The sequence below is a fragment of the Modestobacter sp. SYSU DS0511 genome, from assembly GCF_054050755.1.
Map to the genome: position 1 here is coordinate 1 of NZ_JBJGZY010000009.1, position 56096 is coordinate 56096.

At 74.7% G+C, this 56096-nt stretch carries 60 protein-coding genes and 1 other RNA gene (1 of these 61 running past the window's edge); 42 read left to right on the top strand and 19 right to left on the bottom strand.

The genetic code is table 11. The annotated features are described in order from the left end of the window. On the top strand, nt 1-473 hold a 473-nt coding region (locus ACI783_RS06250; RefSeq protein WP_457139647.1), incomplete at its 5' end, for an LGFP repeat-containing protein. Between the two features lie 29 nt (nt 474-502). Here ACI783_RS06250 and ACI783_RS06255 read toward each other — a convergent pair. After that, complete coding sequence (locus ACI783_RS06255) at nt 503-733, bottom strand: hypothetical protein (protein ID WP_457084515.1); 231 nt, start codon at nt 731-733, stop codon at nt 503-505. A 250-nt stretch (nt 734-983) separates the two neighbouring features. Here ACI783_RS06255 and ACI783_RS06260 point away from each other — a divergent pair, with 250 nt between their 5' ends. Then, the gene (locus tag ACI783_RS06260) at nt 984-1268 is read left to right on the top strand and encodes a hypothetical protein (protein WP_457139648.1); all 285 of its coding nucleotides are present in this window, start codon (nt 984-986) and stop codon (nt 1266-1268) included. A gap of 3 nt (nt 1269-1271) precedes the next feature. Here the strand turns inward: ACI783_RS06260 and ACI783_RS06265 are convergent, their stop codons facing one another. Together ACI783_RS06265 and ACI783_RS06270 are read right to left on the bottom strand one after the other, a co-directional pair. Beyond that, the gene (locus ACI783_RS06265) at nt 1272-1925 is read right to left on the bottom strand and encodes a response regulator (RefSeq protein WP_457139649.1); all 654 of its coding nucleotides are present in this window, start codon (nt 1923-1925) and stop codon (nt 1272-1274) included. Then, nucleotides 1913-3160, bottom strand: a complete 1248-nt coding sequence (locus tag ACI783_RS06270) for a sensor histidine kinase (protein WP_457139650.1) — start codon at nt 3158-3160, stop codon at nt 1913-1915. Before ACI783_RS06270 ends, ACI783_RS06265 begins: the two co-directional genes overlap by 13 nt. A gap of 153 nt (nt 3161-3313) precedes the next feature. Here ACI783_RS06270 and ACI783_RS06275 point away from each other — a divergent pair, with 153 nt between their 5' ends. From ACI783_RS06275 to ACI783_RS06290, 4 genes are all read left to right on the top strand, one after another. Further along, the gene (locus ACI783_RS06275) at nt 3314-3538 is read left to right on the top strand and encodes a hypothetical protein (protein ID WP_457139651.1); all 225 of its coding nucleotides are present in this window, start codon (nt 3314-3316) and stop codon (nt 3536-3538) included. Then, nucleotides 3535-4299 carry an ABC transporter ATP-binding protein gene (locus tag ACI783_RS06280; protein ID WP_457139652.1) on the top strand — a complete coding sequence of 255 codons (765 nt, stop codon included), beginning with the start codon at nt 3535-3537 and terminating at the stop codon, nt 4297-4299. Before ACI783_RS06275 ends, ACI783_RS06280 begins: the two co-directional genes overlap by 4 nt. Before the next feature lie 3 nt (nt 4300-4302). Further along, nucleotides 4303-6816 carry an ABC transporter permease gene (locus ACI783_RS06285; protein ID WP_457139653.1) on the top strand — a complete coding sequence of 838 codons (2514 nt, stop codon included), beginning with the start codon at nt 4303-4305 and terminating at the stop codon, nt 6814-6816. A gap of 179 nt (nt 6817-6995) precedes the next feature. Continuing rightward, entirely contained in the window at nt 6996-7193 is a 198-nt protein-coding gene (locus tag ACI783_RS06290) for a hypothetical protein (protein ID WP_457139654.1), read from the top strand. Between the two features lie 55 nt (nt 7194-7248). Here the strand turns inward: ACI783_RS06290 and ACI783_RS06295 are convergent, their stop codons facing one another. Both ACI783_RS06295 and ACI783_RS06300 read right to left on the bottom strand, forming a co-directional pair. Beyond that, nucleotides 7249-7482 (bottom strand): hypothetical protein, encoded by a 234-nt coding sequence (locus tag ACI783_RS06295; protein ID WP_457139655.1) that lies wholly within the window; start codon nt 7480-7482, stop codon nt 7249-7251. Between the two features lie 247 nt (nt 7483-7729). Then, nucleotides 7730-7966 (bottom strand): hypothetical protein, encoded by a 237-nt coding sequence (locus ACI783_RS06300; protein ID WP_457084495.1) that lies wholly within the window; start codon nt 7964-7966, stop codon nt 7730-7732. A gap of 179 nt (nt 7967-8145) precedes the next feature. Here ACI783_RS06300 and ACI783_RS06305 point away from each other — a divergent pair, with 179 nt between their 5' ends. Further along, nucleotides 8146-9924, top strand: coding sequence for a putative bifunctional diguanylate cyclase/phosphodiesterase (locus tag ACI783_RS06305; RefSeq protein ID WP_457139656.1), 1779 nt, complete (start codon nt 8146-8148; stop codon nt 9922-9924). A gap of 9 nt (nt 9925-9933) precedes the next feature. On the opposite strand, the gene ACI783_RS06310 is transcribed toward ACI783_RS06305, so the two are convergent. After that, nucleotides 9934-10224 carry a DUF6343 family protein gene (locus tag ACI783_RS06310; RefSeq protein WP_457084491.1) on the bottom strand — a complete coding sequence of 97 codons (291 nt, stop codon included), beginning with the start codon at nt 10222-10224 and terminating at the stop codon, nt 9934-9936. Nucleotides 10225-10270: 46 nt separating this feature from the next. Here ACI783_RS06310 and prfB point away from each other — a divergent pair, with 46 nt between their 5' ends. The 3 genes from prfB (at nt 10271) to ftsX (ending at nt 13220) form a co-directional block, all read left to right on the top strand. Further along, on the top strand, nt 10271-11380 hold the full coding sequence (gene prfB / locus ACI783_RS06315; RefSeq protein ID WP_457139657.1) for a peptide chain release factor 2: 1110 nt from the start codon (nt 10271-10273) through the stop codon (nt 11378-11380). A gap of 214 nt (nt 11381-11594) precedes the next feature. After that, entirely contained in the window at nt 11595-12284 is a 690-nt protein-coding gene (gene ftsE, locus ACI783_RS06320; protein ID WP_457084487.1) for a cell division ATP-binding protein FtsE, read from the top strand. 51 nt (nt 12285-12335) lie between these two features. Further along, the gene (ftsX, locus tag ACI783_RS06325; protein ID WP_457139658.1) at nt 12336-13220 is read left to right on the top strand and encodes a permease-like cell division protein FtsX; all 885 of its coding nucleotides are present in this window, start codon (nt 12336-12338) and stop codon (nt 13218-13220) included. 57 nt (nt 13221-13277) lie between these two features. Here ftsX and ACI783_RS06330 read toward each other — a convergent pair whose 3' ends face one another. Next, entirely contained in the window at nt 13278-14129 is an 852-nt protein-coding gene (locus ACI783_RS06330) for a DUF559 domain-containing protein (RefSeq protein WP_457139659.1), read from the bottom strand. A gap of 193 nt (nt 14130-14322) precedes the next feature. On the opposite strand from ACI783_RS06330, the gene smpB reads away from it, so the two are divergent. The 11 genes from smpB to ACI783_RS06385 all read left to right on the top strand — a co-directional run bounded on the left by smpB (nt 14323) and on the right by ACI783_RS06385 (nt 24583). Continuing rightward, nucleotides 14323-14799: an SsrA-binding protein SmpB gene (smpB, locus tag ACI783_RS06335; protein WP_457066169.1), complete on the top strand. Its 477-nt coding sequence runs from the start codon at nt 14323-14325 to the stop codon at nt 14797-14799. Further along, complete coding sequence (locus ACI783_RS06340) at nt 14796-15719, top strand: NADP-dependent oxidoreductase (RefSeq protein ID WP_457139660.1); 924 nt, start codon at nt 14796-14798, stop codon at nt 15717-15719. The genes smpB and ACI783_RS06340 overlap by 4 nt, the downstream gene beginning before the upstream one ends. 318 nt (nt 15720-16037) lie before the next feature. Further along, nucleotides 16038-17033: a GNAT family N-acetyltransferase gene (locus ACI783_RS06345; protein WP_457139661.1), complete on the top strand. Its 996-nt coding sequence runs from the start codon at nt 16038-16040 to the stop codon at nt 17031-17033. 20 nt (nt 17034-17053) lie between these two features. Next, nucleotides 17054-17935: a hypothetical protein gene (locus tag ACI783_RS06350; RefSeq protein ID WP_457139662.1), complete on the top strand. Its 882-nt coding sequence runs from the start codon at nt 17054-17056 to the stop codon at nt 17933-17935. Nucleotides 17936-18196: 261 nt separating this feature from the next. Beyond that, nucleotides 18197-19366: a magnesium/cobalt transporter CorA gene (gene corA / locus ACI783_RS06355; RefSeq protein ID WP_457139663.1), complete on the top strand. Its 1170-nt coding sequence runs from the start codon at nt 18197-18199 to the stop codon at nt 19364-19366. 1 nt (nt 19367) lies between these two features. Further along, nucleotides 19368-19913, top strand: coding sequence for a GNAT family N-acetyltransferase (locus ACI783_RS06360; protein ID WP_457139664.1), 546 nt, complete (start codon nt 19368-19370; stop codon nt 19911-19913). 88 nt (nt 19914-20001) lie between these two features. Next, nucleotides 20002-20377: a transfer-messenger RNA gene (ssrA, locus tag ACI783_RS06365) on the top strand. A gap of 217 nt (nt 20378-20594) precedes the next feature. Next, nucleotides 20595-22223 (top strand): sodium-dependent transporter, encoded by a 1629-nt coding sequence (locus tag ACI783_RS06370; protein ID WP_457139665.1) that lies wholly within the window; start codon nt 20595-20597, stop codon nt 22221-22223. Next, the gene (locus ACI783_RS06375; RefSeq protein WP_457139666.1) at nt 22220-22354 is read left to right on the top strand and encodes a methionine/alanine import family NSS transporter small subunit; all 135 of its coding nucleotides are present in this window, start codon (nt 22220-22222) and stop codon (nt 22352-22354) included. Before ACI783_RS06370 ends, ACI783_RS06375 begins: the two co-directional genes overlap by 4 nt. A 320-nt stretch (nt 22355-22674) precedes the next feature. After that, nucleotides 22675-23520, top strand: coding sequence for a hypothetical protein (locus ACI783_RS06380; RefSeq protein ID WP_457139667.1), 846 nt, complete (start codon nt 22675-22677; stop codon nt 23518-23520). 61 nt (nt 23521-23581) lie between these two features. Beyond that, nucleotides 23582-24583 carry an aldo/keto reductase family protein gene (locus ACI783_RS06385; protein ID WP_457139668.1) on the top strand — a complete coding sequence of 334 codons (1002 nt, stop codon included), beginning with the start codon at nt 23582-23584 and terminating at the stop codon, nt 24581-24583. A 62-nt stretch (nt 24584-24645) separates the two neighbouring features. On the opposite strand, the gene ACI783_RS06390 is transcribed toward ACI783_RS06385, so the two are convergent. Together ACI783_RS06390 and ggh are read right to left on the bottom strand one after the other, a co-directional pair. Next, a complete protein-coding gene (locus ACI783_RS06390; protein ID WP_457139669.1) occupies nt 24646-25188 on the bottom strand; it encodes a hypothetical protein in 543 nt (180 codons plus the stop codon). Nucleotides 25189-25297: 109 nt separating this feature from the next. Then, a complete protein-coding gene (gene ggh, locus ACI783_RS06395) occupies nt 25298-26827 on the bottom strand; it encodes a glucosylglycerate hydrolase (RefSeq protein WP_457139670.1) in 1530 nt (509 codons plus the stop codon). 391 nt (nt 26828-27218) lie between these two features. Here ggh and ACI783_RS06400 point away from each other — a divergent pair, with 391 nt between their 5' ends. The 3 genes from ACI783_RS06400 to ACI783_RS06410 all read left to right on the top strand — a co-directional run bounded on the left by ACI783_RS06400 (nt 27219) and on the right by ACI783_RS06410 (nt 28968). Further along, entirely contained in the window at nt 27219-28250 is a 1032-nt protein-coding gene (locus ACI783_RS06400; RefSeq protein ID WP_457139671.1) for an EAL domain-containing protein, read from the top strand. Between the two features lie 259 nt (nt 28251-28509). Further along, on the top strand, nt 28510-28692 hold the full coding sequence (locus ACI783_RS06405; protein WP_457139672.1) for a DUF1059 domain-containing protein: 183 nt from the start codon (nt 28510-28512) through the stop codon (nt 28690-28692). Between the two features lie 99 nt (nt 28693-28791). Beyond that, entirely contained in the window at nt 28792-28968 is a 177-nt protein-coding gene (locus tag ACI783_RS06410; protein WP_457139673.1) for a DUF1059 domain-containing protein, read from the top strand. 11 nt (nt 28969-28979) lie between these two features. Here the strand turns inward: ACI783_RS06410 and ACI783_RS06415 are convergent, their stop codons facing one another. After that, entirely contained in the window at nt 28980-30008 is a 1029-nt protein-coding gene (locus ACI783_RS06415) for a potassium channel family protein (protein ID WP_457139674.1), read from the bottom strand. A gap of 60 nt (nt 30009-30068) precedes the next feature. Beyond that, a complete protein-coding gene (locus ACI783_RS06420; protein WP_457139675.1) occupies nt 30069-30599 on the bottom strand; it encodes a MarR family winged helix-turn-helix transcriptional regulator in 531 nt (176 codons plus the stop codon). A 67-nt stretch (nt 30600-30666) separates the two neighbouring features. Between ACI783_RS06420 and ACI783_RS06425 the strand changes: the two genes are divergently transcribed. The 3 genes from ACI783_RS06425 to ACI783_RS06435 all read left to right on the top strand — a co-directional run bounded on the left by ACI783_RS06425 (nt 30667) and on the right by ACI783_RS06435 (nt 34952). Continuing rightward, nucleotides 30667-32763 (top strand): MMPL family transporter, encoded by a 2097-nt coding sequence (locus ACI783_RS06425; protein WP_457139676.1) that lies wholly within the window; start codon nt 30667-30669, stop codon nt 32761-32763. Continuing rightward, nucleotides 32760-33608 (top strand): patatin-like phospholipase family protein, encoded by an 849-nt coding sequence (locus ACI783_RS06430; protein WP_457139677.1) that lies wholly within the window; start codon nt 32760-32762, stop codon nt 33606-33608. Before ACI783_RS06425 ends, ACI783_RS06430 begins: the two co-directional genes overlap by 4 nt. A 183-nt stretch (nt 33609-33791) precedes the next feature. Then, nucleotides 33792-34952 (top strand): glycerophosphodiester phosphodiesterase, encoded by a 1161-nt coding sequence (locus tag ACI783_RS06435; protein WP_457139678.1) that lies wholly within the window; start codon nt 33792-33794, stop codon nt 34950-34952. Nucleotides 34953-35017: 65 nt separating this feature from the next. Here the strand turns inward: ACI783_RS06435 and ACI783_RS06440 are convergent, their stop codons facing one another. Together ACI783_RS06440 and ACI783_RS06445 are read right to left on the bottom strand one after the other, a co-directional pair. Further along, complete coding sequence (locus tag ACI783_RS06440) at nt 35018-35890, bottom strand: DUF559 domain-containing protein (protein ID WP_457139679.1); 873 nt, start codon at nt 35888-35890, stop codon at nt 35018-35020. Between the two features lie 109 nt (nt 35891-35999). Then, the gene (locus ACI783_RS06445; protein ID WP_457139680.1) at nt 36000-36530 is read right to left on the bottom strand and encodes a MarR family winged helix-turn-helix transcriptional regulator; all 531 of its coding nucleotides are present in this window, start codon (nt 36528-36530) and stop codon (nt 36000-36002) included. Nucleotides 36531-36619: 89 nt separating this feature from the next. Between ACI783_RS06445 and ACI783_RS06450 the strand changes: the two genes are divergently transcribed. The 8 genes from ACI783_RS06450 to ACI783_RS06485 all read left to right on the top strand — a co-directional run bounded on the left by ACI783_RS06450 (nt 36620) and on the right by ACI783_RS06485 (nt 44377). Continuing rightward, a complete protein-coding gene (locus ACI783_RS06450) occupies nt 36620-37177 on the top strand; it encodes a YceI family protein (protein ID WP_457139681.1) in 558 nt (185 codons plus the stop codon). Nucleotides 37178-37439: 262 nt separating this feature from the next. Then, nucleotides 37440-37928: a MauE/DoxX family redox-associated membrane protein gene (locus tag ACI783_RS06455; RefSeq protein WP_457139682.1), complete on the top strand. Its 489-nt coding sequence runs from the start codon at nt 37440-37442 to the stop codon at nt 37926-37928. Then, nucleotides 37918-38682, top strand: a complete 765-nt coding sequence (locus tag ACI783_RS06460) for a DsbA family protein (RefSeq protein ID WP_457139683.1) — start codon at nt 37918-37920, stop codon at nt 38680-38682. The genes ACI783_RS06455 and ACI783_RS06460 overlap by 11 nt, the downstream gene beginning before the upstream one ends. Before the next feature lie 40 nt (nt 38683-38722). Continuing rightward, nucleotides 38723-40009 (top strand): DUF4232 domain-containing protein, encoded by a 1287-nt coding sequence (locus tag ACI783_RS06465; RefSeq protein WP_457139684.1) that lies wholly within the window; start codon nt 38723-38725, stop codon nt 40007-40009. 26 nt (nt 40010-40035) lie between these two features. Next, the gene (locus tag ACI783_RS06470; RefSeq protein ID WP_457139685.1) at nt 40036-40380 is read left to right on the top strand and encodes a hypothetical protein; all 345 of its coding nucleotides are present in this window, start codon (nt 40036-40038) and stop codon (nt 40378-40380) included. Between the two features lie 150 nt (nt 40381-40530). Then, a complete protein-coding gene (gene typA / locus ACI783_RS06475; protein WP_457081950.1) occupies nt 40531-42420 on the top strand; it encodes a translational GTPase TypA in 1890 nt (629 codons plus the stop codon). Between the two features lie 423 nt (nt 42421-42843). Further along, nucleotides 42844-43326: a DUF5994 family protein gene (locus tag ACI783_RS06480; protein ID WP_457139686.1), complete on the top strand. Its 483-nt coding sequence runs from the start codon at nt 42844-42846 to the stop codon at nt 43324-43326. A 73-nt stretch (nt 43327-43399) separates the two neighbouring features. Beyond that, on the top strand, nt 43400-44377 hold the full coding sequence (locus ACI783_RS06485) for an NAD-dependent epimerase/dehydratase family protein (protein ID WP_457139687.1): 978 nt from the start codon (nt 43400-43402) through the stop codon (nt 44375-44377). A 57-nt stretch (nt 44378-44434) separates the two neighbouring features. On the opposite strand, the gene ACI783_RS06490 is transcribed toward ACI783_RS06485, so the two are convergent. From ACI783_RS06490 to ACI783_RS06510, 5 genes are all read right to left on the bottom strand, one after another. Further along, nucleotides 44435-46114, bottom strand: coding sequence for an FAD-dependent oxidoreductase (locus ACI783_RS06490; RefSeq protein WP_457139688.1), 1680 nt, complete (start codon nt 46112-46114; stop codon nt 44435-44437). Nucleotides 46115-46257: 143 nt separating this feature from the next. Further along, nucleotides 46258-47247: a sulfite exporter TauE/SafE family protein gene (locus ACI783_RS06495; protein WP_457081961.1), complete on the bottom strand. Its 990-nt coding sequence runs from the start codon at nt 47245-47247 to the stop codon at nt 46258-46260. A gap of 84 nt (nt 47248-47331) precedes the next feature. Further along, nucleotides 47332-47439, bottom strand: coding sequence for a putative leader peptide (locus ACI783_RS06500; RefSeq protein ID WP_457139689.1), 108 nt, complete (start codon nt 47437-47439; stop codon nt 47332-47334). Nucleotides 47440-47642: 203 nt separating this feature from the next. Next, on the bottom strand, nt 47643-48644 hold the full coding sequence (locus ACI783_RS06505; protein WP_457139690.1) for an anion permease: 1002 nt from the start codon (nt 48642-48644) through the stop codon (nt 47643-47645). A 7-nt stretch (nt 48645-48651) separates the two neighbouring features. Next, nucleotides 48652-49269, bottom strand: coding sequence for a DUF47 domain-containing protein (locus ACI783_RS06510; RefSeq protein ID WP_457139691.1), 618 nt, complete (start codon nt 49267-49269; stop codon nt 48652-48654). Nucleotides 49270-49440: 171 nt separating this feature from the next. Here ACI783_RS06510 and ACI783_RS06515 point away from each other — a divergent pair, with 171 nt between their 5' ends. The 7 genes from ACI783_RS06515 to ACI783_RS06545 all read left to right on the top strand — a co-directional run bounded on the left by ACI783_RS06515 (nt 49441) and on the right by ACI783_RS06545 (nt 55747). Then, entirely contained in the window at nt 49441-51174 is a 1734-nt protein-coding gene (locus tag ACI783_RS06515) for a copper resistance protein CopC (protein WP_457139692.1), read from the top strand. A gap of 24 nt (nt 51175-51198) precedes the next feature. Beyond that, entirely contained in the window at nt 51199-51915 is a 717-nt protein-coding gene (locus tag ACI783_RS06520; RefSeq protein ID WP_457139693.1) for a YcnI family copper-binding membrane protein, read from the top strand. Then, a complete protein-coding gene (locus ACI783_RS06525; RefSeq protein WP_457139694.1) occupies nt 51912-52601 on the top strand; it encodes an SCO family protein in 690 nt (229 codons plus the stop codon). The genes ACI783_RS06520 and ACI783_RS06525 overlap by 4 nt, the downstream gene beginning before the upstream one ends. A 13-nt stretch (nt 52602-52614) precedes the next feature. After that, the gene (locus ACI783_RS06530) at nt 52615-53709 is read left to right on the top strand and encodes a hypothetical protein (protein ID WP_457139695.1); all 1095 of its coding nucleotides are present in this window, start codon (nt 52615-52617) and stop codon (nt 53707-53709) included. 220 nt (nt 53710-53929) lie between these two features. Beyond that, nucleotides 53930-54724, top strand: a complete 795-nt coding sequence (locus tag ACI783_RS06535) for a M23 family metallopeptidase (protein ID WP_457139696.1) — start codon at nt 53930-53932, stop codon at nt 54722-54724. Nucleotides 54725-54981: 257 nt separating this feature from the next. Next, complete coding sequence (locus ACI783_RS06540; RefSeq protein WP_457139748.1) at nt 54982-55314, top strand: helix-turn-helix transcriptional regulator; 333 nt, start codon at nt 54982-54984, stop codon at nt 55312-55314. A gap of 10 nt (nt 55315-55324) precedes the next feature. Continuing rightward, nucleotides 55325-55747, top strand: a complete 423-nt coding sequence (locus tag ACI783_RS06545) for a VOC family protein (RefSeq protein WP_457139697.1) — start codon at nt 55325-55327, stop codon at nt 55745-55747. 86 nt (nt 55748-55833) lie between these two features. Here ACI783_RS06545 and ACI783_RS06550 read toward each other — a convergent pair whose 3' ends face one another. Next, nucleotides 55834-56096 carry the final stretch of a glycerophosphodiester phosphodiesterase family protein gene (locus ACI783_RS06550; protein ID WP_457139698.1) on the bottom strand. Its footprint extends 808 nt past the window's final position, so 263 of the gene's 1071 nt are visible here — the last part of the coding sequence; its start codon lies off the right edge, out of view; its stop codon occupies nt 55834-55836.

The window sequence follows — 56096 nt, forward strand, 5'->3', positions numbered from 1 at the left end:
AGCGGGGGCCGCTGGGCTACCCGGTGACCGGGACGCGGTCCACCCCGGACGGCGTGGGCCGGTACAACCACTTCGCCGGCAGCGACGGCTCCTCGATCTACTGGACTCCCGACACCGGTGCGCACGACGTCCACGGGGTCATCCGTTCCCGCTGGGCGGAGCTGGCGTGGGAGCGGGGGCCGCTGGGCTACCCGGTGACCGGGACGCGGTCCACCCCGGACGGCGTGGGCCGGTACAACCACTTCGCCGGCAGCGACGGCTCCTCGATCTACTGGACTCCCGACACCGGTGCGCACGAGGTCCGCGGCGACATCCGCCGGCACTGGGCGAGCCTGGAGTGGGAGCGGGGGCCGCTGGGCTACCCGGTGAGCGGGCAGTACGAGGTCGCGGACGGGCTGCGCAGCGACTTCCAGGGCGGGGCCATCGTGTGGAACCGGGACACGGGCGACACCGAGGTGCTGCTGGCGGGCTGATCGCCGACCGCGGCGCCGCCCGCCGTTGATCACCCGGCGATGCGGGCGCACTCCGGGCAGCGGTCGGTGCCGGCGAAGGCGAGCCAGTCCTGGTCGGCGACGGCGGAGACCAGCACGCCGCACACCGACTGGTCCAGGCCGTCCACGACGGGCCGGGCGACGGCGTGGGTCAGCGCGCTGCTGCTGCGCGGGTCGTGGGCCACGGAGGCGACGTGGGTGCCCGAGAGCTGGGTGCCGGTCAGGGAGAGGCTCGCCGTCATGGGCAGCAGCCTGCCGGACGAACATGACGATCTGACGTCGACCAGACGTTGATCCCGCGATGGTCCGTCACACGAGCCCGCGGCGGCCAGCTGTCGGGGGCACGAGGCCGCGGGACACCCCGGCAGGTGCGCAACCACCTCGCGCACACCGGGCGTTCGGCACGAGACGGGTCAGCGGATGCCGGTCGGGGTAGGACCGTCGGCAGCCCGAGCCGCGCCGTGCCCCGCCACCGCCTCCCAGGAGGTCCCCATGACCCGATCCCACCGCGTCTCCACCCGCAACGGTCAGCCGCTGGTCAACCAGAACGACCCCGAACGCCGGACCAGCGTCGAGCGCCTCATCACCGCCCAGGACGCCGCGACCGACACGTCGGACGCGGGCGGCGGTGACAAGAACGCGCCCAACGCGCGAGGGCTGTTCCAGGAGCACAGCTGGCTGGTGCCGGTCACCGCCGTGGCCGCCATCCTCGCCGCGTTCGGGCTGATGATCGCGCTCACCGCGCTGGCCGGCGGCACGGCCTCGTTCGGCGGCTGACGCTCAGCGCCGGACGGCGTCCAGGTAGCGCAGCACCGCGCTGACCCGCCGGTCGGTGGCGTCGGTGGGCGGCAGGTCGAGCTTGGCGAAGATGCTGCGGATGTGCTTGTGCACCGCCCCGTCGGTGACCACCAGCCGGGAGGCGATCGCCGCGTTCCCCACCCCCTCGGCCATCAGCGCCAGCACCTCCCGCTCGCGCGCGCTCAGCCGGTCCAGCCCGGCGTCCGGCCGGGACCTGGTGAGCAGCTGCGCGACCACCTCCGGGTCGATCGCCGTCCCGCCGTCGGCCACCCGGTGCAGCGCGCCGAGGAACTCCTCCACCCGGCCCACCCGCTCCTTCAGCAGGTAGCCCAGCCGCCGAGACCCGCCGGCCAGCAGCTCGGTGGCGAACGCCTGCTCCACGTACGCCGACAGCACCAGCACCGCCAGCTCCGGCTGCCGGCGCCGCGCCTCGACCGCGGCCCGCACCCCCTCGTCGGTGTGCGTCGGCGGCATCCGGACGTCGACGATCGCCACGTCCGGCCGGTGCGCGTCGACCGCGGCCAGGAACCCGTCCGGCTCACCCGCGGTGGCCACCACGTCCAGGGACTCCGCGCGGAGCAGCAGCGCCAGCCCCTCCCGCAGCAGCGCGTCGTCCTCGGCGATCACGATCCGCACGGCAGCTCCACCTCCAGCGTCGTCGGCCCGCCCGGCGGGCTGGTCAGCGTGAACACCCCGTCGTGCGCCTCCACCCGCCGGCGCATCCCGGCCAGCCCCGAGCCCGCACCTTCCACCGCGCCGCCGTGCCCGTCGTCGGTGACCGCGAGCGCCAGCCGGTCCCCGTGCCGGCGCACCGTCACCCGCGCGGACGACGCACCGCTGTGCCGGGCCACGTTGGTCAGCGCCTCGGCCACCACGAACCACGCGGTCGCCTCCACCGACGCCGCGCAGCGCCCCGGCACGTCGACGTCGATCGTGCACGGCACCGGGCTGGACGCCGCCAGCCCGCTCAGCGCCCCGGCCAGCCCGCGGTCGACCAGCACCGGCGGCAGGATGCCCCGCGCCACCGACCGCAGCTCGGCCAGCGCCTGCTCCGCGGCGTCCTGCGCCCGCTCCAGCAGCTCCTCGGCCGCGGGCGGGTCCCGGTCCAGCGACCGCCGCGCGGCGCCGAGCAGCACGGTGACCGCGACCAGCCGGTTCTGCGTGCCGTCGTGCAGCGACCGCTCGATCCGCCGCAGCTCGGCCAGGTGCGCGTCCAGCGCCGCGGCCCGGGTGGCGGTCAGCTCGGCCACCCGCAGGGTCAGGTCGGTGCCCGGGGGCGGGCCGAGCAGCCGGCTCACCACCCGGCGCTGGAAGCGGGCCATCAGCGGGGTCACGCCGACCGTCAGCGCCGCCCAGCCCAGCCCGAGCAGGCTGACCGCCAGCGCGTCGGCGGTGCTGTCGACCTGCCACCACCAGGGAGAGCTCTCGGCCAGCTCACCGCTGAGCAGCGGCCGCCACAGCGGGAAGGTCAGGTCCCGGACGGCGTAGATCGGCAGCGCCACCCCGATCAGGTCGTAGACCAGGCCGACGGTGCCGTGCAGCGCCACCCAGGCCACGTCCCGGCGGACGGTCGGATCGCCCAGCGCTGCTCGCCAGGACGTCGGCGCCGGGCCGGGGCCGAGCACGTCCGGGCCCCACCGGCCCAGCCGGGTCCGCTCCTGGTCGGCCAGCCGGCGCACCGCCCGCACGGCGCCCGGCACGAGCAGCAGCCCGACCCCGACCAGCGAGAGCGCGGCCACCAGCAGCACCCACAGCAGCAGGCAGAAGGCCAGCAGCGCCGTGCCGAAGCCACCGCCCAGCTGCCCCAGCGCCTCGAGCACCGACCGGCCGACGCCCCGGCGGCTGCGGGCGGACGACGACGGGTGCGGCACGGCCCAGACGCTAGGTGCGCCGGTGACCCCACGTCACGCGAACCTCCCCAGGAGTACAGCCTGCTGTACCTGCAAGAGGCCAGGTCAGGGGATCGAGAGCGAGCCCGTGCCGGACGAACCTCGACGGGGACACCACACCCCCAGGAGGACCCCGTGCCCGATCCCCACCGCATCGACGGCGACCCGCAGGCCCCGCCGGCCCGCCGCACCGACGCCCACCCCGTGCGCACCCTGCTGTGGGTGCTGCTCGCGCTCAGCGTCGCCGGCAACAGCCTGGCCTCGCTCGGCGTGCTGCCGCTGGCGCTCAACATCGCCTTCGGCCTGGTCACCGCGGCCTGCGTCGCCGCACTCGTCGTCGACCACCTCCGCCGGCGATGAGCGCCCCGCTGACCGCCCCCGGGAACCGGCGCGCGGACGCGCCGGAGCCGGCCGTGCTGCTCCGCTCGGTGAGCAAGATCCACCCCAACGGCGTCCGAGCGCTGGACGACGTCTCCCTCGGCGTGCGGCGCGGCACCTTCCTCGCCGTCATGGGCCCCTCCGGCTCGGGCAAGAGCACGCTGCTGCACTGCGCCGCGGGGCTGGACACCCCCACCGGCGGGGAGGTGCTGCTGGCCGGGCAGGAGATCAGCCGGCTCGACGAGACCCGGCGCACCGAGCTGCGCCGGGACCGGATCGGCTTCGTCTTCCAGTCCTACAACCTGCTGCCGGCGCTCACCGTCGCCGACAACGTCACCCTCCCGCTGCGGCTGGCCGGTGCCCCGCCGGGCCCCGGGTGGGTGCAGTACCTGCTGGACCGCGTCGGGCTGGGCGGGCACCTGGACCGCCGGCCGACCGAGCTCTCCGGCGGGCAGCAGCAGCGGGCCGCGATCGCCCGGGCCCTGGTCGCCCGGCCCGCCGTCGTCTTCGCCGACGAGCCCACCGGTGCCCTCGACCGGACCAGTGCCGCCGGTGTCCTCGGGCTGCTGCGTGAGCTGGTCGACGAGCTGCAGCAGACCGTCGTGATGGTCACCCACGACCCGGCGGCCGCCGCCGAGGCCGACCGCACCGTCGTCATGGCCGACGGCCGGATCGTCGACACCCTGGACTGGCCGACCGCCGCGGCCCTGGCCGCGCGCCTGGTCGCGCTCGGGGAGGGCTGAGCCGTGCTGGGCCTGGCCACCGCGATGGCCCGCCGCCGGCTGGCCGCGCTCGTCGCGGTCTTCTGCGCGGTGCTCGGCGGCGCCGCGATCGTCACCGGAACCGGCGTGCTGATGGAGTCCGGGCTGCGCTCGGAGCTGCCCGCCGGCCGGCTCGCCGGAGCCGACGTCCTGGTCGCCGCCGACCAGACCGTCTCGGTGCCGGAGGACCTGCCGATCGCGCTGCCCGAGCGCGCACCGCTGCCCGCCGACCTGGCCGGCCGCCTCGGCGAGCTGCCCGGGGTCACCTCCGTCGCCACCGACGTCGGCTTCCCGGCCGCCCTGCTGACCGGGGACGGCGCCGTCGTCGACGCCCCCGACCCGGCGCAGGGCGGGCACGGCTGGTCCTCGGTCGACCTGCTGCCCGGCGCAGACGTCACCGGCGCGGCCCCCGACGGGCCCGGGGAGGTCGCGCTGGGCGCCGACCTCGCCGCCGCGGCGGGGCTCACCCCCGGCGACCCGGCCCAGGTCGTGGTCGGCGGGGGGCGCCCGGTCGACGTCCGGGTCACCGCCGTCGTCTCCCCGGCCGGCGCCGGGGTGCTGCTCCCGGACGACGCCGCCGCGATGCTGCGCGACGACGGTCCGCGGGCCGGCACGGTCGACCTGATCGGCCTGCGGGTCGAGCCCGGCACCGCCGACGACGTCGCCGCGGCCGCCCGCCGGCTGGTGGAGCCGCAGGGCTTCGAGGTGGCCACCGGCGACGCCCGCGGCGAGCTGGTGCTGCCCGAGGCGGCCGCCGGCCGCTCGCTGCTGGTCGTGCTCGCCGGCTCGCTGGCCGGGGTGCCGCTGCTGGTGGTCGGGTTCATCGTCGCCGGTGCGCTGAGCGTGAGCATCGCCGGCCAGCGCCGCGAGCTCGCCCTGCTGCGCGCCGTCGGCACCACGCCCCGGCAGGTGCGCCGGCTGGTCGCCACGCAGGCGTCCCTGGTCGGCGTCGCCGCCGCCGTCCCCGGCCTGGCGCTCGGGTACCTGCTGGCCGGCCAGCTCCGCCGGCTGCTGGTGCACCTGGGCATGCTGCCCGCCGAGCTGCCGTTGACGGTCTCCCCACTGCCGGCGCTGGCGGCGCTGCTGCTGGTGCTGGCCGTCGTCCAGGTCGCCGCCCGCTCGGCCGCCTGGCGGGTCTCCCGGGAGCCGGTGACCACCGCGCTGGGCGAGTCGCGCACCGGGCCGAGGACACCCTCGCGCGCCCGCACCGTCGCCGGGCTGGCGCTGCTGGCGGCCGCCGTCGTGCTGTCGGTCGCGCCGCTGCTGTCGCGTTCGGTGCTGGGGGCGGCCGGCGCCTCGCTGGCCGGCCTGGTCGCCGCGATCGGGCTGGCGCTGGCCGGGCCGGCGCTGTTGCGCGCGGTCACCGGGCGGTTGGCCCGGGCGCTGCCCGCCGGCACGTCCGCGCCCAGCTGGCTGGCGGTGGCGAACCTGCACGGCTACGCGCTGCGCTCGGCCGGGGCGGTCACCACGCTGGCCATGGCGGTGGTCTTCACGCTGACCTACGCCTTCTCCCAGACCACGGTGAGCGGTGCCGCCGAGCAGGACGCCGCGGCCGGCACGCTCGCCGACACCGCCGTCGTCGCGCCGGGCCTGGGCGGGGTGCCGGGCGACGTCGTCGCCGCGGTGGCGACCACGCCCGGCGTGCAGGCCGCCGCGCCGGTCAGCGCCACCACCGTGCTGCTGAGCACCAGCCTGCTCGGTGACGTGACCGTCGAGGCCGAGCAGGCGCTCGTGCTCACCCCGGACGTCGCGGGGGTGCTCGACCTCGGCGTGCGGGACGGCGACCTGGCCGACCTGTCCGGCGCGACCGTCGCCGTCGCCCGCGGCGTGGCCGAGGTGGGGGAGGAGCTGCCGCTCACCCTGGGCGACGGCACGGAGGTCGAGCCCCGGGTGGTCGCCGTCTACGACCGCGACCTCGGGTTCGGCGGGGTGGCGCTCTCGACCGACCTGGTGGCCGGGCACCGCACCACCGACCTGGCCGACCAGGTGCTGGTGCGCACCGACGGCAGGGCGGCGACCGCGGACCGGCTCGCGGCGCTGGTCGGGGACCGCCCCGGCGTCGTGCTGGACGACGCGGCAGCCGGCACCGAGCAGGGCGTGCCGCCGGAGGTGTGGCTGAACGTGGCCGTCCTCGGGGTGCTGCTGGGCTACGTGCTGCTGGGCATCGCCAACGCGCTGGTCGCCGCCACCGCCCAGCGCCGCGACGAGCTCGCCGCGCTCCGGCTGACCGGCACCACGCCCGCGCAGGTGCGGGCGATGATGCGCCGGGAGGCCGGGCTGGTCGCGTTCGCCGCCGTCGCGGCGGGCGTGCTGCTGTCGGCCGTCCCGCTGGCGCTGCTCGGCATCGGCTTCCTCGGCCACCCCTGGCCGGCCGGCCCGTGGTGGCTGCTGCCGGCCACCGCCGCCGTCGTCGTCGGAGTCGCGCTGGCCGCCATCGAGGTGCCGACCCGACTGGCGCTGCGCACCGGGCCGGCCGAGACGCTCGCCCGGGCGACCTGACCCCCTGCGGTTGCGCGAGGGAGCACCCGTCCGGGCGCCTGATCGGTGGCTTCCCGCGCAACCGCACCCAGGGTCCTCCGGCCCGGGGGTGGGGACCCTCGCCCCTGCCCCCGCGGCCGCGCCGTCCCGAGCATGGGAGCTGGGCGCCGCCCGGCGCCCAGCTCGTCCAGGGAGTGGTCATGAGCATCGACACCGAACAGCGTCCCGTCGCGGTGGAGCAGCCGGCCGTGCAGCCGGCCGAGCAGTCGGCGACCGACAAGGGGCTGGAGAACCGCGGCTGGGTGCTCGTCGCGGGCGTGCTGGTCGCGGCGGTGCTGGTGTTCGCGGTGATGGCCGCGCTGACGGTGCTCGCCGGCGGGGACGGCTACCCGCACTGAGCGACCCGCACGGGGTCATCCGCCCGGGGTCACCCCCGCGGGCACTCCCGGCCGGTCACTGGCCGAGGTCGCGGTTCTGGCTGTGCTCGCTGAGCTGCGGCGCCTCCGGGTCCGGGAACGGCCGCGGCGGTCCGGCGGTGGTGTGAGCCCAGCACAGCCGGCACAGCTGGGTGGGCTCAGGCTCGGCCAGCAGCGGGTGACCCCCCAGTGCGCGCACCTCCACCCACCCCACGGCGGACTCTGCGGGAGACTGGGCCCCGCACTGGTCGCAGCGGTAGAACACGGTCATCGTGGTGCCTCCAGTGCGAGGAACGCCGGCGGTCCTCGGTGCGGTGCGTGGGGAGGTGGTTCAGGCGGTGGGCAGCAGCTCGGCCAGCTCGGCCTCGAACCACTCGTCGTCGAGGTCCTCGACCTCGTGCAGTTCGAGCTCGGCGAGCAGTGCGCGGGCGGTGGCGAGGTCCATGTCCCGACCCTGCGAGGCCGACCGCACGGGTGCCTCCAGCGATCCGCAAGGAAGCCGCAATCCACCGCCGGGCTCAGCCGCCGCGGTCGACCTCCGCCCGCACGACGCCCAGCAGCGCCGTCTGCAGCGTCTGGTCGGTGTGCTCGCCCCGGTCCAGCGCCTCCCGCGCCGGCCCGGGCAGCCGGCTGACCTCGAGGTCGTCCAGCCAGACGGTGTCCCCACCCACCTGGCGGCCCAGCCGGAGCACGTCGCCGTCGCGGTGCACCAGGTACTCCTCGCCACCGAGCTCGATCGTCGTCGATCCACTCATGTCGTGACCCCTACCCGGTGGCAGCGTCCGGGTACACCCGGCGGCACCGCCCGGGCGCGTCGTCGGTCACTCTTTGCGGGCGTGTCGGCACGACGTGCTTCATGCTCGGAACGGTGGCGCCGATGGTCTCGGTGACACCGGGACCGGATCCGCGGCGCCCGACGACCCACAGCCCGGAGGTGTACGTGCCCCCAGCGACCAGGGTCTCGCTCCTCCCCGCCGACGTGCACGAACGCCGCCACGACGGCCAGCTGGAGGCCGGCCTGCTCGCCGGCGTGCTCGACGCCCTGCCCTCGCCCACGGTCCTCATCGACACCGACGGGACCATCCTGCTGGCCAACTCCGGCTGGACCGACGTCGCCGACGTGCTCGGCGTGGAGGACCTGCGCGTCGGGGTCGGGGGCAACTACTTCCAGCTGATCCTCGGCCTCAGCGACGACGCCCGGAACCGGCGGCGGATCGCCGAGCTCACCGCGCTGTCGGAGGGCCGGCGGGAGACCGTCGCCACCGACTACGCGCTGCCCACCCCCGCGGGGGTCCGCTGGTACCACCTGCAGGCCGCCCGGGCCGATCAGGCCGGCCGGGTGGTGGTCACCCACACCGACGTCACCTCCCGGGTCCGTGCCGAGCGCGACTCCGCCTGGCAGGCCCGCCACGACCACCTCACCGAGCTGCCCAACCGGGCCCACCTGCACGAGCTCATCACCGCCGAGCTGGCCCGGCCCGACCGCGGCCCGGTCACCGTGCTCTTCCTCGACGTCGACGGCTTCAAGGACGTCAACGACACCCTCGGCCACGAGGTCGGCGACCACCTGCTGCGGCAGCTGTCCGCCCGGCTCACCGGGCGCACCCGGGCGGAGGACACCGTCGGCCGCCTCGGCGGCGACGAGTTCGTCGTGCTCTGCCGGGACTGCGACGTCGACGGCGCCCTCACCCTCGCCGAGCGCTTCCGGCGCACCTTCGACGAGCCCTTCCAGCTGGCCGGGGAGCGGATCACCGGGCTCAGCGTGAGCATCGGCATCGCCACCGCCGGCAACGAGGACGTGCGCTCCACCGACCTGGTCCGCGACGCCGACCTGGCCATGTACGCGGCCAAGGCCGGCGGCCGCGACCGCGTCCGGGTCTTCACCCCCGAGCTGCGCTCGGCGGTCCGCCAGAAGGTGCTGGTCGCCGGCGAGCTGCGCCAGGCCATCGACGCCGGGCAGCTGGTGCTGCACTACCAGCCGGTGCTGCACCTGCCCAGCGGTGAGGTCAAGAGCGTGGAGGCGCTGGTCCGCTGGCAGCACCCCGAGCGGGGGCTGCTCATGCCGGCGGACTTCATCCCCGCCGCCGAGCACAACGGGGTGGTGGTGCGGCTGACCCAGTGGGTGCTGGCCGAGGCCACCCGGCAGGCCGTCGCCTGGGACCGGCTCGGCCTGCCGCTGGTCACCGGGGTCAACATCAGCGCCGCGCACTTCGCCACCGGCACGCTCGTCGCCGACGTCGACGACGCGCTGACCGCCGCCGGGCTGCCGCCGGAGCGGCTCCTGCTGGAGCTCACCGAGACCAGCGTCGCCGAGGACCCGCTGCGCGCCGCCGCGCAGTTCGCCCAGCTCCGGGTCGCCGGAGTCGAGGTCTCCATCGACGACTTCGGCAGCGGCTTCTCCTCGCTCAGCCAGCTGGTCTCCATCCCCGCCGGGCTGCTCAAGCTCGACCGGAGCCTGATCGCCGGCACCCGGGTGCGCCGCAGCGAGTCGGCCGCGGCGATCGCCGCCGTCGTCGGCCTGGCCTCGGCCTGCGGGATGCAGAGCCTGGCCGAGGGCGTGGAGACCGCGGACCAGCTCGCGCTCGTCACCGAACTGGGCTGCACCTACGCCCAGGGCTTCCACATCGGGCACCCGATGCCCGCCGACGACCTCACCGCGTGGCTGCGTCGGCGGGTGGCCGGCCGCGGTGCCGAGCACCCGCCGCCGGGCTGACCGCCGGGCTCAGCCCGGCTCGCCGCGCAGCTTGCGGCGCGCCACCACCACGAGGTCGACCAGCGCGACGGCGGCCAGCACGAACAGCACGATCGGGAAGACCACCGGCACCTGGTCGATGTTCAGCGCGAGGATCCCGAACACCGTGCAGATCACCAGGCCGAAGGCGGCCAGCACCAGCCGCAGCGTCAGCGCGCTGCGGGCGGGGGCGGCCCCGCCGATGCCCGCGGTCGGGTCGTGGTGGTCGGGCAGTCCCTGCTCGTACTCCGTCCGGCTCCGGTCCTTGCGGGGTTCGCTCATGCCGGGTGCAGGTACCCGGGCGCCGGGCGCACTACCCTCGATCGACGTGGCCGCTGACTTCTCCGTCGTCCTGGACGAACTGAACACGACCCTCGCGTCGATCGAGGCCGTGCTGCGCGTCGACGACCTCCGCCAGGAGATCGCCGAACTGGAGGAGCAGGCCGCTGCACCGGACCTCTGGAACGACGTCGAGGCGGCGCAGGCGCTGACCTCCAAGCTCTCCTACCTGCAGGGCGACCTGCGCCGGGTCGAGGAGCTGCGCAGCCGTCTGGACGACGTCGCCGTGCTGCACGAGATGGCCGCCGAGGAGGACGACCCCGCCGTCACCGCCGAGGCCGAGCGCGAGCTGACCAGCATCCGCACCGCCATCGAGGAGCTGGAGGTGCGCACCCTGCTGTCCGGCGAGTACGACTCCCGCGAGGCGCTGGTGACCATCCGCTCCGAGGCCGGGGGCGTGGACGCCGCCGACTTCGCCGAGATGCTGCTGCGCATGTACCTGCGCTGGGCGGAGCGGCACAAGTACCCGACCGAGGTCTACGACGTCTCCTACGCGGAGGAGGCCGGCATCAAGTCGGCGACCTTCGCGGTCAAGCAGCCCTACGCCTACGGCACCCTCTCGGTCGAGCAGGGCACCCACCGGCTGGTGCGCATCTCGCCCTTCGACAACCAGGGCCGCCGGCAGACCTCCTTCGCCGGGGTCGAGGTGCTGCCCGTCGTCGAGCAGACCGACCACGTCGACATCCCGGAGAACGAGATCCGGGTCGACGTCTTCCGCTCCTCCGGCCCCGGTGGGCAGAGCGTCAACACCACCGACTCCGCCGTCCGGATGACCCACATCCCGACCGGCATCGTCGTCTCCTGCCAGAACGAGAAGTCCCAGATCCAGAACCGGGCGGCCGCGCTGCGGGTGCTGCAGGCCCGGCTGCTCGTCGTCCGCCAGCAGGAGCAGCGCGCCGAGATGGACGCGCTCAAGGGGGAGGGGAGCAGCTGGGGCAACCAGATGCGCTCCTACGTGCTGCACCCGTACCAGATGGTCAAGGACCTGCGGACCGAGGTGGAGACCGGCAACCCGGCGTCGGTGCTGGACGGCGACATCGACGCCTTCATCGAGGCCGGCATCCGCTGGCGGCGGCGGCAGGACGCCGAGGCCGCCTGACTCTCCCGCCCCGGGCCGCTGACCCAGGCACGGGAGGGGCGGCGCGGGGGAGAGAACGGCCACACGACGCGTGGGAACCCGGGCTGGACGCCGACGCTCCGTGCGCGTCGCAGCGGCGGTCGGTGGCCCGCTCGTCACTCTGCGCGCACACAGCTTCGGGGCACGCCGTGCGGAGGGGCCGTGCCGGGCCTCGCGGCAGGTACCGTGGCGCCTCGTGATCGAATTGCAACACGTCACCAAGATCTACCCGACCAGCCCCCGGCCGGCTCTGGATGACGTCTCGATGCAGATCGACAAGGGCGAGTTCGTCTTCCTCATCGGGTCCTCGGGTTCGGGCAAGTCGACCTTCCTCCGGCTGCTGCTGAAGGAGGACAGCCCCACCAAGGGCGTCATCAAGGTCAACGACAAGAACCTGAGCACCATGAGCAAGTGGCAGGTGCCCAAGCTCCGCCGCACCATGGGCTGCGTCTTCCAGGACTTCCGGCTGCTGCGCAACAAGACGGTCGCCGAGAACGTCGCCTTCGCCCTCGAGGTGATCAACAAGCCGCAGCGCACCATCAAGCGGGTCGTGCCCGAGGTGCTGGAGATGGTCGGCCTGGACGGCAAGGAGAACCGGCTGCCCAACGAGCTCTCCGGTGGCGAGCAGCAGCGGGTGGCCATCGCCCGCGCGTTCGTGAACCGGCCGCTGGTGCTGCTGGCCGACGAGCCCACCGGGAACCTGGACCCGGAGACCAGCCAGGACATCATGCTGCTGCTGGAGCGGATCAACCGCACCGGCACGACCGTGGTGATGGCCACGCACGACTACCACATCGTCGACTCCATGCGGCGGCGCGTGATCGAGCTGAACGACGGGGTCCTCTCCCGCGACCAGTCTCGTGGCGTCTACGGCGTTGGCCGCTGAGCTGCGGGCCGCCGGGCCCGCCGTGCAGCTGAACGACACGACAGGGAACTGATGCGCGTCAACTTCGTCCTCTCCGAGGTGGCCGCCGGGCTGCGCCGGAACCTCACCATGACGGTGGCCATGATCCTGACCACGGGGATCTCGCTCGGGCTCATGGGCACCGGCCTGCTGATCGCCAACATGATCAGCGACATGCGCGAGATCTACTACGACAAGGTGCAGGTCTCGATCTACCTCACCGACGACGTCACCGAGGAGCAGCGCGACTCGATCGCCGCCACCCTCGAGAACTCGCCGGAGGTGGCCAGCTTCCTCTACGAGTCGAAGGCCGAGGCCTACGAGCGCTTCACCCAGCAGTTCCAGGAGCAGCCGGCGCTGATCGCCAACACCCCGGAGGACGCGCTCCCGGAGAGCTTCCGGGTCGAGCTGGTCAACCCCGAGCGCTACCAGGTCATCGCCGAGCAGTTCCCGGTCGGGCAGAACGGTGTCGAGGACGTCCGCGACGAGGGCGACTTCCTCGACCGGCTCTTCAGCCTGCTCAACGGGGCGCGCAACGCCACCATCGCGGTGGCGGTGGTCCAGGCGCTCGCGGCGCTGCTGCTGATCTCGAACACGATCCAGCTGGCCGCGTTCAACCGGCGCAACGAGACCAACATCATGCGGCTGGTCGGCGCCTCGCGCTGGTACACCCAGCTGCCGTTCATCCTGGAGGCGGCGCTCGCCGGCCTCATCGGCGCGGGGCTGGCGATCGGCGGCCTGGTGCTCACGAAGATCCTCTTCGTGGACAAGACGCTGGCCGGCCCGATCAAGGCCGGGATCATCCCGCCGGTCGACTGGTCGGCGATCGCCGCGATCTCGCCGATCATCGCCGCGGCCGGCGTCGGCCTGGCCGCGATCGCCGCCTACGTCACCCTGCGGCTGTACGTGCGGCTGTAGCCGTCAGTTCTGCGGTCTCGTGGCTTTCTGGCCGGAGTGACCACGAGACCGCAGAACTCACCGGCGCAGGGCACGGCGGACGGCGGTGACGACCTCTTGCGGGCGACCCAGGACGTCGGCCGAGCTGAACCGCAGCACGACCCAGCCCTCCAGCACGAGGCGGTTCTGCCTCCTGAGGTCGGTGACGAAGACCCGACGCTCGCGGTGGACGTCGCCGTCGAACTCCACCAGCACCTTTTCGTCGGGCCAGGCCAGGTCCCCGAAACCGATCTGGCGCCCGGCGTCGTCGCGCACCTGGTGCTGCAGCGCCGGCCGGGGCAGGCCGGCTTCGTGCAGCAGCCACCGGAGCACGGACTCCATCGGCGAGTCCACCCTCGGGTCCGCGACCGGGAGTACCTGCCGGGCGCGGGCGGCGCCCCGTCCGGTGGGTCGCCGTTGCAGCGCGGCCTGGAGCTCGGCCGGCCGGCACAGCACGTCGAGGAGCTGGTCGGTCACCGCGAGCAGGGCAGCCGGCTTCAGTTCCGCTGCGAGATCACGCCAGGTGCGGGCGGGTGTCGTCACCGGCATGCCCCACCACCGGGCGACGTCCTCCGGCGGCAGTGGTGCTCGGTGCAGGCGACGGTCGGCCCGGTTCCGGGCCCTGGACCCCGCCGGCACCGTCAGCTGGGCCACGCGCGAGGGCGAGGCCAGGGGGATCTCGATCCGCCACAGTCGTGCGGCGGTGTGGTGGCTGATCACGGCACCGGGCGGCGCGGTCAGCAGGACCGCCGGCAGTCGCGTGCGCAGGTCGGCATCGTCGCTGCGCGGGAGATAGGTGTCCCGGCTGAGCCGCACCACGTCCGGATGGCGGAGCTGCCAGTCGGTGATGCCGGCAGCGCGCGCGGCCGCGCGCGTGCTCGGGCCGCGCATGCGGGACGGTGCGGGGCGGCGGGGCACCCGCAGAGGGTGGCGGTTCGCCCGCCGGCGGCGCCGGGGCTGTCCACAGGCCCAGCGAGTGCTGCGATCCGGTGGCTACCCGGCAAGGGCGACCACCAGATCGCAGAACTGGGAGGCAGCCCAGCGGCGCCGTGATCGTTTGCGGGGCCTTCGTAGACTGGTGGGCATGCCGCGGGAACAGGGGCGCAAGCTGATCGCCCAGAACAAGAAGGCGCGGCACGACTACTCGATCCTCGACACCTACGAGGTGGGCCTGGTGCTCACCGGCACCGAGGTGAAGAGCCTGCGGGCCGGCCGTGCCTCGCTCGTCGACGGCTTCGCCTCCGTCGACGACGGCGAGGTGTGGCTGCAGCACGTGCACATCCCGGAGTACACCGAGGGCACGTGGACCAACCACACCCCGCGCCGCAAGCGGAAGATCCTCATGCACCGCGCCGAGATCGAGAAGCTGATCGGTAAGACCAAGGAGGGCGGGCTGACGCTCGTCCCGCTGGACCTGTACTTCAAGGACGGCAAGGTCAAGGCCACCCTCGCGCTGGCGAAGGGCAAGAAGAGCTACGACAAGCGGCAGGACCTCGCCGAGCGCGACTCGCGCCGGGAGATGGAACGGGCCTTCGGGCGCTACGTGAAGGGACGTCGGTGAGAGGGATCGCGTACGACCGGTTCGGGGACGTCGACGTGCTGCAGCTGCGCGACGACCTGCCCGAGCCGCCGGTGGGGCCGGACACCGTGCTGGTCCGCACGCACGCCGCCGGGGTCAACCCCGTCGACATGGGCATCCGCGCCGGCGGCCTGGCCGGGTTCTTCCCGCACCACTTCCCGATCATCCCCGGCTGGGACCTGGCCGGAACGGTCGAGGCGGTCGGCCCGGCGATCGTCGACTTCGCCCCGGGCGACGAGGTGTTCGGCTACCTGCGCCGCGACGAGGTGCAGTGGGGGACGACGGCCGAGCTGGTGCCCGCCCCGCAGCGGTGCCTCGCGCACAAGCCGTCCTCGCTCTCCTTCGCCGAGGCCGGGGCGCTGCCGCTGGCCGGGCTGACCGCCTACCAGGCGCTCACCGAGGCGCTGGCCGTGGGCGAGGGCGACCGGGTGCTGGTGCACCGGGCCGCCGGCGGCGTGGGCTTCTTCGCCGTGCAGATCGCCGCGGCTCTCGGTGCGCACGTGATCGGCACCGCCAGCCCGCGCAACCACGGCTTCCTGCGCGACGCCGGGGCCGCAGAGGTGCTCGACTACTCCGCCGGCCCGATCAGCGAGCAGCTGGCCGAGCCGGTCGACGCGGTCCTGGACCTCAACGGCGGGGACGCGCTCACCGACGCCCCCAAGCAGGTGCGCGACGCGTCCCGGATCGCCAGCGTGGTCGACCCCGCGGTCAACGAGATGGGCGGCCGGTACGTCTTCGTCCGTCCCGAGCGGCACGACCTGGAGGAGCTCGGCCGGATGGCCGACGCCGGCCAGCTGCGGGTGTCGATCGCCAAGGCGTTCCCGCTGGAGCAGACCGCGCAGGCCCAGGAGCTGGTGGCCGGCGGGCACGTGCGCGGCAAGGTCGTCGTCACTCTGCGCTGACCGCGACGGGGCGACCGAGGAGCTGAGCGCCGGCGGAGTCGAGCCGGTGCTGCTGCGCCGACGCCGGCGGAGCCGTCTCATCCACCCACCTCCCGCACAGTCGTGCTTTGCCCACCCCAGGTGGGCAGAGCACGACTGTCGGTGGGGTACGGATGGCCCGGCTCCGCTCGTGGTCTGCCCACTCCTGGTGGGCAGGCCGCGACTGCCGACGGGAGGGCGCAGCCGGTCCGGCGGCGCAGGCGCGGGTGTGCTCGCGGTCCCCGCCCGACCGGTGCCGCAGGCGTGAGCACCCGGGCGCACCCGATAGCGTCGACGCTCGTGCCCGACCTCACCCTCCCCGCCGGACTGACCGCCCGCCCGATCCGGCCCGATGACGTCGGCGCCGTGGCGGCGCTGCTCAGCGCCGCCGAGGAGGTGGACGACACCGGCGTGCACGAGTCGCCGGAGGACCTCGCCGGCGCCTGGTTCAACGAGCTGGTCGACCTGGCGCACGACACCCGGCTGGTGACGACGACGGACGGCGCCGTCGTCGGGTACGCGACCGCGATCGCCCCGCCCACGTTCCGGGACGCCTACGGGGTGCACCTGCAGGGGCGGGTGCACCCGGAGTGGCGGAGGCGCGGCATCGGGCGGGCGCTGCTGGCCTGGCAGCTGGCACGGGGCGAGCAGCTGCACGCGCAGCGGCACCCGGAGGCGCCGGCCCGGCTGACCGCGACCGTGTACACGACCATGCCCTCGCTGGAGGCGCTGCTCCGCCGGGCCGGGCTGGTGCAGGTGCGCTGGTTCTTCCACATGGAGCGCCCGCTCACCGACCTGCCGCCGCGGCGCCGGCTCGACGGTGTCGACCTGGTGCCCTTCACCTGGGACCGCGACGAGCAGGTGCGGCTGGCGCACAACGCCGCCTTCACCGAGCACTACGGCTCCAGCGAGCGGGACGTGGCGTCCTGGCAGGTGATGTTCACCGGACAGCGGAACTTCCGCCCGGACCTGTCGGTGCTGGCCGTGGAGGACGGCGAGGTGCTCGGCTACGCGCTGGCCTACGTCTCCGAGGCGACCGCCGCGGCCACCGGTTCCCGGGAGAGCTACTTCGGTCAGATCGGGGTCGTCCCGTCGGCCCGGGGCCGGGGGATCTCCAAGGCGGTGATCATCGAGGCGCTGCACGCCGCGGCGGCCCGGGACTGCCGGACCGCCGGGCTGGAGGTCGACAGCGAGAACGTGACCGGGGCGCTCGGGCTCTACGAGAGCCTGGGCTTCACCACCGCCCGCACGCAGGTCTCCTGGTCGCGGCTGCTCGAGCCGGTCGCCGGGGCCTGACCGGCGTACCGTCGGGGGTGATGCGGACCACCCTGCGCGCCGTCGCGGCCACCGGCCTGACGGTCGGCGCTGCCCTGGTGACGCCCACCGCGGCGGCCGCCGCCGAGCGCCCGGGCCGCGACGACCCCGTCGGCTACGACGTCTCGTACCCGCAGTGCAGGTCAGAGCTCCCCGACGACGCCGCGTTCGCCGTCGTGGGGGTGAACGGCGGGATCGCCACCACGCCGAACCGGTGCCTGCCCGAGCAGTGGGCCTGGGCGACCGAGGCCAGGGGGGAGGTGCCCGGGCAGCCGCCGGTGCAGTTCTACGTGAACACCGCCAACCCCGGCCAGGTGCGCGACCAGGTGACCACCTGGCCGGAGCTGGGCAGCAACCGCTACGGGGTCTGCGACGGCGGGAACAGCGCGGCCTGCTCCTACGAGTACGGCGTCGCCCGGGCCGCGGGGGACGTGCGGATCGTGCTGCGGGCCGCGCGCGAGGCCGCCGCGGAGCTGGACGACGACGTCCCGGCCGACATCGCCGCGGTGCGCGACGTGACCGACCTGGCCGGGTACCGCTGGTGGCTCGACGTCGAGACGATGAACACCTGGCAGGCCGGCGGCGCCGACGCGAAGCGGAACAACCGGGCGACGCTGGAGGGCATGACCGACCACCTCACCGCGCTGGGCGGCGAGGTGGGCGTGTACTCGACCGGCTACCAGTGGCGGCAGATCGTCGGCTCGGTGCCCGCCGGGAGCAGCCTGACCGGGCTGGACAGCTGGCTGGCCGGGGCCGACGACCGCGCCGACGCCGCCCGGATGTGCCGGTCGGCCCCGCTGGTCGACGGCGGGGACGTGACGCTCGTCCAGTACGTCGTCGGCCGGCTGGACCACAACCGGGCCTGCACCCCCGCCGGGGACTGAGCCGGCGTCGTCGGGTGTTCATCACCCGGACGGGCGCTCGGGGGTGCGGCGCCCGCCCCGGGCGTGTCACGATGGACGACGGCCCGCTGATCCACGCCGGCCCTGTGGGACCTCCGGGAGGTGACTGGTCGTGCGCACCGAACCCCCCAGTTGCAGTCCCGAGGTCCCCACCTGCTGATCCGCCCGGTCACCCTTCGACCCGGCGGCCGCACGGCGGGGACCTCCTCGGCGTCCTGATCCAGCAGCTTCCGGGAGTCCCTCGTGACCGACCGTCGCCGTGCCACCACCCGCAGCGCGCCCCGCACTGCGCTGTCCACCCTGACCCGCCGCGCCCGCCCGCTGCTCGTCGTCCCGCCGCAGGACCCGCCCCCGGGCCCGGTCGCGAACGGGGCCACGCCGTCCAGCCCGTCGCGGATCGTCGACAACGCCGTCTACTCGGGCGGCCGGCGGATCGCCACCCCCGACACCGCGGAGGAGAGCCACGAGTGGCTCACCGAGGGCTTCGACGACCGGATGGTCTGGCTCGGGCTCTACCGCCCGCAGCCGGCCGAGCTGGGTGAGCTCGCCGAGCAGTACGGCCTGCCCGACCTCGCCGTCGAGGACGCGATCCAGGCCCACCAGCGGCCCAAGTTCGAGCGCTACGGCGACACGCTGTTCGTCGTCCTCAAGGCCGCCCGGTACGTCGACGCGACCGAGGAGGTGGAGTTCGGCGAGCTGCACCTGTTCCTCGGCAAGGACTTCGTGGTGACGGTCCGGCACAGCGAGTCCCCGGACCTGACCCGGGTGCGGCGGCGGCTGGAGAGCACCCCGGAGCTGCTGGCCCGGGGTACCGAGGCGGTGCTCTACGCGATCCTGGACGCCGTCGTCGACGGGTACGCGCCGGTGGTCACCGGGCTGGAGAACGACATCGACGAGATCGAGGCCGAGGTGTTCCGCGGTGACCCGCAGGTGTCCCGGCGCATCTACGAGCTGTCCCAGGAGGTCGTGGACTTCCAGCGGGCCTGCCAGCCGCTGACCGGGATCCTCGCCGCGATCACGGCGGGGTTCGAGAAGTACGGCGTCGACGAGGAGCTGCGCAGCTACCTGCGCGACGTCGCCGACCACGTCACCCAGGTCAACGAGCGGATCGAGGGCTTCCGGCTGCAGCTGCGCGACATCCTCACCGTGAACGCCACACTGGTGGCGCAGCGGCAGAACGACGAGATCCGCGAGCTGACCGTGACCAGCATCGCCCAGGGCGAGGAGGTCAAGAAGATCTCCGCCTGGGCGGCGATCCTGTTCGCGCCCAGTCTGGTGGGGGGCGTCTACGGGATGAACTTCGACAACATGCCCGAGCTCGAGTGGTACTACGGCTACCCGTTCGCGCTGGTGCTGATGTTCATGGTCAGCCTCACGCTGTACCTGGTCTTCAAGCGCCGCGACTGGATCTGAGGTGGCAGACCGGCTGGCGGCTGCTCCGCCGGAGCGGCTGGCGACCGACGGCGTCGTCCTGCGGGCGATGACGGTGGCGGACTGGCCGCTGGAGCAGGCGCTGTCCCGCGACCCCGAGGTCATCCGGTGGACCACCCACCCGCCGCACCTGGACGAGGCCACCGCGCGGCAGCGGATGGCGGACGTCGTCGCCCGGGCCCGCCGGGGGCTCGGCCAGCGCTATGCCGTGTGCCCCGTCGAGGACGGGGCCGAGCGCGCGGCGGTCGGGATGGCGGCCCTCACGGTGGAGCGCTCGCCCGAGCCGTCGGTCGGCTACGCGCTGCTGCCGGCCGGTCGCGGGCGCGGGCTGGCCGTCGCATCGGTCCGGCTGATGACCGACTGGCTGCTGTCGGTGGGCCACCCGTGCGTCCAGCTGGGGATGCTGCCGGAGAACGAGGCCAGCGCCGCCGTCGCTGCCCGGGCCGGCTACCGCGACCGGGGGATCGAGTCCGTGCCGCGGCCGGACGGGTCGGTGGGCCGGGTGCGCTGGTGGGAGCGCCGGGCCTGACCTCCCGCCGCGGGTCGGGACGGCGGGTCTGGGCGGCGGGGAACACGGGCGGCCCGGCAGCCGTTACCCTGGTTGCACAACTACACAGGGGGGCGATTGGTCTCGACTGCGGTCGTTTGACCAGGGGAAGCGAGCCGAGGAAGGCAACGATGATCTCGTTAACCATCCGTTGCAAAAAACACAAGCGCCGATTCCAATCAGCGCGACTTCGCTCTCGCTGCCTGACGGCAGCTAGGCGAGTCTGTCAGCCCGGGTTCGTCATCGGCCCGGATCCTGGCATCAGCTAGATGACTCACCGCACGCACCGGTCGCGGGTGCGTGTGGGACAACAAACAGCGACTGGGCCCGTCATCCTGACTCGTTCGTGAGATCAGGAGGGCCGAGCAGAGGCAGAGCGAACTGCGCTCGGAGAAGCCCTGGTGATGCGTCGCAGGACGCGGGTTCGATTCCCGCCGCCTCCACCCCCAGTTCCACCACGAAGGGCCCGGTCGTGAGACCGGGCCCTTCGTGCGTCCGTGCCCCCCTCCTGCCCGCGACGTCGCGCCCGCGGCCCGGTCCGTGGGCGCCGAGGACCTCCGGCAGCCGAGGGGCCCGGGTCCTGGCATCCTCTCCCCATCGGCGGGACGCCGACCGGTGGGCTCCGTGCAGACCGGCTCGGCGGACGAGGACACGGGAGGTCGGATGAGCACGACGGGGCGGGCCACGGAGCAGGCCGAGGTGGAGCGCCGGCGCGGCGGGTTCAGCTCCCGGCGGGTCTTCATCCTGGCCGCGATCGGCTCGGCGGTCGGGCTGGGCAACATCTGGCGGTTCCCCTACGTCGCCTACGAGAACGGCGGCGGCGCCTTCCTGCTGCCCTACCTGGTGGCCCTGCTGACCGCCGGCATCCCCTTCCTGCTGCTCGACTACGCGATCGGCCACCGCCACCGCGCCTCCGCGCCGCTGTCCTTCGCCCGGCTGCGCCGCGGCACCGAGGGGCTCGGCTGGTGGCAGGTGGGCATCTGCTTCCTCATCGCGATCTACTACGCCGCGGTGCTGGCCTGGGCGCTGCGCTACACCTTCTTCTCGCTCGACCAGGCCTGGGGCGCCGACCCCGAGGGCTTCTTCTTCGGGGAGTTCCTCCAGGCCGGTGACGTCGCAGTCACCGCCGACGTGGTGCCCGGCGTGCTGGTGCCCCTCGCACTGGTCTGGCTGGCCGTCCTGGTGATCATGGCGCTCGGCGTCCAGCGGGGCATCGGGGCCGTCGCGCTGGTCTTCATCCCGGTGCTGGTGCTCGCGTTCGTCGCCCTCGTCGTGCAGGCGCTGCTGCTGCCGGGTGCCGGTGCCGGCCTGGACGCGCTGTTCACCCCTGACTGGTCCGCGCTCACCTCGGCCTCGGTCTGGGCCGCGGCGTTCGGGCAGATCTTCTTCTCGCTGTCGGTCGGCTTCGGCATCATGATCACCTACGCGTCGTACGTCCGTCGCCGCGAGGACATGGTCGGCTCCGGCCTGGTCGTGGGCTTCTCGAACTCCGGCTTCGAGCTGCTCGCCGGCATCGGCGTCTTCGCCGCCCTCGGATTCATGGCGCAGGCCAACGGGGCCGCGGTCGACGAGGTCGCCGAGGGTGGGATCGGCCTGGCCTTCGTCGCCTTCCCGACGATCATCAGCCAGGCCCCGGCCGGCGCGCTCCTCGGTGTCCTGTTCTTCGGGGCCCTGGTCATCGCCGGCATCACCTCGCTCATCAGCGTGATCGAGGTGGTGATCTCCGCGGTTCGCGACAAGTTCGACACCAGCCGCCTGACCGCGACCCTCGCGGTGGGCGTTCCCGCCGCGGTGCTGAGCCTGGTGCTGTTCAGCACGACGAGCGGGGTCTACGTGCTCGACATCGTGGACCACTTCGTGAACCAGTACGGCATTCTCGTCGTCGCCCTGGTCAGCATGCTGGTCGTCGCCTGGGTGGTCCGGGCACTGCCCGTCCTCGGCGACCACCTCAACGTCCACGGCCGTCCTCGCGTCGGCACCGGCTGGCGGGTGCTGACGAGCGTCGTCGCCCCGGTCGGCCTGGCCATCGTGCTCGTCTTCGCCCTGCGGGACGACCTCTCCGACCCCTATGGGGACTACCCGACCTGGATGCTGCTGGTCCTCGGCTGGCTGCTGGTCGTGGCGCTGCCGCTGGTCGGCTTCCTGCTCGCCCGGGGGAAGTGGCGCCCGGGCACCCACCTGGACGGGCCACCGCCCGGCTCCGACCCGGCGGCGCCGCTGGACACGACGACCCCCGGCACGACGGACCCGGCCCGTCCGGCGACCGGCGACCACGAGGGAGGGGCCCGATGAGCACGGACGCGATCGTGATGATGGTGGTGGCGATGGTGGTCATCTGGGGCGGCCTCGCCCTGGCCGTGGTGAGCCTGCTGCGCCACGGCGCCGTCGAGGAGCGCTCGGAGAACCTGCACCGCGACTCCTGACGCGCGACTCCTGACACGGGACTCCTGACCGGGCGGACGGCGGACGGCGGGCACGGCCCGCGGTCGTCCGTTCGCCACGCACCGTCACCGGCTCCCGGGGAGAGGGCCGTCCGGGACCAGCGCGGTCCCCGGGGGAGCGCGCGGGCGTCGTAGCTGGTTAAGCTGCCGGTCCCTCGATCAACGGCTGATGTTCGCCCGCTGTTCACCCACGGTCCTCCGTGTCGTGCCGGCGTCCGTCAGCACCGGGAGTGACGATGTTGACCAGCCTCAGCAGCCCAGCGCACAGGTCCGCGACGGCCTGGCGACCCGGGCACGCGACCGTGGCCGCGATCGACCGGGACGCCGCCGACGACGGGTTGCCCCGCGCCCTCGCGCGCGCCGTCGCCTGGACCCCCGTGGCCGGGGTCGCCGTCGCCGTGCTCCTCCTCGCGGTCGCCCGCCCGCTCTACTACACGGTGCTCCGCGAGGACAACGTCGTGGAGTGGCTGCAGTTCGCCGTCTGCCTGCTCGCCGCGGTCCTCGCCGCCGCGGCGGCCGTCCGCCTGGCCGGCCGGCGGGAGCTGCTGCCGGCCGCGCTGCTGGTCGCCGTGGCCCTGGGCGCCTTCGTGCTGGCCGGGGAGGAGATCTCCTGGGGGCAGCGGGTGTTCGCCTTCGACACCCCGGGGGAGCTGGCCGCGGTGAACCAGCAGGCGGAGGTGAACGTCCACAACGTGCGGGTCGCCGGGGAGTTCAGCCTCCAGGCCGCCTTCAAGGCCGTGTCCTGGCTCATGGGCGTCGGAGGGCTGGCGCTGGCCCTGCTGGTGCGCGGGCCCCGGCCGGTGCTGCACGGGCCGTTCTGGGCCCGGGTGACCCCGCCGCTGTGCGCCGTCCCCGGTTTCCTCGGCATGGCGCTGTACTGGCCGGTCGCGCTGGCGCTCCCCGTGCTGCCGCCGCTGACCCGGTTCCAGGAGTGGGTCGAGTTCGGGTTGCACCTGTCCATCGCCGTCACCGTGCTGTGCGTCCACCTGCGTTCGGCCGGCGGTGCGCCGGCGGCGACCACCGCGCGGCGGACCCGGCGGGCCTGGACGCTGCCGGTGGTGACGCTCGCCGTCGTCGTCGTCGTGACGGTCGTCTTCGCGGCGCTGACCGCCCACCACGGCATCGTGCCGATCAACGCGCGGACGTGAGCGCGACGCGCGCACGGTCCCGGTGCGTGCGAGCGCTTCCCGCCCGGGTAGGACGAGCGGCATGGAGTTCCGACACCTGGGCCGCAGCGGCCTGAAGATCAGCGAGATCACCTACGGCAACTGGATCACCCACGGCGGTCAGGTGGAGGCCGACGCCGCCCACGCGTGCGTGCGCGCCGCCCTGGACGCCGGCATCACCACCTTCGACACCGCCGACGTCTACGCGGGGGGCCGGGCCGAGGAGGTGCTGGGCGCCGCGCTCGCCGGTGAGCGGCGCAGCGGCATCGAGATCTTCAGCAAGGTCTACTGGCCGACGGGGGAGGGCGTGAACGACCGCGGCCTCTCGCGCAAGCACGTGCTGGAGTCGATCGACGGCTCGCTGCGCCGGCTGGGCACCGACTACCTCGACCTGTACCAGGCCCACCGCTACGACCACGAGACCCCGCTCGAGGAGACGATGCAGGCCTTCGCCGACGTCGTCCGCAGCGGCAAGGCGCTCTACATCGGCGTCTCCGAGTGGCGGGCCGACCAGATCCGCGCGGCCAAGGCCCTCGCCGACGAGCTGCGCGTCCCGCTGGTGTCCAACCAGCCGCAGTACTCGGCGCTGTACCGCGTGCCCGAGGCAGAGGTGATGCCCGCCTGCCGCGAGCTGGGCATCAGCCAGGTCGTCTTCTCGCCGATCGGGCAGGGCATCCTCACCGGCAAGTACCAGCCGGGTCAGCCGCCGCCGGCGGGGTCGCGGGCCACCGACGAGAAGGGCGGCGGCGCCGGCTTCATCTCGCGGTGGATGAACGACGACGTCCTCACCCGGGTGCAGGAGCTCAAGCCGATCGCCGACGACCTGGGGCTGTCGATGGCCGCCCTCGCGGTGGCCTGGGTGCTGTCGGAGGAGAACGTGGCCGCGGCGATCATCGGCGCCAGCCGCCCCGAGCAGGTCACCGACAACGTCAAGGCGGCCGGCGTCCGGCTCGAGGCCGACGTCAAGGCCCGCATCGACGAGGTGCTGGCGCCGGTGGCCGTCACCGACCCGGCGCTCACCCAGAGCCCGAACCCCCGGCCCTGACTCCCGGCCCTGACCTCCGGTCCTCGCCCCGGGCCCGATCGGGCTCCGGGGCGAGGAACCGCTCAGCCGCCGACGGCGGCGCAGGCCAGGCCCTCGGGGTCCTCCCCGCCCGCCCCCATGGCGTGCACGAGCAGCGCCGTCCCGTCCTCGTCGAGCAGGTCGCCCAGGTCGACCGCGGGCACCACCGAGCTGACCTGGCCGACGCCGTCCTCGCCGACGACGAGCTGGGGCAGCTCGATGCCCGGGATCGCGGCGCCGACGCCGGTCCAGTCCCCGATGCCGGTGGGGTCGCCGGAGGTGGCCGGCGCCTCGCAGGCGGCGGTCTCGTGCAGCGACACCGGGTGCTCGCCGGCGGCCAGGCCGGTGGCCTCGACCAGCACCTCCATGCCCGTCTCCGCGTCGGTGAACGTCACCTGGCCGGCGCTGCTCCCCTCCGGGTCGACCAGGTCGGCGCGCTCCTCGACCGGGACCGTCGGGGTGGTCTCCAGCTCGGTGGCGTCCTCGGGGGAGAAGTCGCCGCCCACTCCGGCCTGGCTGCTGTCGTCACCGCAGCCGGCGAGCAGCAGGACGGCGGTGGCGACCGGGACGAGGTGCCTGCGCGGCACGGGGGCTCCTCAGGGGTGCGGTGGTCGGGCGCTGTCCGGGTGCCCCGAACCGCGCACCGAGGCACCCGCCGGCCGACGTTCGTCACCGGATCGTCACCGGCCGCCCGGCTCAGTGCGGTCGCTGCTGCGGCTGCGGCATCGTCGCCGGGCCGTGGCCGTGGCCGTGCGCCGGCCGGTGACCGGCCGTCCGGCCGTGCTGGGCCGCCTGGTGCGCGGCGCGCTGCGCCGGGGTGATCCGGGGCAGCTCGCTGGTCAGCCACCGCACCGGACGTCGCTGCGCCGGCCGGCGCGCGGCCAGGAAGTCCAGCGCGATCGCCGCCGTCCACGACTGGTCCCGGCTGCCCAGCGTCTCGCCGGTGACCGGCTCGTAGTACTCCGCGAAGTCGCAGTCGATGAGCTGGGACAGCCCGGCCAGCCGCAGCTGGTTGGCCGCCTCCTGCTCTCCGGAGCGGTTCAGCGCCCAGGCCATCAGCCAGTTCAGCACCGGCCACTGCGGACCGCGCCAGTAGGTGCGCTCGCGGAAGTCGGCCGACGCGGGGGACACCGAGGGCACCACCGGCCAGCGCAGGCGGGAGTGCCCGCACCACCGCGGCCCCAGCAGCAGGTCGCGCTGCCGGCGGGTGACCCCCTCGTCGCCGCCGCAGAGCAGCGGGGCGAACCCGGCGGCGCTCTCGACCTGCAGCCAGTGGCCGGTGCGCAGGTCGAGGTCGCGGGCCAGCCCGGTGTCCGGGTCCACCGACCGCAGCACCCCGGTGCGGAACCGCCGGGCGATCGCCCGGGACTGCTCGACGCCCCCGGCGGAGCCGCCGCCGATCCCCAGCTCCTCGCCCATGTCGGCGAGCAGGTCGCTGGCGGCGGCCAGCAGCGCCGACACCAGCACGTCGCCGACGACGAAGTCCCCGGTCGCCCGATAGGCGGTGTCGTCGTAGCGGGTGCGGACCTTCTGCTCCAGCAGCCAGAGGTAGCGGGCGTACTCGGCGTCCGAGGGGCGCTGCGAGGGGTCGGCGACGTGGGCGAGGTCGGCGCGCACGAACGGCGGCATGTCCGGCTGCGGGTGGACGTTGGCGTAGGGCACGTCCCAGCGCGGCGAGTCGTCCATCCCCGACTCCCAGCCGTGGTGGATCTCCACCAGCCCATAGCTGTAGGGGTCGCGGGCGGTGGCCAGGTACTGGTGCCAGGCCAGCCACTGGTCGAAGGTCTCCCGGACGAAGTCCTCGGCCAGCTGCTGGTCGGTGCCACCGCGGCGCCGGGCGTCGTGCAGGATCCGGGACAGCGCGATGACGTGGATCGGCGGCTGGCAGATGCCCGAGGTGAGCACGGTGGCCGGGCGGGCGGCGGCCACCTGGGTGCGCCAGCGCTCGGGACCGGGGAAGTAGTCGCTGGGCTGGTGGAACAGGATGTGCGGGATCATGCCGGTCGCCCACTGGCCCGACAGCAGGCTGCGCAGTTCGTCCAGCGCCCGGGGCACCGACACGGTGGCGATGCCCAGCGCCACGAACCCGGCGTCCCAGCTCCACATGTGCGGGTAGAGGGTGGGGGAGGCGACGGTGAACCGCCCACGGTCGTTCGCCCGGAGCACGTAGCCGGCCCGCCCCGCCATCAGGCCGACCTCCACCGCACTGGGCTGCGACACGGTCATCTGCGGTCCCACTCCTCTCGCCGGTCGGTGCGATCCTCCCCCGCCGGGGCAAGGGCCGCGCCGCTGTTCACGCAGAAGTCACGAACGAGTCGTTGACCGCTCCGCCCGGGGCACGTCGCCCCGGTTCCCCCACCAGGGTGCCTGGCCCAGCGCGTACACGAGCACCCCGGCCACCAGGAGCACCCCGGCCAGCAGTCAGGTGCGCGCCTCTTGCTGCCGGAGCAGCAGCACGCACGAGGCGATCGCCAGATGCCCGCCCCCAGGACGTCGCGGCCCCGGTGTGCCCCGCCCGGGTGACCCGGCTCCGCCACCGCTCCCGGTACCGGCGCGGGCTCGGGCAGGCTGGCTGCACCGGCGGACGGGCCCGCGCCGCGACCAGGGAAGGTGGCCGGTGACGGCAGTGACCAGCAGCGTCCCGGACGTGCGCGCAGGCGCGGCTCCGGACGGGGGCTGGGCCGCCGCGCTGGCGGCGGTGCTCGCCGACCCGGCCCAGCCGGCGCTCGTGTTCCAGCCGATCGTGGACCTGCGCCGAGGCGTCGTCGCCGGCTACGAGGCGCTGTCCCGCTTCCCCGCCGCCCCCGGGATCGGCCCGGACCGGTGGTTCGCCATGGCCGACGAGCTGGGGCTCGGGGCGCGCCTGGAGGGCCGGGTCGTCGCCGCCGCCCTCCGCGCCCGCGAGGACCTGCCGGAGGGCTGCTTCCTGTCGGTGAACGTGAGCCCCCACCTGCTCACCGAGCCGGAGGTCGCCGACGGGCTGCTGTCCGCCCCCGACCTCGGTCGGCTGGTGCTGGAGCTCACCGAGCACGTGCCCGTCGGCGACCACCAGCGCCTCACCGCGCTGCTGTCCCGGCTGCGCGTGGCCGGAGCGGCGATCGCGCTCGACGACGCCGGCTCGGGCTACTCCGGGCTGCAGCAGCTCGCGCTGCTGCGCCCCCAGTTCGTCAAGCTGGACCGCGCGCTGGTCGACCACGCCGACCGCGACGAGGCCAAGCTCGCGCTGGCCGAGCTGCTGGGCACCTACGCCGGGCGGCTGGACGCGTGGCTGCTGGTGGAGGGGATCGAACGGCCCGAGGAGCTGGCCGCGTTCGTGCGGCTCGGGGTGCCGCTGGCCCAGGGCTACCTGCTGGCCCGGCCCGCCCCCGGCTGGTCGCAGGTGGACCCGGGGGTCGCGGAGCTGCTGCGGAACGATGGCCGGGCGGGTGCACCAGGCCGACACGATCGGCTCTCTGGTCGAGACGGTGCCCTCGGTGGCCGTCGGCGACCTGGCCGGCGACCCCGCGGGGGAGCTGGCGGTCGACCTCGCCGAGGCCCGGGCACGGTTCGCCGCCGACGCCGGCCTGGACGTGCTGGTGACCGTCGACTCGCTGGGCTGCCCCACGCACCTGGTCCGGCCGGCGACGCGGGCCGGCGACGCCCCGGGTGAGCTGCAGGTCGTGCCGATCAGCCTGCGCGTGCGGCCGGAGGCCCAGCTGGTCGAGGTCGCGACCCGGGCGATGACCGGGTCGCCCCGCGCCGGTTCGACCCGGTGGTGTGCGTCGGGGACGGGGGCCGGCTGCTCGGCCTGGTCCGCCCCGAACGGATGACGTTGCGGCTGGCCGAGCTCAAGGGCGGGGTCCTGGCCGCCGACGCAGCACGGTGAGTCGTCCCCCCGCCGCGCAGCGGCAGAACTCCGGAGGTCCCCGGTGAAGCAGTTCGACTGCTCCGACATGGTGCCCGGTTGCGGTGGCAGCTTCCGCGCTGCCACGGCCGACGAGATCGTCGCCCTCGGCCGGGTCCACGCCGCCGTGCACCACGGCATCGTGGGGGAGGCCTACACCCCGGAGATCGAGGCCGCCGTCCGTGGCCTGATCCGCGACGTCGGCTGAGCCTGCGGCTCCCCGAGCACGGGCGGCGCGTCGACGGTCGACGTCCGCCGCGACACCCGGTGCCGCACGGCTGCGGCCCAGAGATCACGGAGGAACCCGGTGAAGGAGTTCGACTGCGCCGACGTCGTCCCCGGCTGCGGAGCCAGCTTCCGCGCCCCGACGGCGGAGGAGCTGCTGCTGCACGGGCGCGTGCACGCCGAGCACGGCCACGGCAAGGGGGACGCGGACATGCCCGGGGTCGACGTCGTCGTGGGGCGCGCGATCCGCGACGTCTGAGGCCGGCCGGCTCAGCTGCCCTCGGGGCCCCGGTGCGCCTTGACGACGACGAGGACGTCCTCGCTCTGCAGCGTGCCGATGAGCGGGTCGTCGAAGCGCAGGGTGCGCCCGCCCCGGGTGATCGACAGCACCACGTCGCGCAGCTGACGGGGGCTCAGCCCCACCTCGGAGTGGGTGACCGTGCGCTGCTGCAGGTCCAGCCCGCGGCCGGCGGTGAGCAGGTCCTCGACCGCCGCCACCACCCGGGGCTGGTCGGTGGACAGGCCCAGCAGCCGGCCCGAGGTCGCCGCGGTGGTGATCACCGTGTCGGCGCCGGACTGGCGCAGCAGGCTGGCGTTCTCCTCCTCGCGGACGCTCGCGGTGATCGGCACCGTGGGGTTCAGCTGCCGCACCGTGAGCGTGATCAGCACCGAGGCGTCGTCCCGGTGCGCGGCCACGATGACCGCCCGGGCCTTCTCCACCGCTGACCGGCGCAGCACCTCGGTGCGCCCGGCGTCGCCGAGGATCCCGGTCAGGCCGGCCTCCGTCGCCTCCTCGATCATCCGCGGGTCGGTGTCGACCACCACGATGTGCTCGGCGTCGGTCCCGGTGGTCAGGAGCGCGCGGATGGCGCTGCGGCCCTTGGTGCCGTAACCGCAGACGACGACGTGCTGGCGCACGCGGGACCTCCAGCGTCGAAGTCGGAACTCCTCCCGGGAGCGCGCGGTGAGCGCCTCCAGGGTGGTCCCGATGAGCACGATCAGGAACATGATCCGCAAGGGCGTGATCAGCAGGATGTTGACCAGGCGTGCGCCTGGCGTGACCGGGGTGATGTCGCCGTACCCGGTGGTGGAGAGGCTCACGGTGGCGTAGTACGTGGCGTCCAGGAAGCTGATCTCGCCGCCCTGGCTGTCCTGGTAGCTGTCCCGGTGCAGGTAGACGATCAGCACGGTGAGCATGAGCACGACGGCGGCGATGAGCACCCGCCGCCACACCTGCCGGGCCGGGGACGCCTCGACGTGCGCGAGCTGGACGCCGGTGTGGTCGCCGTGGTTCAGCACGGAGCCGGCACCTTCCTGGTCACCGGGGGGACGATAGCGACCGGGAGCCCTCCACCGTGGTCACCCCGGGTCGGCGGTGTCGGGTTGCGGCGCGGCCGGGCCGACGCCGGGGCCCTGGGCGACGTGGTCGAGCACCCGCTGGAGCAGCCCGTGCAGGGTGGCCGCCTCTGCCTCGGTCAGGCCCAGCGCCTCCGGTCGTCCCAGCTCCGCGAGCAGCGGGCCGGCGGCGGCCAGCGCCGCGTGCCCGGCGTCGGTGAGCCGCACGTCGATGCGCTGCCCCCGGCGCACCTCCTCCTGCCGCTCGATCCAGCCGGCGTCGGCCAGGCTGCGCAGCAGCGCGCTCATGCTCTGCGGGGTCAGCTGGAGCCGGCGCGCCAGCTCGGCGGAGGTGAGCACCCGGTCCCGGGCCAGGTGCACCAGGACGAAGAAGGTGTGCGTCCGCAGCCCGACCCGGGCCAGCTGCGCCGCGAACAGGCCGCTGACCGCCGCGCCTGCGCGGGCCAGCGCGTAGGCGGGGATGCCGCCGGGGTCCTGGGCGACCCAGCCGGGGACCCGTGGAGGCGGACCGCCTCCGTCCGATGGGTGCTCCATGGAGGGAGACCGTAGGTTGTGCCCCTGACCATCAGTCGACTGATGGTCGTCCGGGAGGGGGAGACGCGTGGGTCGACTGACCGACTGGGTGCTGCGGCACAGACGCCTGGTGGTGCTGGGCTGGCTGGCGGTGGCCGTCGTCGGCGGGGTGCTCGCCCCGCGCACCATCGACCGGCTGGGCTTCGACTTCTCCACCCCGGGCCAGCCGGCCTACGAGACGAACGTCGACATCCAGCAGCGGTTCGGCAACGGCGGCGGCACCGATCCACTGCTGGTCGTCGTCACCGCACCCGAGGGGGCCCGGGTCACCGACGCCCCCGACGAGCTGGCCGAGCTCTACGGCCGCCTGGAGCAGCCCGGCTGGCGGGTGGCCACCCCGCTGGACGGCGGCCCCGGCGCCGACGGGCTGATCGGCGAGGACGGCCGGACGGCGGTGGCGCTGGTCTGGCCCCCGGTGGTCGACGGGCCGGCGCCCTACGCCGCTGCCCTCCCGCAGCTGGAGGGCAGCCTGCAGGGGGTGACCGTGGCCGGCGCCGAGCCGGTGGTCACCGGCCGTGACGTGCTGGCCGAGGGCGGCGGGGACCAGCGACCGATCGTCGTGGAGATCGCGCTGGGCGCGGGCGGTGCCATGGTCGTGCTCGCCCTGGTCTTCGGGTCGCTGCTGGCCCTGGTGCCGCTGCTGATGGCCGCGGTCGCGATCACCACGACGTTCCTGCTGGTGCTCGGGCTGACCACGCTCACCGACGTCAGCTTCATCGTGCAGTACCTGGTCGGCCTGATCGGGCTGGGCGTGGCCATCGACTACTCGCTGCTGGTCGTCTTCCGCTGGCGGGAGGAGCGGGCGGCCGGCGCGGGCGACGACGAGGCGATCCGCACCGCGATGCGCACCGCCGGCCGCGCCGTGGTGTTCAGCGGCGTCACCGTGGCCATCTCGCTGCTGGCCCTGGTGGTGCTGCCGCTGCCGTTCCTGCGCGCGGTCGGTTTCGGCGGCCTGTTCATCCCGCTGGTCAGCGTGCTGGTCGCGCTGACCCTGCTGCCGGCCGTGCTGGCCTCCGTCGGCCGCCGGCTGGAGTGGCCGCGCCGCCGGCCACCGGCGGCGGAGAGCCGGCTCTGGCACCGCGTAGGCAGCGTCGTGGTGCGCCACCGCTGGGTCTCGGCGGTGCTCGCGACCGCCCTGCTGGTGGTGCTGGCCCTCCCCGTCCTGGGCATCCGGCTGGGCTCGCCCGAGGTCGGTGCGACCGCGGGCGGGTCGAGCCCGGCCGCGACCGCGTTCCGCCAGGTCACCGACGCCGGGATGTCGGCGGGGCTCGCGCGCCCGGTCGAGGTGCTCACCGACGACCGGGACGCGGCCGTCGCCGCCCTGGCCGACGTCCCGGGGGTGGCCGAGGTGCTGGCGCCGCCGGGTGACCCCTGGGTGCAGGGCGGGGCTGGGTCCGGGCTGGTCGACGTGGTGCTGGCCGCCGACCCGTCGTCCGCGGCCGGCCGGGACTCGCTCACCGCGGTGCGCGCGGCCGCCGACGACCTGCCGGGCGCCCGGGTCGGCGGGACCGCGGCCGGCGACGCCGACTCGGTCGACGCCGTGTACGGCAACGCCTGGTGGGTGCTGCTGCTCGTCGTGGGGGTGACCCTCGCGCTGCTCGCTCCCGCGCTGCGCTCGGTCTGGCTGCCGGTCAAGGCGTTGCTGCTCAACGCCGTCTCGATCGCCGCCGCCTACGGGATGACCGTCTGGATCTGGCAGGAGGGCCACCTCACCGAGCTGCTGTTCGGCGCCAGCGCCACCGGCACGCTCACCTTCTGGGTGCCGGTCGCGGCGTTCTCGTTCCTGTTCGGCCTGTCGATGGACTACGAGGTGTTCATCCTGTCCCGCATCCGGGAGGGCCACGAGGCGGGCCTGGGCACCGACGAGGCGACCGTGCGCGGGGTGGCCCACACCGGGCGGCTGGTGACCTCGGCGGCGCTGATCCTCTTCCTCGCCTTCATCGCGCTGTCGACCGTGCCGGTGGTCGACGTGCAGATCTTCGCCACCACCCTGGCGCTGGGCATCCTGCTCGACGCGACCGTGGTCCGCGGCGTGCTCACCCCGGCGCTGGTGGCCGCGTTCGGCGAGGTGAACTGGTGGTGGCCGCTGCGGGGGAGGTGGCGGCGGGCCAGGATGGCCGGGTGAGCGAGCAGCGCAGGGCCCTGGTCCTCGGTGGCGGCGGGATCACCGGCATCGCCTGGGCGACGGGGGTGCTCACCGGGCTCGCCGACGCCGGCATCGACCTGTCCGGCGCCGACCTGGTGGTCGGCACCTCCGCCGGGTCGGTCGTCGGCACCCAGGTGCGCAGCGGCGTGCCGCTCGCCGAGCTGTTCGAGCGGGAGGTCGCCCCGCCGCGGCCGGGGCGGACGGCCCGGCTGGGCCGGCGCACGCTGGCCCGCTACGGGCTGGCGATGCTCCTGGCCCGCCGGGACGACGCCGCGTTCCGCCGCCGGGTGGGGGCGCTGGCCGTGGCCGCGGCCGACGGCGGGGCCACCCCCTCGGAGGCGGACTGGCGGGGGATGATCGCCGCCCGGCTGCCCGGGACGGAGTGGCCGGACCGGCCGCTGCTGCTCACCGCGGTCGACGCGGAGAGCGGGGAGTTCCGCACCTTCACCCGTGGGTCGGGCGTGGAGCTGCTCGCGGCGGTGGCGGCCAGTTGCGCCGTCCCTGGGGTGTACCCGCCGGTGACCATCGACGGGCGGCGTTACGTCGACGGCGGGATGCGGTCGGCGGCCAACGCCGACCTGGCCACCGGCTGCGACCGGGTGGTCGTGGTGGCCCCGATCCCGCGGGGGAGAGGGCCGATCGCGGGGGTGGACGCGCAGGTGACCGGGATGGTCAGCCGGGTCGCCGTCGTCTCGCCGGACGAGGGCAGCCGGGCGGCGATCGGGAAGAACGTGCTCGACCAGGCCGCCCGGCCGGCGTCCGCCCGGGCCGGCCGTGCCCAGGCCGCCGCGGTCGCCGCGGAGGTCGCCGAGGCCTGGGGCTGACGCCACGTCCGTCCGGGCGTCGGCCCGGTGGGTCCCCCCGGCGACCCGCCGGGGGACGCGCCGTCCGCGGCCGCCGGTTCACCCGTTGTTCGTGGAGCCCTGCCTGTGCGACGGCTGAGGTCGCACTGTGCTGGGTGGGCGGGCCGCCGGCGAGGGTCGCCGTCCGAGCCCGGAGGGGTCCCGATGAGCCGTACGTCCCGGCTGTCCGCCGCTGCGCTGACCGCCGTGCTCGCCGTCCTGCTGTCCCTGGTGGTCGCCCCGGCTTCCTGGGCCACCCCACCGCGCGGCGCCCACCCCGGTGCCGACGCCGCCGAGGACCTGCTGGTCATCGGTCACCGGGGTGCCTCCGGCTACCGGCCGGAGCACACCCTCGCCTCCTACGAGCTGGCCGCCCGGACGGGGGCGGACTACATCGAGTGCGACGTGGTGAGCACCGCCGACGCCGTGCTGGTCTGCCGGCACGAGAACGAGATCTCCGGCACCACCGACGTGGCCGACCACCCGGAGTTCGCCGACCGGCGCACCACGAAGACGGTGGACGGCGTCGAGCTGACCGGCTGGTTCACCGAGGACTTCACGCTGGCCGAGCTGAAGACGCTGCGGGCCGTCGAGCGGCTGCCGGAGGTGCGGGAGGAGAACACCCTCTACGACGGGCTGTTCGCCGTGCCGACCCTGGACGAGTTCCTCGAACTGCGGGCCGACCTCAGCCGCGAGCTGCGCCGGGAGATCGGCGTCTACATCGAGACCAAGCACCCGACCTACTTCGACGGGGTGGGCCTCTCGCTGGAGGAGCCGCTGCTGGCCGACCTGCGGGAGGCCCGTCTGAACCGCCGGCACGCCCCGGTGTTCCTGCAGTCGTTCGAGACGGCCAACCTCCGGGAGCTGCGCGCGGCCCGGGTGCGGGTGCCGCTGGTCCAGCTGCTGTCAGCCAGCGGTGCCCCGGCGGACCTGGTCGCCGCCGGTGACCCGCGGACCTACGCCGACCTCTCCACCGCAGCCGGACTGGCCGCCATCGCCCGGTACGCCGACGGGGTGGGCCCGGAGAAGGCCCAGGTCATCCCGCTGCGCGCCGACGGCACGCTGGGCGAGCCGACGTCCTTTGTGGCGGACGCCCACGCGGTCGACCTGCTGGTGCACCCCTACACGTTCCGCAACGAGAACGCGTTCCTGCCCGCCGACCTCGACGAGGGCACCGACCCGGCGGCCTACGGCCGGGCGATCGAGGAGCAGCTGCGCTTCTGGGCGGCCGGGGTCGACGGGCTGTTCACCGACAACCCCGACACGGGCGTGCTCACCCGCGACCTGTTCCTCGGCGCGGACCCGGCCGCGGCTCCCGCCGCCTGACGCACCCTGCGCTCGGCGAGTGGCAGCTCAGTGGGCGTCCCCGGCCCGGGAAGCCCACTGAGCTGTCACTCGGTGAGTGCGGCGGCGATCCTCGCCAGCAGCTCGGCGGGGGAGTGGAGGTCGGCGGCGGTCACGAAGAGCACCCGCCAGCCGGCCGCCTGGAGTGCCTCGATGCGCCGCCGGTCCGCGGCGATGCGGGTGGTGTGCCACGCGCCCTCGTACTCCAGGGCCACGCGGTGCTCCGGCCAGGCGAAGTCGACGCGCGCCAGGAACGTCCCGTCGCGCCGGACCACGTACTGGGCCACCGGGGACGGCAGCGGGGACCGCTGGAGCAGCAGGCGCAGCCGGGTCTCCTGGGGTGAGGCGGCCAGCCCGTCGGCGAGGGCGCACGCCGTCCGGGCCCGGCGGCAGCCGCGGCCGGTCAGCTCGGCGGCCGTGAGCTGCAGCGTGGCCAGCGTGGTGGTCCGCGCCGCCACGAACCGGTCCAGCAGGACGACGCCGTCGTCCAGGGGGAGTCGTCCGGCGAGCTCCAGCGCCGTCGTCTCGGGGGCGGTCGCGCGGACCCCTTCGACGGGGCGCACCTGCTCTCGGCAGAGCACGCGCCGATGCACCGTCACCCCCGGGGCGGCGCCGCGGGGTGCCCCCGGTGCGACGGTCACCTCCACGTCGTCCTCGGCGCCGGCGAGGTCGGCCAGCCCCCAGAGCACCGCGGCGCTCATCCCGGAGACGACGCCGTGGGGGAGCAGCAGGCGGCCCACCGCACGCGCGCGCACCCGGTGGGTGATCTCGAGGGCGGCGTCGGCGTAGACGTCCGGGAAGAGCCGCACCCAGGCGCCGCTGCGCAGGTCGTCCCGGCTCAGCAGGCCGTCGCGGACGGCGGTCGTGCCGCGGAAGACGCGGCCACGGAGCCGTTCGGGACGGCGGGTCGGGCGGGGCACCGCTGCACCCTGCCGCACCGGGACAGGTCGGGCGGGCGTCGTCCACAGCCGTTGAGTGACAGCTCAGCGGGCTTCCCGCGTCGGGAGAACCCGCTGAGCTGTCACTCGGTCACTGGTCGTGCAGGTGGCGCAGCAGCGTCTCGCCGATGTCCTGCATCGCGGCGATCTGTGCCGGGCTGAGCTGGTCGAACAAGTGGCTGCGCACGCCCTCGACGTGCACCGGCGCGGCGGCCTCGAGGGCGGCGAAGCCCTCGTCGGTGAGGACGGCGAGCTGGCCGCGACCGTCCTCGGCACAGACCTGCCGGCGAACCCAGCCACGCTCCTCCAGCCGGGAGACCGCGTGCGAGAGCCGGCTGCGGGAGGACAGGCAGCGCTGGGCCAGCTCGCTCATCCGCAGCTGCCGGCTCTCGGTCTCCGACAGCTGCACCAGGATCTCGTAGTAGGCGTGCGAGATGCCGGTCTCCCGGGTGAGCTCGCGGTCCAGCAGGTCGTCGAGGATCATCCAGCTGTACATGTAGGCCCGCCAGGCGCGCTGCTCGTCCGCGTCGAGCCAGCGCGTCGCGGCCCGGGGCCGGTCGGGGACGCCGGTCGGGGCGCTCTCCGTGGCCGGCGGGCGCTCGGGGGACACGTCGGTGCTCACCCCCTCAGGGTACTGGCGGAATACTCAAGCTCTCAACTACGCTGGCGCCCGACGAGACAGTCAAGCGCTCAACCAGTTGGAGGGTCATCATGGCCAGCACCACCCAGATCCCCGGTTACGTCGTCGGCACGTGGGACATCGACCCGTCCCACTCGACCGTCGGCTTCGCCGTCCGCCACATGATGGTCAGCAAGGTCCGCGGCTACTTCCGCGAGTTCTCCGGCGTGATCGTCACCGCCGAGGACCCGTCGCAGTCGTCGGTCACCGCCACCATCGACATGGACTCGATCGACACCCGGCAGGAGCAGCGCGACGCCCACATCAAGTCGGCCGACTTCTTCGACGTCGGCAACCACACCGTGATGGAGTTCCGCTCCACCGGCGTGCGCAACAAGGGCGAGGACTGGGTCGTCGAGGGCGACCTCACCATCAAGGGCATCACCAAGCCGGTCACCCTGGACCTGGAGCTCAACGGCTTCGGCCCCGACGCCTACGGCGGCACCCGCGCCGGCTTCTCCGGCAAGACCTCCATCTCCCGCAAGGAGTTCGGCGTCGACATCGACATGCCGATGGACGGCGGCGGCGTCGTCGTCGGCGACAAGATCGACGTCGAGCTGGAGATCGAGGGCGTGCTCCGCACCGCCTGACGAAGGTCGAAGGACCTTCCTCCTCCCCCACCACTCGCGAGCTCGCGGCGGGCCCCTGGAGGAAGGCCTTTCCCCCGCCACTCGCAAGCTCGGCGCGGGACCCTGCAGAGGGGGCGGCCGCCGGGTGCTTGGCGCTCGACGGTCACGTCACGTTCGAAGGTCCCGGGCGCTGCCCGGGACCTTCGTCGTTTCCGACCCCGTCCGGGTGGACTCACAGCGAGCCGCCGGGAACCCCGCAGGTCACCGGGACGACAGTGGGGGCGTGCAGGAGAGGATCGCCGCGGCCCGGCCGTGGCTGGCGACGGTGGCGCGGCTGCTGCTCGGCGTCGTCCTGGTGGTCGCCGGCGTGCTGAAGCTGCCCGACCCGGCCGCCGCCGAGCGGGCCGTGCGCGGCTACCGGGTGCTGCCCGAGGCGCTGGTGAGCCCGGTGGTCTTCGGCCTGCCGGTGCTGGAGATCGCCGCCGGCCTGGCCCTGCTGGCCGGTGTCCTCGTGCGCACCGCGGCGATCGCCGCGGCGGTGCTGATGGCCGTCTTCATCGCCGCGATCGCCGCCGCGTGGGCCCGCGGCCTGCAGATCGACTGCGGCTGCTTCGGCGGCGAGGTCGCGGCCGGCCAGACGGCCTACCCCGGCGAGATCGCGCGGGACACCGGCCTGCTGCTCGTCGCCCTCGCGCTGGCGTGGTGGCCGCGCTCGCGGCTCGCCCTCGGCGCGCCACCCCCCGACAGGACGGAGACCACCGGTGTCCGGTGAGGACAAGCGGGCAGCTGCCCGGCAGCGGATCGCGCAGAAGCGGGCCGCCGAGGCCGCGGCCCGGGAGGCCGCCGAGCGGCGCCGGCGCACGGTGATCGGCGGGGCGGTGGCCGCGGCGGTGCTGGTGGTGGCCCTCGTCGTCGTCGTTTTCGTCGTCCAGTCCTCCCGGACCTCCGCCGACGCCGCCGGGCCCAGCGGCACCACCGGGGACGGGTACACCGTCGCCGTCGGCGCGGCCGACGCCCCGGTGGCCCTGGACCTCTACGAGGACTTCCAGTGCCCGGCGTGCGCGCAGCTGGAGGCCAGCAGCGGGGCCACGCTCGAGCAGCTCGTCGACGACGGCACGGTGCGCCTGCGCCACCACGGGATGGCCTTCCTCGACCGCGCCTCGACCACCGAGTACTCCAGCCGGGCGCTCAACGCGGCCGCCGTCGTGCTGGACGAGGGCGGCGCGGACGCCTACCGGGCGTTCTACGAACTGCTGTTCGCGAACCAGCCCGAGGAGGGCGGTCCGGGCCTGACCGACGACCAGCTCATCGCCCACGCCGCGCAGGCCGGCGTCACCGGGGACGACGTGGCAGCCGGCATCCGGGAGCGGCGCTACGCCGGCTGGGTCGCCGCGGCCACCGACCGGGCCAGTCGGGACGAGGTCACCAGCACCCCGACCGTCCTCGTCGACGGCGAGCCGCTGGACAACGGTGACCTGAGCCCCGACGGGATCACCGCCGCCGTGCAGGCCGCCGCCCAGGGCTGACCTCCCCGGCTGCCGGGTCCGGGTGGGGGATGCTGCGGCGGTGACCCGCGCCCGCGACGCCGTCCTCGCCGTCGGCGCGTTCGGTGGGCTGCTGGCCGCCGCCGGCGCGATGCGCGCGGGCCGGTACACGCCGCAGTGGCGGGAGTCCGGCCCGCCCTGCGAGCTGGCGGGGGAGTGCACGGCCGCCGACGTCGAGGCGGCGCTGCAGCGCCTGTGGTGGCCGGTCGGAGGCGGTCTGGCGGTGCTGGTCGTCGCCGCTGTGCTGCTCGCCTGGGTCCTGCCGGCCCGGCATGCGCAGCAGGACGCGCGGTCCTTCCCCGCGCCGGTGCACGCCCTGACCGCCGGGGTGGTCGTCTTCGGAGCGGCTCTGCTCGCCGGGTTCCCGCTGCTGTTCGCGGCGTTCTGGGGCCCGCACGGCCTCGCCGTCGCCCTCGCGGCGGCCTGGCTGGCGCAGTCGGCCGCGGTGCTGTGGGTGGGGCGGTTCGGGGATCCGGCCGCCGCCACCCCGGGGCGGGCGTGGCTCGCCGCGCTCACGGCGAGCGGGGCGGGCCTCGGCGCCGTGGCGCTCACCTGGGCGGCGCTCGAGGGGCCGGGGCTGGAGGTGCTCCCGGTGGTCGACGCCGTGGTGGTCGCGGTCGCCGTGCTGGGCCACCGGTCGCTGCAGTGGCTCGGGCAGCGCCCGGCCTGGCCGTCGGTGGCCGGGGGTGTCGCCGTGCTCGCCGGCGGGGTGCTGCTGCTGGTCGGGGTCCTGACCCCCGGGCCGGCGGAGAGCCCGGTGGCCTACCCGGCCCCGCCCGACGAGCCGTACGCCGCACCGACACCGACGCCGACACCCACACCGACACCCATACCGACGCCGACGCCGACGCCGACTCCCGAGCCGGTGGTGACCGACGTGCCGTGCGCGCAGCAGGACCTGTCCTTCTCCGTCGGCGGCTTCGACGCCGCCATGGGCGCCCGCGCGGCTGCGCTGGTGGCCACCAACACCGGGTCCTCGCCCTGCTGGCTGGAGGGCGTCCCGGTCGTCGTCCTGCTGCAGGACGGGGAGCCCCTGGCCCTGCAGGTCGGACCGGGGCAGACCCCGGACGGGGGACCCGCCGAGGTCCAGCGGGTCGGGGTCGCCCCGGGCGGGGCGGCGTTCGCGCTGCTCACCTGGCGCAGCTACGGCGGCTGGGCCGACCAGGAGACGCCGCAGGCGGTCACCGTCGCGCTGGACGCGTCCACCACGCTGGTCGAGGCGCGGCTGACCGGGCACGGCGGATCGGCGCCGTTCGACATCGCCGACGGCGGCGCGTGGGGCATCGCACCGTGGGCGCCGGAGCGCTGACCCGGCGGCGGGGGAGACTGGTGGACATGTCGACCTCCACCCTCGCCCGCGTGCAGACCCGCTTCCCGTCCGCCGTCCTCGCCGCGGTGGGACTGGCCGCCGGCTTCGGGGTCGCGCAGGGCACCGGGGTGCGGGCGCTGGGCGGGCTCGTCTTCGCCGCGGGTGGGCTGGGCGCCGCCTGGCTCTGGTGCCGCCGCCGCGGGCTCGCGGTCGCTGCGGGCCTGGCCGTCGCGTACGTGGCTGCCTTCGTGCTCGCCCACGTGCTCGCCCTCGGCGTCGGCTGGCCGGCGTGGCTGGCGGTCGGGCTGGTCACCGTGGCGGTCGCCGCGCTGTCCTGGGTCCTCGCCGACCGCGCGCCGTCCCCTGTCTGAGCCGCCCGTCCGAGTGCGGGACCGGTCACAGCCGGTCGGAGGGGGCCCGTCGTCCCTTAGCATGGGAAGGTCTCGGCCGCCTGGGCCGTTATGACTGGTGCGCGCGGTTGCGCGCGGACCCCCACGCGATCCCCCGAGGTGCCTCTCCGCATGCCCACCCGCAACGACCTGCGCAACGTGGCGATCGTCGCCCACGTCGACCACGGCAAGACGACCCTCGTCGACGCCCTGCTCCGGCAGGCGGGTGCCCTGGGCCGTGCCAAGGGCGAGGGGACGGACAACGACTCGACCCAGGACCGGGTCATGGACTCCATGGACCTGGAGCGCGAGCGCGGGATCACCATCCTCGCCAAGAACACCGCCATCCGGCTGGCCGACTCCGACGGCAACCCCGTCGTCGTCAACATCGTCGACACCCCCGGCCACGCCGACTTCGGCGGTGAGGTCGAGCGCGGCCTGTCCATGGTCGACGGCGTCGTCCTGCTCGTCGACGCCTCCGAGGGCCCGCTGCCGCAGACCCGCTTCGTGCTCCGCAAGGCGCTGGGCAAGGGGATGCCGGTCATCCTCGCGGTGAACAAGACCGACCGCTCCGACGCGCGCATCGAAGAGGTCGTCGACGAGTGCTACGAGCTGTTCCTCGAGCTGCTCGAGGACGCCGGGATGGACGCCGACGCGCTCGAGTTCCCGATCGTCTACTGCAACGGCCGCACCGGCCAGGCGTCGCTGAACCGCCCGGAGAACGGCACCGTGCCGGACAGCCCGGACCTCGCGCCCCTGGTCACGACGCTGCTGGACACCATCCCGGCGCCGGAGTACGACGCCGAGGAGCCGCTGCGCGCGCAGGTCACCAACCTCGACGCCTCCCCGTTCCTGGGCCGGCTGGCGCTGCTGCGCATCCACTCCGGTGAGATGAAGCGGGGCCAGCAGGTGGCCTGGTGCAAGGTCGACGGCACCATCCAGCGCGTCAAGATCACCGAGCTGCTGGTCACCGAGGGCCTGACCCGCACCCCGGCCGACAGCGCCGGCCCCGGCGACCTGGTCGCCATCGCCGGCATCGAGGACATCATGATCGGCGACACCCTCGCCGACCCGAACGACCCGCGCCCGCTGCCGCCGCTCACCGTCGACGAGCCGTCGATCTCGATCACCATCGGGATCAACACCTCGCCGCTGTCGGGCAAGTCGGGCAAGAAGCTGACCGCCCGGCTGATCAAGAACCGGCTCGACCAGGAGCTCGTCGGCAACGTCTCGGTGCGCATGCTGCCCACCGAGCGCCCCGACACCTGGGAGATGCAGGGCCGCGGCGAGCTGGCGCTGGCCATCCTCGTCGAGCAGCTGCGCCGCGAGGAGTTCGAGCTCACCGTCGGCCGTCCGCAGGTGGTCACCAAGGAGATCGACGGCAAGCTGCACGAGCCGGTCGAGCGGGTCACCATCGACACCCCCGGCGAGTACGTCGGCACGCTCACCCAGGCGCTGGCCGTCCGTCGTGGGCGCCTGGAGAACCTGGTGCACCACGACACCGGCTGGGCGCGGATGGAGTACATCGTCCCCTCGCGCGGCCTGATCGGGTTCCGCACCGAGTTCCTCACCGAGACCCGCGGCACCGGCGTGCTGAACCACAACCTCGAGGGCTACGAGCCGTGGCTGGGCGACATGCGCGCCCGCCCGACCGGCTCGCTGGTCGCCGACCGCAGCGGTGTGGCGACGACCTACTCGATGTTCTCCCTGCAGGAGCGCGGCCAGATGATGGTCGAGCCCGGCACCGAGGTCTACGAGGGCATGATCGTCGGTGAGAACTCCCGTCCGGACGACATGGACGTGAACATCACCAAGGAGAAGAAGCTCACCAACATGCGCAAGTCCACCTCCGAGGAGCTGGAGCGGCTGATCCCGCCGAAGCTGCTGAACCTGGAGCAGGCGCTGGAGTTCTGTGCCGAGGACGAGTGCGTCGAGGTCACCCCGGGCGCCGTGCGGGTGCGCAAGGTCGAGCTCGACCAGACGATCCGCGGCCGGTCCCGGAACCGGAAGCCCAAGCCCTGACGAAGGTCGAAGGACCCCGTCCTCCCCACCCCTCGCACGCTCAGGGCGGTGCCCTGGACGGGGCCTGACTGATCGACGCCGTCGTCCCCACCCGGGGACGGCGGCGTCCGTCGTTCCCGGCCCGCCCGTCCTCAGCCACCCTCCCGTTGTCGATCATCGGCGGGTGGTCGCACCGTGCGGCGTGTCGGGGCGCCACATGCCGATGATCAGCGACAGGGCGGGTGGGGCTCCTGTGGTCACAGTTGCCATTCATGAACGCAGCGTGATGACCGGCCGAGGCGCCCGGACACGTTGCGCGACGATGCCCGTACCGCGTCGGGGTGTCGCGCGCGTCGGCCTACTTTCCGCTCGGGAGACGTGCGTCCGGCAGGGGAAGGCCGGACGGCGTCTGGGGGAACTGTGCGGAAGGTGGTCGGAGAACCGATGACGGTGCAGCGGGCAGTGGGCTTCCGGAACGGGATCGACGTGCGGGTGCGCCTGCGGCGGGAGGGGGCCCGTGCGGACGTCGCGGTCGACGGCGCGTGGTGGCCGCGCAGCCGCGACCTCGCGGCCGAGCTGCCCGAGCTGGTGGCGGCCCTGGCCGGGCTGGGCGTGCGGGTCGAACGGTTCACCTACCCGTCCACGGTGTGGCAGCCGGTCGACCGCCGGATCGCGGTGGCCGGCCGGATCGTGCGCACCGGGGCCTTCACCAGCATGGACCCGCAGCTGGTCTCGCTCACCGTCGAGGACGACCGGCGGCTGGACCTGCTGGTCGTCCCGCCGGAGGCCGACGCGCTCACCGGTGTGCGGGCGCTGCGGCTGGCCGGGCTGAAGGAGAGCACCGGCAACGCCCAGCGGGTGCTGGCCGCTGCCGGCTCCCGGCCGAGCCCGGAGGTCGTCCCGCTCACCAGCGTCCGCGCCGGCTGACCCCTGCGCCCGGGGGCTACGCCGCGAGCGAACCGGCTCGACGGCGGCCTCGCGGGTGCGATGGGGTCAGCGCATGCGACTCCTGGTGCTCGGCGGCACGCACTTCCTCGGCCGGCACGTGGTCACCGCCGCGCTCGCCCGTGGGCACGAGGTGGCCACGATGACCCGCGGCGTCTCCGGCGCGCCACCGGACGGCGTGCTGGCGCTGCGCGGCGATCGGGACGACCCCGACGCGCTGCCCGCAGCGCTGGACGGCTGGGCACCCGAGCTCGTCGTCGACACCTCGTGCCAGAGCCGGGCCGCTGCCGGCCACGCCGCTGCGGCGCTGGCCGGCGTCTCCGGCTACGCCTTCGTCAGCAGCCTCAACGCCTACCGCAACTGGCCTCCCGGGCCCGTGCGGGACGAGGACGAGCCGACCTGGGAGACGGCCGACGACGACTACGGGCCGGTGAAGGCGCACGCCGAGCGGGTGCTGGGCGCGGCGCTGGGACGGCGGTTCCTGACCGCTCGTGCCGGCCTGCTGGTGGGCCCGCACGACCCGCTCCACCGGCTGGGCTGGTGGTTGGACCGGATCGCGACCGGCGGACGTGTCGTCGTCCCCGAGCACCTGGACCAGCCGATCGCGCTGGTCGACGCCCGTGACCTGGCCGGGTGGCTGGTGGAGATGGCCGAGCGGCCCCCCGGCGGGGCCGTCAACGCCACCGGCCCGGTGGGGATGACCACCTTCGGTGACCTGCTGGAGACGTGCCGCGAGGTCACCGGCGGCGACGTCGAGTGGGTGCCGGTGGCCGAGACCGAGCTGACGGCGGCCGGCGTGCAGCCGTGGCAGCACCTCCCGCTGTGGCTGCCGGCCGACGTCGCGGTGACCGCCTGGGACGTCGACACCACCCGGGCCCGTGCGCTCGGCCTGCCGTCCCGCCCCGTCCGCGACTCGGTCGCCGACACCTGGGCGTGGATGCAGGTTGCGCCGCGCCCCGGACCCCCGGCCGGGCGGTCGTTGCCGGGGCTGCCCCCCGCCCTGGAGCAGGCGCTGCTCACCGCGGTGGGGTGACCCGCGCCGGGAGGGGTGGCGCCGCGTGCGCCCGCGGCGCCACCCTGCTCCGGGGGCTCACCCCCGCCGGCGGGCCCGCACGATCTCATCGGCGTGGTGGTGACCGTCGTCGCCGGCCGGCCGCGGTCGCGCCTCGGCGACCTGCACCTCCCAGACGTGCGGGTCCAGGACGGCGGCGACCTCGGTGGCGGCGGCGAACCGGTCCGCGCCCCAGCGGGCAGCGGCCTCCGCGTGGTGGGCGTGACCGACCCAGAGGAGGGTGCCTTCGGGGGCGACCGCGGCCATCAGCCGCGGCAGCAGGACCTCCCGCTGCTCCGCCGTCGGGTGCAGGAAGTGCGCGGTGACCAGGTCGAAGGCCGCGACCGGCGGGTGCCAGTCCTCGAACGACCCCTGCACCCACTCCACCCGGTCGCTCACCCCGGCGGCCGCCGCGTGCTCGGCGGCGCGGGCGAGGGCCACTGCCGACCAGTCCAGGCCGGTCACCCGCCAGCCGCGGCCGGCGAGCCACAGGACGTCGCCGCCCTCGCCACACCCGACGTCCAGCGCCCGCGCCGGGGGCAGGCTGGCGGCCTCGGTCACCAGTGTCGGGTTGACCCGGCCGCTCCACAGCGCCGGGGACTCGCGGTACCGCTCCTCCCAGGAGGCGTGGTCGTGACCGCTCCCGCCGGGGACGTGCTCGTGCTCGTGCTGCTGGGTGTGCTCGTGCACCGTCTGCTCCTCAGATCCCGTGCGGCGGTCGCCGAGCACCTGGTCGCGCTGCTCCCGCTCCGTCGCCGCGGAGAAGGGTGCCGCCCGGCGTGCCGCGACGGCCCGCCGGGTCTCCTCCGCGCTCAGTTCGCCGTTGATGCCGGCGCCGGCCTTCAGCCCGGCAGCGGCCGCCCCGATGACCTGCGTCATCAGGTCGGTGACGTTGCCGGCCACCCACACCCCGGGGACGTCGGTCGTGCCCACCGGCGTCGCCGGGACGGCGTGGCCCACCACCTGACCCATGGCCTCCACCGGCTGCACCGGCAGGCCGAGGGACTGCAGGACGGCGGAGCGGGCGGTGAACCGGGGGGCGACGACCAGGGCGTCGCGGGGCACCACCCGCCCGGAGGCCAGCCGGACGCCGGACAGCCGGTCGCCGTCGGACTCGACGGCGGCGACCTCGCCGACGACGACCGAGACGCCGCGGGCGGCCAGCTGCTCCCACTCCTCGTCGGAGGGCTCCGGCGCGGTGTGCAGGAAGAGCGTCACGTCCTGGCTCCACTGCCGCCACATCAGCGCCTGGTGCACCGCCATCGGGCCGGTCGCCAGGATGCCGATCGCCTGGTCGCGCACCTCCCAGCCGTGGCAGTACGGGCAGTGCAGCACGCCGTGGCCCCACCGCGCACGCAGTCCGGGCACGGCGGGCAGCTCGTCGACCAGGCCGGTGGTCACCAGCAGCCGCCGGGCGGCCACGGTCCGGCCGTCGGCGAGTGCGACGGTGAACCCGTCGTCGTCCCGGGCGGCCGAGACGACCTCGCCGGACACCACCTCGCCGCCGTAGCCGGCGACCTCGGCGCGGCCGGCCGCGAGCAGGTCGCCGGGCGGGGTGCCGTCCCGGCCCAGGTAGTTGTGCATCTCGGCCGCCGGGGCGTTGCGCGGCTCCCCGCCGTCCACCACCAGCACCGACCGGCGTGCCCGGCCCAGTGCCAGTGCCCCGCTCAACCCGGCGGCACCGCCGCCGACCACCACCACGTCGTACCGCTCGCCCATGGTCGCGCTCCTCGTCCCCGGGCGGCCGGGGTTCGGCCGCCGTCGGGGGCGAGGATGCGAGCGCCGCAGCCTGGATGACAAACTTCCTTGCCGGTCCAGCAAATCGGGGCCGGGAGTGGCCTGATCACCCCCGGCGGGTGTGGCTACTCGCGGGGAGCGCTGGGGCGGCCGGCGCGGACGCCCGCCTGCGGCTCGGTGGTGTTCGGCTCCCGCGCGGCGCGGGCGAGCTCCTCGGCCTCGGCGGCCAGCGCGTCGGCCGACTCCTGGGCGCGGTCCCTGCGGTACTCGCGGACGGACCACACGACCGCGGCGGCCCAGGTCAGGTAGACCACGGTGTACACGGCGTAGCGAACCGGGTCGGCGGCGTCGACCCAGTCGCTGGTGAGCAGGCTCCGGACGTTGGTCGCCACGATCATCCCGCCCACGCCGGCGCCCAGCAGCCGCGGCGGGACGTAGCGCACCAGCCAGGCGGCCAGCGGCGCGGCGACGAGACCGCCGGCGAGCAGGCCGAGCACCCAGAACAGGTTGATGCCCTGGCTGCCGAGGGCGAAGAGGAAGCCGAGGCTGGCGGCGAGGGAGACCAGGAACTCGGAGGTGTCGATCGAGCCGATGGTCTTGCGCGGCTCCAGCCGCCCGCTGGCCAGGATGGCCGGGGTGCTCACCGGACCCCAGCCACCGCCGCCGGTCGCGTCGATGAAGCCGGCCGTCAGGCCGAGCGGGGCGAGGAAGCGTGCCCGCATCGGCTTGCCCAGCCGGCTCGTGTCGATGCCGCGGAGGGTGAACCGGACCAGCAGGTAGATGCCCAGCCCGAGCAGGATCAGCGACATCGCCGGGCCGGCGATCGCGGTGGAGACGTTCGACAGCACGGTGGCGCCGGCGAACGCGCCGACCGCCCCGGGGACGCCGATCTTGGCGACGACTTTCCAGTCGACGTTGCCGAACTTCCAGTGCGACAGGCCCGAGGCGAGGTTCGTGCCGATCTCGGCGAGGTGCACGGTGGCCGATGCCGCGGCGGGGTTGGTGCCGATGGCCAGGAGCAGGGTCGTCGAGGTGACGCCGTAGCCCATGCCGAGGCTGCCGTCGACGAGCTGCGCGCCGAGGCCGGCCAGGGCGAGCAGGATCAGGGTCTTCACGTGGGGGTGCTCCGGGATCGTGGCGCCGGGCGCGGCGGAGCGCGTCGGGCAGGCTGAACGAGGGGCGCCGCGAGCGGCGCGGGATCAGCCGCCCGGACAGGTGGCGGTGGCGACCCGGAGCAGGTCGACGTGCAGACGGCTCACCAGCAGCTCGCCCGGGAGGGCAGCCGGGACCAGGGCCGTCGTCGTCACGGGGACATTCCTACCACTTTGGTGCAGATTGCGCGCAACGGTCTCCCACGCAGTGGGATCAGCTGCGCGGGACGTCGTCCCGGATGGTCGGCGGGCGATGGCCGAGCCGGCGAGCACGAGGCCCGCGCACACCACCACGGCCACGGCGAAGCCGGTGCTGAAGGCCTCTCGGGCGTGCCGGGGGACGAGGTCGGCGGCCCTTCCTAGCCGACGACGGCGTGGGTGACCACGTAGGCCAGCGCGGCGACCCCGGCCGCGGCCGGCAGCGTCACCACCCAGGCGACGACGATGCTGCCGGCCACCCCCCAGCGCACCGCGGAGAACCGGCGGGTGGCGCCCACACCCATGATCGAGGTGGTGGTGACGTGCGTCGTCGACACCGGGACGGCGAAGACGGTCGCGGTGGTGACCATGATGCTGGAGGCGACGGTCTGCGCGGCGAAGCCGCCGGCCGGGGTGAGCTGGATGATCCGCCGCCCGAGGGTGCGCATGATCCGGAAGCCTCCGGCGTAGGTGCCGGCGCTGATCGTGATGGCCGCGGCGAAGACCACCCACAGCGGCACCTCGAAGGTGTCGATCTCCCCGGCGGTGACCAGCGCGAGGGTGATGATCCCCATCGTCTTCTGCGCGTCCTGCATGCCGTGGCCCAGCGCCATGGCTGCGGAGCTGGCCACCTGCGCGTGGCGGAAGCCGCGGTGCGCGCGGTGCGCGTTGACGCCGCGGAAGGCCCACAGGATCGCCAGCATGACCAGGTAGCCCACGCCGAACCCGACCAGCGGTGACACCACCATGGGGACGACGACGTCCTCGAGCACGCCGGTCCACTGCACCGAGTGGGCGGCCGCCAGCGTGGCGCCGATCAGGCCGCCGATCAACGCGTGCGAGGAGGAGGAGGGCAACCCGAGGTACCAGGTGATCAGGTTCCACACGATCGCCCCGAGCAGCGCGGCGAAGACCAGTTGCAGGCCCTCGCCCCCGGTGGGGGCCTCGATGATGCCGGCGCCCACGGTCTCCGCCACCTTCGTGGAGAGCAGCGCGCCGACCAGGTTCATCACCGCGGCGAGGGGGAGCGCTGCCCGCGGGGTGAGTGCCCTGGTGGAGACGGCGACGGCGATGGCGTTGGCCGCGTCGTGGAAGCCGTTGGTGTAGTCGAAGGCCAGCGCGACGACGACGATGACCGCGAGCGCCAGGAAGAGCGGCTCCATGCGCTGGTCAGGACTCCTTGACCGCGATGGTCTCGACCACGTTGGCCACGTGCTCGAAGGCGTCGGCGGCCTCCTCCAGCTCGTCGGCGACCTCCTTGAGCTTGAGGATCTCCAGCGCGTCGAACTCCCCGGAGTAGAGCCGGGACAGCAGCCGGCGGTACAGCTTGTCGGCCTCGTTCTCCAGCCGGTTGACCTCGATCCAGTAGTCGGCGAGGTCCCGCATCGAGCGCAGCCGGGGCATCGACTCGGCGGTCACCTGGGCGCAGCGCTGCAGCAGCGCCACCTGCTGGCCCATCTCCGCGGGCAGGGTGCCGAGGTTGGTGAGCACCACCAGGTCGGCCGCGGCCTCGATCGCGTCCATCACGTCGTCCAGGTCGCTGGCCAGGTCGATGATGTCCTCCCGGTCGAACGGGGTGACGAAGCTGGAGTTGACCTGCCGGAAGATCGCGTGGGTGGCCTGGTCGCCGGCGTGCTCGAGGTCCCGCAGCCGCTGCGCCAGCTCCTCGCGGCGGGCGTGCTCGTGCACGAACTCGTCGAGCACGTCGGTGGCGGTGACCAGGTTCTCGGCCGCCGCGGTGAACATGCCGTAGAAGCTCGAGTCGCGGGGGGTGAGGCGGAAGGCCACGCGGTGCTCCGGGGACGAGGGGATCGGTGGCCGCGCTGCCCGATGGGGCGGGGCCCCAGGCAGCATAGGTCCGCACCGTTCACCGGGAGTTCACCCTCCGTCCATCGGGTGACCCTGGGTGCTCTTCGCCACAGCGGGAACCGGTGGCTGCCGCCGGGCGACTGACCACCCGTGCAGCACGCCGGCCGCGGGAGGACCCGCACGTACCGCGTCGTCCCCGCCCTCCTGCTGCTGGCGGGGCTGCTCGCCGCCGGGCTCGGGCTCGACGTGCTCACCGCGCCGCCGGCCGCGGCGCACGCCACGCTCGTCACCACCACCCCCGCCGACGGTGCGCGGCTGGACGACGTCCCGGACGAGGTGACGCTCGAGTTCGACGAGCCGGTGTCGCTGGGCGCCGGCTACGCCCGGGCCCTGGGCGCCGACGGCGAGCGGGTCGACACCGGCGCGGCCGAGGCCCGCGACGGCACGGTCACCGTGCCGCTGCGCGACGACCTGCCCGACGGTGGCTACCTGGTCACCTACCGGGTGGTCTCCGCCGACTCCCACCCGGTCTCGGGGGCCTTCTCCTTCGTGGTCGGGAACGGCGAGCTGCTGCCGGTCTCCGCCGCGGCCGACGACGCCGACGTCCACCCCGTCGTCGCCACCGCGCTGCCGGCGGCCCGCTGGCTGGGCTACCTCGGGCTGGCGCTGGGCCTCGGCGTCCCGCTGGCGCTCGCGGTCTGCTGGCCCGGTGGCTGGGCGGTGCCGCTGCTGCGCCGGCTGACCCTGGGGGGCCTGGGCGCCGTCGCCGCCGGTGCGCTGCTCGGGTTCCTGCTGCAGGGGCCGTACGCGGCCGGCCTCGGTCCCGGCTCGCTGCTCGACCCCGACCTGGTGGGCGCCACCCTCGGCTCCGCCCACGGCCTGACCCTGCTCGCCCGCCTGCCGCTGGCGGCCGCGCTGGCCGCGCTGCTCGCCACCGGCTGGCGCGCTGGCCGGCCGCCGGCGCCGGGGCTGCTGGTCGGCGCCGGGGTGCTCGCCGCGGCGCTGGTGGTGGCGGTGGCCGCCGTCGGGCACCCGGTGGCCGGCCCGCTGCCGGGGCTGGCCGTGCCGGTGGCGGCGGTGCACGCGGCGGCGATGGCCGGCTGGCTGGGTGGGCTGACCGCGCTGTTCGCCGGGGGTCTGCGCCGGCGCGAGGACGCCGCGGACCGGGTGGGGGAGCTCGCGCTCGCCCTGCCCCGGTGGTCGCGGCTGGCCGCGGGGCTGATCGGCGCGCTGGTGGTCACCGGCGTGCTGCAGTCGGTGCGCGAGGTCGGTTCGCCGTCCGCGCTGGTCGGCACCGCCTACGGGTGGCTGCTGGTGGCCAAGCTCGCGCTGGTGGTCGGGGTGCTGGTCGCCGCGCTGGTCAGCCGGGACTGGGTGCAGCAGCGGCTGGGGGACCGCCGCCGGTCCCGTGTCCCGGCCGGGGGGTCACCGGCCGAGCACCTCGGGGTGCTGCGGCGCTCGGTGCTGGTGGAGCTCGCCGGCGCGGCCGTCGTGCTCGCGGTGTCGGCGGTGCTGGTCGGCACCCCACCCGCGCGCGCCGCCGTCGCCGATCCGGTCGAGGTGACGCTGCCGCTGCAGTCGGCCGGCGGCACCGACGGCACGGTGCAGGTGACCCTCGCCCCGGCCTCGCCCGGCCCCGCGTCGCTGCACGTCTACCTGTTCGACGACGCCGGCACGTTGGTCCAGCCGCGGCAGATCAGCGTCACGCTCACCGAGCCGCAGCAGGAGATCGGCCCGATCGACGTCGACCTCGCCGGCGCCGGACCCGGCCACTACGTGGGCGACCCCACCCTGCCCACCGCCGGCACCTGGACCCTCACGGTCACCGTCCGGCTGGACGAGTTCACCGCCGTCACCGCCAGCACCACCTTCCCGGTGCGCTGACCCACCCTGATCGAGGAGACCCCCATGAGCCTGTCCACCACGCGCCGCCTCGGCGTCGTGCTCCCCGCGGCGCTGGCCACCGTGCTCACCGCCGGCGTGGGCGCCGCCTCCGCGCACGTCACCGTCTCCAGCGCGGACGCCTCGCCCGGCGGCTACGGCAAGCTGACCTTCCGGGTGCCCAACGAGAGCGACACCGCCAGCACCGTCGCGCTGCGCATCCAGGTGCCCACCGACGCCCCGCTCGCCTCGTTGCGCGCGCAGCCGGTGCCGGGCTGGACGATCACGATGACCCGCACCCAGCTCGACGAGCCGGTCGAGGTGCACGGCAGCGAGGTCGACGAGGTCGTCTCGGTGGTCGAGTTCCGCGCCGTCGACGGCGGGGGCATCGACCCGGGGCAGTTCCAGGAGTTCGCGCTCTCCGGCGGGCCGTTCCCCGACGCCGACGAGCTGGCCTTCAACGCGGTGCAGACCTACAGCGACGGCACCGAGGCGGCCTGGATCGAGCCCGCCGTCGAGGGGCAGCCCGAACCCGAGCACCCGGCGCCGGTGCTGTCGCTGGCTGCGGACGGGAGCGCCGGGCACGGGGAGACCGCCGACCCGGGGACGACGACCGCCGCGGAGGACGACGGTGGCGACGGGCTGGCCGTCACCGCGCTGGTGCTCGGGGCCCTCGGCCTGCTCGCCGGGCTCGGCGGTCTCGGGCTCGGTCTGGCCGCGCGCCGACGTACCGTGTCCTCGTGAGTTCGCGCGCCTTCCCTGCCCGGTTCCGTCCCGCCCTGGCGGGGGTGCTGCTCGCCGCCGGGGTGGTGCTCGCCGGGTGCGGCGGGGACGCCGCCGCCGACGACCCGGCCCAGGCCGGTGCACACGACCACGGCGCCGAGGTGTCGCCCCCGGTCACGGTCGAGGGGGCGGACAGCCCGTACTCGGGTCTGCACCTGAAGGACCCCTACCAGAAGCCGTCGTTCACGCTGACCGACACCGCCGGGCAGCCCTACGACTTCGCCGCGGCCACCGCCGACGGGCCGACGCTGCTGTTCTTCGGCTTCACCAACTGCCCGGACATCTGCCCGACCACGATGGCCGACGTCCGGCTGGCCCTCGGCGACGTCGACCCGGCGGTGGCCGAGCGGACCAACGTGGTGTTCGTGACCACCGACCCGGTCCGGGACACCCCCGAGGTGCTGGGGGAGTACCTGGCCCAGTTCGACGCCGAGCTGCCCACCCGGTTCGTCGGGCTGACCGGCGACCAGGAGCAGATCGAGCAGGCGCAGATCGCCGCCGGCGTGCCGCTGGCGCAGGACAACGGCGAGGCGCACTCGGCGATGCTGCTGCTCTACGGCACCGACGGGGAGGCCGACGTCGCCTTCAACGCCGGCAACACCAGCCGCGACATCGCCCACGACCTGGCGCTCGTCGCGGCCGAGTGAGCGGCACGCCGGAGTGAGCGCCGCGGCGGTGCACGTCTGGGGCGCCCGGCTGGGCGTCGTCCTGCTGGGGCTGCTGGCGACCCTGATGGTGGCGAGCTCGGCGGTCGCGCACGTCGGCGGGGGAGCGGCCGGCAGCGACTTCGACGGGCGGGTCACCTCGGTCAGCCCGCAGCCGGCCGGGGTGAGCGTCCGGGTGCTGGAGTTCGGCGACGCCCTCGAGGTGGTCAACGAGACCGGCGCGGAGCTGACCGTCCCCGGCTACAACGACGAGCCGTACCTGCGGATCGGGCCGGACGGCGTCTGGCGCAACGCGCTGAGCCCGGCCACCTACCTGAACCTGGACCGCTACGGGCTCACCCCGGTGCCCGACGACGTCGACGTGACCGCGCCGCCGCGCTGGGAGCAGGTCTCCACCGAGCCGCAGTACGTCTGGCACGACCACCGTACGCACTGGATGACCGAGAGCCTGCTGCCCCCGGCGGTCGCCGCCGACCCCACCCGCGCGCACCTGGTCGCGGAGTGGACCGTGCCGATGACGCACGCCGGTACGCCGCTGCTGGTCACCGGTGAGCTCACCTGGAGCCCGCCACCGCCGGCCTGGCTGGTCTGGCCGGTCCACGGGCTGCTGCTGGCCGGCACCGTGCTGGCCGGGTGGCGGGCGCGGACGCCGCGCCCGCTGGCGGTCGCGCTGGGCGCCGGCGGTCTGGCGGCGCTGGCGCACGCGCTGGCCACCCCCGAGCCGCCGGTGACGGTCGGCTCCCACGCGGGGGCGCTGGTCTCCGCGCTGCTGCCGGCGCTGCTGGCGGTGCTGGTCGCGGGCATCGGCGTCCGGGCCGCGCTGCGCGACCGCGGGGTGCTCACCGGGCTGATGGCGGTCGTCGGCGGGTGGCTGCTGTTGGTGCAGGGGCTGCCCGACGTCGACGTGCTGTGGACCGCCCACACGATCACCCGGGGGCCGGAGCTGCTCGGTCGGGCCGCGGTCGCCGTCCTGGTCGTCGTCGGGCTGGGCCTGGTGATCGGCGGGGCGCTCGCGGCCCGCCGGTTCCGGGACGACGTCCGGGGACGCCCGGCGGTCGAGGACCCCACGCCGGCGCCCGTCGGCGGCTGACCCGCTCCGCGGCTGACCTGCTCCGGCGGCGCCGGATCGCCGAGTCGACATGTCGAGGCGTCGACACATCGACCCGTTCCGTACCGTGATGGAGGCATCACACGGCGTGTCTTGATGAACACGCCGTCCGACAAATTACAAAGCTGCAACTCGATGTTTGGATGACTGCCGTACCGATCCGGCGCTTCCCGCGTCGCCGTCGAACCGAGGGGCAGCGCGCATGACTTCGAGGCACGTCGGCAGCGTCGTCGAGGGAACCCGACGGACCGTCGCCGAGGTCGTCGCCGAGGTCTCGCCCGACACCGCCGAACGCCTTGCCGTCCGCCCCGCCGCGGTGCGGAGCCGGCGGCCCGCCGCGCTGCTGGCGGCGCTGGCGATCGGTGGCCTGGTCGCCTTCCTGGGCAGCCACGCGCTGCCGACGGCGGAGGCCCAGCCGGTCGAGGTGGCCGCGCTGCTGGCCGCCGACTCCTCGCTCATCGACGAGGAGGCGGCGCTGATGCCGCAGTCGTCGATCAGCGAGGCCGAGGCCCGCGAGCGGCTGGCCGAGGTGGCCGCCGCCCGCGCCGAGCGCCGCGCCCGCGAGGAGGAGGCGGCCGCGGCCGCCGCGGAGGCCGCCCGCCCCAAGGTCGTCGCTCCGCTGGACACCTACCGGTTGACCAGCGGTTTCGGTAGGCGCTGGGGCACCATGCACTGGGGCGTGGACCTCGCCGCCCCGATGCTCACCCCGGAGTACGCGGTGGAGGACGGCGTCGTGCTGCGGGCCGGTGCGGCCAGCGGCTACGGGCTGGCCGTGTACATCCTCGGCGAGAGCGGTGACGTGACCGTGTACGGCCACATGGAGAAGATCCAGGTGCGCGCCGGCGACGTGGTGGAGGCCGGGGACCAGATCGCCCTGCTGGGCAACCGCGGCCAGTCGACCGGGCCGCACCTGCACTTCGAGGTGCACTCCGGCGGGCTGGAGGGCAAGCGGGTCGACCCGGTCAAGTGGCTGGCCGCCCGCGGCGTCCACCTGTAGCCCCGAGGCCCGGCCGTCGAGGTGCTGGCCGGGACCGGGTCGGGTGCGGGAGGCTGACCTGCACCACGTCGGGGGAGGGCGGCCATGGGCATCGGGACGCTGTTCGTGCTGACCGTCCCGGGGCTGGCCGTCGCCCACCTGGTGCTGCCGCCGCGGTGAGCCGGTCGACGGAGGACTCCAACCGGCGGATGCTGCGCGCCCGGGACGCGATGGACCGCGCCTAGGCCGAGCCGCTGGACGTCCCGGCGCTGGCCCGGATCGCGTACGTCTCCGAGGCGCACTTCATCCGCACCTTCAAGGCGACGTTCGGCGAGACCCCGCACCGCTACCTGCAGCGCCGCCGGGTCGAGCGGGCGATGTTCCTGCTGCGCAGCACCGACCGGTCGGTGACCGAGATCTGCATGGCGGTCGGCTTCTCGAGCCTCGGCACGTTCAGCCGCGTGTTCGCCGGGATCGTCGGCGAGCCGCCGAGCGCGTACCGGCGGCGCGGCCCGCTGGCGCCGGTGCCCAGCTGCTTCGGCATGCGGTGGTTGCGGCCGGGCGGGGAGACCGCAGTTCCGGAGAAGCCCGGGGGCGCCGCCCGCCCCTAGCGTCCTGATCATGTTGACCACCATCTCGATCACCTCCCTCTACGTCCTCGACCAGGACCAGGCGCTGGACTTCTACGTCGGCAAGCTGGGCTTCGAGGTGCAGACCGACCAGCAGTTCGGGCCGATGCGCTTCCTCACCGTGGCGCTGCCCAGCGACCCCGGCCACGCGGTGCTGCTGGAGCTGCCCGCGCCGCCGTCGGTGAGCCCGGAGATCGCCGGCCAGGTGCGCGACCTGGTCACCAAGGGCGCCGGCGGTGGGCACCTGTTCCTCACCACCGATGACGCGCACAAGGCCCATGCGTCGCTCAAGGAGAAGGGCGTCGAGCTGCCGGAGGAGCCGGTCGTGCAGCCCTACGGCGTCGACTTCGGCCTCCGCGACCCGTTCGGCAACTCGGTGCGGATCGCCCAGCTGACCCCGCCGCCGTCCGCGTGAGACCTTCCTTCGGGCAGAGATGGCCGTGTCTGCCCGCCGGAGGTCGAGCCGGCGCAGCGGCGCCGGGTCGCCGTCTGCTGCGCGGGTCAGCGGGCCGGGTAGGCGCGCGGCAGCGTGTAGCCGTTGTGCGCGGCGACCTCGCGCAGCAGGTCGGGCCGGTCGGTGATGATCCCGTCGACGCCGAGGTCGATGAGGTACTGCATGGTGGCCGGGTCGTCGACGGTCCAGGGGATGACGTCCATGCCCACGGCACGCGCGTCGTCCACCATCCGCTGGGTGACGTAGGGGCGGAAGCCCGGGTCGTTGATGCTGCCGCTCTGCGGGTCGCCCTGCACGGGGGAGATGGCGT

Bases quoted from the DNA above. Each gene is read 5' to 3' on its own strand.
- ACI783_RS06255 (WP_457084515.1), bottom strand. From the start codon at position 733: ATGACGGCGAGCCTCTCCCTGACCGGCACCCAGCTCTCGGGCACCCAC.
- ACI783_RS06260 (WP_457139648.1), top strand. From the start codon at position 984: ATGACCCGATCCCACCGCGTCTCCACCCGCAACGGTCAGCCGCTGGTC.
- ACI783_RS06280 (WP_457139652.1), top strand. From the start codon at position 3,535: ATGAGCGCCCCGCTGACCGCCCCCGGGAACCGGCGCGCGGACGCGCCG.
- ACI783_RS06290 (WP_457139654.1), top strand. From the start codon at position 6,996: ATGAGCATCGACACCGAACAGCGTCCCGTCGCGGTGGAGCAGCCGGCC.
- ACI783_RS06295 (WP_457139655.1), bottom strand. From the start codon at position 7,482: ATGACCGTGTTCTACCGCTGCGACCAGTGCGGGGCCCAGTCTCCCGCA.
- ACI783_RS06300 (WP_457084495.1), bottom strand. From the start codon at position 7,966: ATGAGTGGATCGACGACGATCGAGCTCGGTGGCGAGGAGTACCTGGTG.
- ACI783_RS06310 (WP_457084491.1), bottom strand. From the start codon at position 10,224: ATGAGCGAACCCCGCAAGGACCGGAGCCGGACGGAGTACGAGCAGGGA.
- ftsX (WP_457139658.1), top strand. From the start codon at position 12,336: ATGCGCGTCAACTTCGTCCTCTCCGAGGTGGCCGCCGGGCTGCGCCGG.
- ACI783_RS06330 (WP_457139659.1), bottom strand. From the start codon at position 14,129: ATGCGCGGCCCGAGCACGCGCGCGGCCGCGCGCGCTGCCGGCATCACC.
- smpB (WP_457066169.1), top strand. From the start codon at position 14,323: ATGCCGCGGGAACAGGGGCGCAAGCTGATCGCCCAGAACAAGAAGGCG.
- ACI783_RS06350 (WP_457139662.1), top strand. From the start codon at position 17,054: ATGCGGACCACCCTGCGCGCCGTCGCGGCCACCGGCCTGACGGTCGGC.
- ACI783_RS06370 (WP_457139665.1), top strand. From the start codon at position 20,595: ATGAGCACGACGGGGCGGGCCACGGAGCAGGCCGAGGTGGAGCGCCGG.
- ACI783_RS06375 (WP_457139666.1), top strand. From the start codon at position 22,220: ATGAGCACGGACGCGATCGTGATGATGGTGGTGGCGATGGTGGTCATC.
- ACI783_RS06385 (WP_457139668.1), top strand. From the start codon at position 23,582: ATGGAGTTCCGACACCTGGGCCGCAGCGGCCTGAAGATCAGCGAGATC.
- ggh (WP_457139670.1), bottom strand. From the start codon at position 26,827: ATGACCGTGTCGCAGCCCAGTGCGGTGGAGGTCGGCCTGATGGCGGGG.
- ACI783_RS06420 (WP_457139675.1), bottom strand. From the start codon at position 30,599: ATGGAGCACCCATCGGACGGAGGCGGTCCGCCTCCACGGGTCCCCGGC.
- ACI783_RS06435 (WP_457139678.1), top strand. From the start codon at position 33,792: ATGAGCCGTACGTCCCGGCTGTCCGCCGCTGCGCTGACCGCCGTGCTC.
- ACI783_RS06450 (WP_457139681.1), top strand. From the start codon at position 36,620: ATGGCCAGCACCACCCAGATCCCCGGTTACGTCGTCGGCACGTGGGAC.
- ACI783_RS06470 (WP_457139685.1), top strand. From the start codon at position 40,036: ATGTCGACCTCCACCCTCGCCCGCGTGCAGACCCGCTTCCCGTCCGCC.
- typA (WP_457081950.1), top strand. From the start codon at position 40,531: ATGCCCACCCGCAACGACCTGCGCAACGTGGCGATCGTCGCCCACGTC.
- ACI783_RS06480 (WP_457139686.1), top strand. From the start codon at position 42,844: ATGACGGTGCAGCGGGCAGTGGGCTTCCGGAACGGGATCGACGTGCGG.
- ACI783_RS06485 (WP_457139687.1), top strand. From the start codon at position 43,400: ATGCGACTCCTGGTGCTCGGCGGCACGCACTTCCTCGGCCGGCACGTG.
- ACI783_RS06490 (WP_457139688.1), bottom strand. From the start codon at position 46,114: ATGGGCGAGCGGTACGACGTGGTGGTGGTCGGCGGCGGTGCCGCCGGG.
- ACI783_RS06505 (WP_457139690.1), bottom strand. From the start codon at position 48,644: ATGGAGCCGCTCTTCCTGGCGCTCGCGGTCATCGTCGTCGTCGCGCTG.
- ACI783_RS06520 (WP_457139693.1), top strand. From the start codon at position 51,199: ATGAGCCTGTCCACCACGCGCCGCCTCGGCGTCGTGCTCCCCGCGGCG.
- ACI783_RS06535 (WP_457139696.1), top strand. From the start codon at position 53,930: ATGACTTCGAGGCACGTCGGCAGCGTCGTCGAGGGAACCCGACGGACC.
- ACI783_RS06545 (WP_457139697.1), top strand. From the start codon at position 55,325: ATGTTGACCACCATCTCGATCACCTCCCTCTACGTCCTCGACCAGGAC.